Origin of the sequence: Micromonospora sp. S4605 (genome assembly GCF_003176715.1) — a bacterium.
Classification (GTDB): domain Bacteria; phylum Actinomycetota; class Actinomycetes; order Mycobacteriales; family Micromonosporaceae; genus Micromonospora; species Micromonospora echinaurantiaca.
Genome location: NZ_QGSW01000261.1, coordinates 1 through 42087, shown reverse-complemented (window position 1 = coordinate 42087; position 42087 = coordinate 1). Strand labels below are relative to the sequence as shown.

At 68.4% G+C, this 42087-nt stretch carries 26 protein-coding genes; 18 read left to right on the top strand and 8 right to left on the bottom strand.

The window, feature by feature from the left end; genetic code table 11:
* Window positions 1-798 (top strand): site-specific integrase (locus DLJ47_RS23610; RefSeq protein ID WP_146228183.1); only part of this gene is annotated, 798 nt, incomplete at its 5' end.
* Here DLJ47_RS23610 and DLJ47_RS23605 read toward each other — a convergent pair.
* Window positions 724-1239 (bottom strand): hypothetical protein, encoded by a 516-nt coding sequence (locus tag DLJ47_RS23605; protein ID WP_109902847.1) that lies wholly within the window; start codon window positions 1237-1239, stop codon window positions 724-726. The genes DLJ47_RS23610 and DLJ47_RS23605 overlap by 75 nt on opposite strands.
* Before the next feature lie 89 nt (window positions 1240-1328).
* On the opposite strand from DLJ47_RS23605, the gene DLJ47_RS23600 reads away from it, so the two are divergent.
* The 5 genes from DLJ47_RS23600 (at window position 1329) to pglX (ending at window position 15095) form a co-directional block, all read left to right on the top strand.
* Window positions 1329-2765 (top strand): tellurite resistance TerB family protein, encoded by a 1437-nt coding sequence (locus DLJ47_RS23600; RefSeq protein WP_233257979.1) that lies wholly within the window; start codon window positions 1329-1331, stop codon window positions 2763-2765.
* Complete coding sequence (locus tag DLJ47_RS23595) at window positions 2755-4158, top strand: hypothetical protein (protein WP_109902845.1); 1404 nt, start codon at window positions 2755-2757, stop codon at window positions 4156-4158. Before DLJ47_RS23600 ends, DLJ47_RS23595 begins: the two co-directional genes overlap by 11 nt.
* Window positions 4159-4564: 406 nt before the next feature.
* Window positions 4565-8692 carry a BREX system serine/threonine kinase PglW gene (pglW, locus tag DLJ47_RS23590; protein WP_109902843.1) on the top strand — a complete coding sequence of 1376 codons (4128 nt, stop codon included), beginning with the start codon at window positions 4565-4567 and terminating at the stop codon, window positions 8690-8692.
* Window positions 8693-9513: 821 nt separating this feature from the next.
* Window positions 9514-11616 carry a prolyl oligopeptidase family serine peptidase gene (locus DLJ47_RS23580; protein ID WP_233257978.1) on the top strand — a complete coding sequence of 701 codons (2103 nt, stop codon included), beginning with the start codon at window positions 9514-9516 and terminating at the stop codon, window positions 11614-11616.
* Window positions 11613-15095: a BREX-2 system adenine-specific DNA-methyltransferase PglX gene (gene pglX, locus DLJ47_RS23575; protein WP_109902837.1), complete on the top strand. Its 3483-nt coding sequence runs from the start codon at window positions 11613-11615 to the stop codon at window positions 15093-15095. The genes DLJ47_RS23580 and pglX overlap by 4 nt, the downstream gene beginning before the upstream one ends.
* Before the next feature lie 5 nt (window positions 15096-15100).
* Here pglX and DLJ47_RS23570 read toward each other — a convergent pair.
* Window positions 15101-15900 (bottom strand): IS5 family transposase gene (locus tag DLJ47_RS23570; RefSeq protein WP_233257980.1). Its coding sequence is split into 2 segments (ribosomal slippage): window positions 15101-15564 and window positions 15564-15900, totalling 801 coding nucleotides; the frame shifts between segments, so codons are not numbered across the junction.
* Window positions 15901-16163: 263 nt separating this feature from the next.
* Here DLJ47_RS23570 and DLJ47_RS23565 point away from each other — a divergent pair.
* Window positions 16164-16898, top strand: a complete 735-nt coding sequence (locus DLJ47_RS23565; protein WP_109902833.1) for a hypothetical protein — start codon at window positions 16164-16166, stop codon at window positions 16896-16898.
* Here DLJ47_RS23565 and DLJ47_RS23560 read toward each other — a convergent pair.
* From DLJ47_RS23560 to DLJ47_RS23550, 3 genes are all read right to left on the bottom strand, one after another.
* Window positions 16895-17338, bottom strand: a complete 444-nt coding sequence (locus DLJ47_RS23560; RefSeq protein WP_109902831.1) for a hypothetical protein — start codon at window positions 17336-17338, stop codon at window positions 16895-16897. The genes DLJ47_RS23565 and DLJ47_RS23560 overlap by 4 nt on opposite strands.
* A gap of 91 nt (window positions 17339-17429) precedes the next feature.
* A complete protein-coding gene (locus DLJ47_RS23555) occupies window positions 17430-17630 on the bottom strand; it encodes a DUF397 domain-containing protein (RefSeq protein ID WP_109902829.1) in 201 nt (66 codons plus the stop codon).
* Window positions 17623-18501, bottom strand: coding sequence for a helix-turn-helix domain-containing protein (locus DLJ47_RS23550; RefSeq protein ID WP_199235980.1), 879 nt, complete (start codon window positions 18499-18501; stop codon window positions 17623-17625). Before DLJ47_RS23550 ends, DLJ47_RS23555 begins: the two co-directional genes overlap by 8 nt.
* 368 nt (window positions 18502-18869) lie before the next feature.
* On the opposite strand from DLJ47_RS23550, the gene DLJ47_RS23545 reads away from it, so the two are divergent.
* The 7 genes from DLJ47_RS23545 to DLJ47_RS23515 all read left to right on the top strand — a co-directional run bounded on the left by DLJ47_RS23545 (window position 18870) and on the right by DLJ47_RS23515 (window position 31855).
* Complete coding sequence (locus tag DLJ47_RS23545; RefSeq protein WP_109902825.1) at window positions 18870-19184, top strand: DivIVA domain-containing protein; 315 nt, start codon at window positions 18870-18872, stop codon at window positions 19182-19184.
* Entirely contained in the window at window positions 19181-19435 is a 255-nt protein-coding gene (locus DLJ47_RS23540) for a hypothetical protein (protein ID WP_109902823.1), read from the top strand. Before DLJ47_RS23545 ends, DLJ47_RS23540 begins: the two co-directional genes overlap by 4 nt.
* A 119-nt stretch (window positions 19436-19554) precedes the next feature.
* A complete protein-coding gene (locus DLJ47_RS23535; protein WP_109902821.1) occupies window positions 19555-23382 on the top strand; it encodes a phage resistance protein in 3828 nt (1275 codons plus the stop codon).
* 88 nt (window positions 23383-23470) lie between these two features.
* Window positions 23471-26182 carry a BREX-2 system phosphatase PglZ gene (gene pglZ / locus DLJ47_RS23530; RefSeq protein ID WP_109902819.1) on the top strand — a complete coding sequence of 904 codons (2712 nt, stop codon included), beginning with the start codon at window positions 23471-23473 and terminating at the stop codon, window positions 26180-26182.
* Complete coding sequence (gene brxD, locus DLJ47_RS23525; protein WP_109902817.1) at window positions 26179-27483, top strand: BREX system ATP-binding protein BrxD; 1305 nt, start codon at window positions 26179-26181, stop codon at window positions 27481-27483. The genes pglZ and brxD overlap by 4 nt, the downstream gene beginning before the upstream one ends.
* A gap of 1 nt (window position 27484) precedes the next feature.
* A complete protein-coding gene (locus tag DLJ47_RS23520) occupies window positions 27485-29587 on the top strand; it encodes a DEAD/DEAH box helicase (RefSeq protein WP_109902815.1) in 2103 nt (700 codons plus the stop codon).
* Between the two features lie 567 nt (window positions 29588-30154).
* Window positions 30155-31855, top strand: coding sequence for a hypothetical protein (locus DLJ47_RS23515; RefSeq protein ID WP_109902813.1), 1701 nt, complete (start codon window positions 30155-30157; stop codon window positions 31853-31855).
* A gap of 590 nt (window positions 31856-32445) precedes the next feature.
* Here DLJ47_RS23515 and DLJ47_RS23510 read toward each other — a convergent pair.
* The 3 genes from DLJ47_RS23510 to DLJ47_RS23500 form a co-directional block, all read right to left on the bottom strand.
* Window positions 32446-33702 (bottom strand): nucleotide sugar dehydrogenase, encoded by a 1257-nt coding sequence (locus DLJ47_RS23510; protein WP_109902811.1) that lies wholly within the window; start codon window positions 33700-33702, stop codon window positions 32446-32448.
* A gap of 153 nt (window positions 33703-33855) precedes the next feature.
* Complete coding sequence (locus tag DLJ47_RS23505) at window positions 33856-34776, bottom strand: glycoside hydrolase family 26 protein (protein ID WP_158289883.1); 921 nt, start codon at window positions 34774-34776, stop codon at window positions 33856-33858.
* A complete protein-coding gene (locus DLJ47_RS23500) occupies window positions 34745-36274 on the bottom strand; it encodes a glycosyltransferase family 2 protein (RefSeq protein ID WP_158289882.1) in 1530 nt (509 codons plus the stop codon). The genes DLJ47_RS23505 and DLJ47_RS23500 overlap by 32 nt, the downstream gene beginning before the upstream one ends.
* Before the next feature lie 688 nt (window positions 36275-36962).
* On the opposite strand from DLJ47_RS23500, the gene DLJ47_RS23495 reads away from it, so the two are divergent.
* From DLJ47_RS23495 to DLJ47_RS23485, 4 genes are all read left to right on the top strand, one after another.
* Complete coding sequence (locus DLJ47_RS23495) at window positions 36963-37880, top strand: hypothetical protein (RefSeq protein WP_146228182.1); 918 nt, start codon at window positions 36963-36965, stop codon at window positions 37878-37880.
* A gap of 112 nt (window positions 37881-37992) precedes the next feature.
* A complete protein-coding gene (locus DLJ47_RS35450; RefSeq protein WP_146228181.1) occupies window positions 37993-38358 on the top strand; it encodes a hypothetical protein in 366 nt (121 codons plus the stop codon).
* A 615-nt stretch (window positions 38359-38973) separates the two neighbouring features.
* Window positions 38974-40365 (top strand): serine/threonine-protein kinase, encoded by a 1392-nt coding sequence (locus DLJ47_RS23490; protein WP_109902805.1) that lies wholly within the window; start codon window positions 38974-38976, stop codon window positions 40363-40365.
* Between the two features lie 556 nt (window positions 40366-40921).
* Window positions 40922-41890 carry a hypothetical protein gene (locus tag DLJ47_RS23485; RefSeq protein WP_146228180.1) on the top strand — a complete coding sequence of 323 codons (969 nt, stop codon included), beginning with the start codon at window positions 40922-40924 and terminating at the stop codon, window positions 41888-41890.
* Window positions 41891-42087: the final 197 nt, after the last annotated feature.

The following is a 42087-nucleotide window of genomic DNA, read 5'->3' as shown; positions in this document are numbered from 1 at the left end:
AAGGCGATCAACGACGCCCTCGCCGACGAACTCATCGTCGGCGCCAACCCCGCCGCCCTGGTCAAGGTCCCCGCCGACCGGCCCCTACCGATCGTGTGGGAGGACGAACGCGTGCAACGGTGGAAGTCCACCGGCGAGATCCCCGGACCGGTGATGGTTTGGACCGACGCCCAGGTCGTGCAGTTCCTCCACTACGCCGCCGAACACGCCCCCGACCTGCACCCGATGTGGCACTACATGGCCTACCGCGGGCCCCGCCGAGGCGAGGCCTGCGGCCTGCGCGACAGCGAGGTCCGCCTGCACCGCCGCGAAACCACCATCAACAACCAAATCGCCACCCACGGCTACACCGCCGTCCAGAAGCCACCCAAAAGCAGGGCCGGAAACCGGGACGTCGCCCTCGACACCGATACGACGAAGGTCCTCGCCGTCTACAAGGCCCGCCGCGCCGCCTGGCAACTCGCTGCTGGCGACGCATGGCCCGACAGCGGCTTGTTCTTCGTTCGCCCCGACGGCCAGCCGTGGCATCCCAACGCGGTCACGCAGCGCTTCCGCAAGCTGATCCGCAAGGCCGGGCTGCCCCCGATTCGGCTACACGACCTGCGCCACAGCGCCGCCACAATCGCCCTGGACGCCGGCGTCGACATCAAGGTCATATCCGAGCAACTCGGTCACACCACGACCACTCTCACCCGCGACATCTACCAAAGCGTGACCAAGGAACTACACCGCAACGCCGCCGACGCGGTCGCCGAAAAGATCAACCAGAAGCGACAGGGTCGCCGCCTCGCGGGATGAGAGCAAGCGGTCACGGACCTGGAGGTGTTGGTGGCTTAGCCGTTGAACCGTTCCCATTCGAGGCGAGCGGGGCCGCAGGGCTGAGCGTTGCCGGCTGCCGACGCTCAGCCAGATGCCACTCTCGCCGTAGTCGGCGGCCATGGCGACCAGCCCGGGAGCCACCCAATGGCGCGTGGGATCGCCAGGTACCCGCATCGGTTGCAGCGGGACGGGAACCAGATCCACGACGAACCGGTCCAGCGCCTCCATGGTGACTGTGGCGACGCCGGTGAACGGTGAGGTGTTTACCGCTTCGTTGAGGGCGAACTGGAGCAGGAAGCCGCTGAGGCGTTCCCGCTCGCGTAGCCGCTCCGGGCCGCCGTCGTACCACACGACCGGATCGTCGTCGGTGGGATCGATCAACGCCACCCAGACGCCCTGGTTCCCGGCCGCGAAGACCACCAGCCGCTCGTCGTCCAGGTACTCGGATCTTTCACCTGTTGGCGAGCGTCCTCGACATCGCTCTGGGACGACCTCCGCGGCGACGACGGGTGGACCATTCGGACCGGCACGGACACCGATACGGCAAGGGCGGTTCTGTTAGGAGCCGTGGTGAAGATGAGCAGCCCGGCGGCGGCCGGCCGTTCCGGGATGGCTCGCCAGGCATGGAGGCGCTCGCTCTGGCTGGCGGCGGCATGGCCGCAGGACATCGCCATCTCGCGGATGAGGACCAGGGCCGCCCGGAGGATGTGGTCTTGTCGGCGGCAACCGATAGCCTCTCGCCAACTGATGTGAAAGGGATGGCGATGGACCTTCGTGACGTTGGGTTTGGACGGCTGAAGGGCGTCGCCGACGCCGCTGGACGGATGGTTGCCGACAGCACGAGCGTCGCGAGGCAGCGTGTCGCTGATGCTGCTGGTGATGCCCAGGAGAGAGTGAAGCAGTCCGCCGAGCAGGTGATGGCGAAGGTCGGAGAAGTCAAGGACGGCCTGTCGGCCTGGTCGTCCTGCAACCCCGCCAATGTCGGCGACTTGTCCGCGCTCAGTGCCGACGGGAAGTTGCTGTATTGCCGGGTGTTGGTGAGCTTGGCGCTGGTCGACGGCCTTCTCGACCCTCGCGAGATCGCGAATCTGTACCTGTTCGCATCGACGATTGGTCTCGACGACGAAGCGCGATCGCAGTTGCGCAGTGAAATCACTGGGGCGCAACGCGATACGGCGAGCCACGCAGGAGTTCCCGACGCCACGGTGGAGCTGGCCAGGGAACTGCGCGACCTCCTCGAGGAAGATCAACGCGAGCCGGTGTTCACGGTCCTGGTGCGCGATCTGGTGCGTATCTCACGTGCTGACAGGCATGCCGCCGACGCCGAGCGTGAACGAATCGTGCTGGTCGCAGGACTCGTGTTCCCCGAATCAGCAGACCAGGTCGTGGAGGCAACCGAACGGTCCGTAATTACCGAAGAGGACTTCGCATCCGGCAGGATCACGACCAGCGACCTGGAGACCACCACCAAGGACATCGCCGCCAAGGCGGCTGCGTTCGGTGCCCCGATCGCCGCGATCAGTCTTGCCGGCAGCGTCTCCGGCCTCAGCGGAGCGGGAATCACCTCGGGTCTGGCGGCCCTGGGGTTCGGCGGCCTGCTGGGCCTGAGCGCGATGGCCACCGGGATCGGTACCGTGGTGATCCTCGGCGTCGTGGTCCATCAGGGCGCGCGTTACGTGCTGGCCACCAACGAGCGTGAACGAGAGAAGCGGCGCGAGCATCTGATCCAGCAAGTCATCAAGAATCACCAGCAGGCAATGGCCGAGCTCACCGACGACATCGCCGGGCTCGCTCACCGGATGGATGCCTACCTCACCCAGACCACGCGCAACGAAGAGCGACTCGCCACGCTCAGAGCTGAGTTGGCTGCCTTTCAGTCGGCCCTGGTGAATCTGCAGACCAGCCAGGAGACCTTCGAACAGCGGGAGCCACTCCGTGTCGGGTGATCACCTTTCGGCTGCTGCCGCGGTCGTGGCTTACCAGGCCGTCACGCTGACCGAACTGCGGAGCTTGTTCGACCAGGTGGACTTCGACCTCAAGGAGGTCCTCGAACGCGAACGCCGCGTCAGCGACACCCTGGACTCGGTCGAATCCGAGTTCGATGCGGTGCGCGCCCGTCTCCACGCGATGGGCGTCCTCGTACCAGCCCAAACGTCCCAGCCGATCGCAGCGGCCACGGTGAGTGTCGAGACACCGCGCCAGCCCCGTTACGGCGTGCCCATCGTCCCGACTGAGGGCGACTTCGATCAGCTCGTCAGGCTTGCCGAAGCCCGGTTGGATCTGCTCGGTATCGATCTGACCCGGGACCCGCTCCAGCAGGTTCTTCCCCCCGGCCAGACAGCTCGCAGCCTGCGCAGCTACACCGAGGAACATGGCGACATCAGCTGGGACAAGACCGACTGGATGGTCGTCCTGGTTGCCGGAGCCCTCGCGACCCTCCTTGACGTCATCCTCGTCCGCATCCCCCAGGACTCCACCTTCCTCGGCGAGACGCAGACCGGATCACCCCTCACGAAGTGGCTCCAGAACAAGGATCGGGCTAAAGACGTCCACGCCCGATTCTTCAAGGGCTTCGAAAAGCTGGCCAAAGTGCCCTATGACCATTCCACTACGAAGGCCACCGGCGGCCTGGTCAGCGGCATGCGGCCGGCTACCCATCGGCTTCAGAGCCTCGGCCACGATCCGGCCCTGGGTTTCCTCTACGGCGTGGCAGATCTCATGCACGGCACCGGCACCTACATCGACAAGGCAGGGAAACTGCTCCAGGTCCCCACCAACCACGATCCGGTCGACCTGATCACCGCCCTCATCACCCAGGTGCGCCATCTGCTCTCGGATGTCTACACACCTGCCGGCCTGCAGCCGCCGTTCTTCAGCCTGCTTCAACTCGGCCAGGTCAATTCGCCGTTCGCATTGGGCCCCTCCGGCGTCAAGGTGCCCTGGACCGACGTCGCCCGCTACATGTATACGAGAGGCTACGACCTGCGCCACTTCTTCACGATGGGCATCACTCCTGGCGTCGTATCCGCGATCATCCGCGGGTACTGGCTTCTCAAGAGCTACGCCACCGGGGGTACCGCAGCGCAACGGAAGTTGGAGCACGCCAAACTCACCTCCATGCTGCTGCTCGGGCACACCATCGCCACCTCAGGCACGCTTCTCAAGACCGGTCTGCTTTTCGGCATGAACCCGGCCGCCCTCAACTACAACCAGATCCTCGCCATGGCGCCCGCCACCATCGCCTGGTTCAAAGAAGCCATCGCCCGCGACCACCGAATCAATCAAGCCCTGCAGAAGGAATGGGAATCGCTCCTCACCGAATCCGAGGGGCAATCGTGATCAGCGAGCCGAGTCACGAGTCTGGCACGCTGTCAATCTGAGGGGAACGTGCGTCCTTCCGAAGGGCGCTCAATCCTCCTGGGGCGTCTTGGATCCGCGTAGCGCGGCGTACCGGTCGAGCAAGACCGGCACACGTGGTGCACCACCATGGAAGGCGAACGGCGTCCGCGGACATGCCATGGCGCGTTTCCTGGCTGCGACGAATCCGACCGGCGGAGCTTTAGCTTGGCGATGCGTCCGAGCGCCAACTAACCGACTTCCAGGCGCGCTGGCCCTCGGCGGCCCACCCATCCATGGCGAACCAGTTCAGGGATTCCCACCGGAGGTTTGGGATGTTGCTCGGAGCGAGCATTGCTCCTGAGCAGGTAAGGTGCCAGAGTTCGTCCGAGGTTGAGGGAGCCAGTGCATGCGTGAGGATTCGCCGCGCTGGGAGCAGATCAACGCCAGCTCTTACGTCCACGAGCAGGACGGCCTGCGTGAGCTGGCCAGCTACCTGCCGGACGCCGACCCGTACCACGTCTGGGCGAACGTGGAGTTCGTGGGTGCGGACGGCTCGATCAACGAGGTCGACGCCCTGGTGCTCACCCCGAGCGGGCTCTACGTGCTGGAGCTGAAGCACTGGCAGGGGGAGATTCGCGGCGACGGTACGCAGTGGGTGCGGCGGGCGCCGAACTCCCGGCTTATCCCCGAGGACAACCCGTACATCCTGGCCAACCGGAAGGCGAAGCGGCTGGCCAGCCTGATCCGCTACTACGCGCGTCAGCAGGGCCGCGAGTCTCAGGCGCCGTACGTGGGCGCGGCGGTGTTCCTGCACGCCCGGGCGATGACGGCGCAGGGCCTGGACGGCATCGGCAGGCAGCACGTCTACGGCCTGCAAGGGCACGACTCGGGTCTGCCCGGCCTCAAGGATCTGCTGCTGGCCCAGCCGCGTAACCCGGCGCACCGGGTCGACGAGGCGCGGGGGCGGCAGATCGTGGAGCTGGTACGAAGCGCCAAGATCCGGCCGTCGGTGGCGGACCGGAAGGTCGGTCAGCTGCTGCTCCACCCGAAGCCGTTCGCCGAAGGGCTCGGTTGGCAGGACTTCCTCGCCGGGCACGCTATGGACACCACGCTGGTGCGGCGGGTGCGGTTCTACCTGACTAGCCGGGCGGCCGAGCACGAGGTGCCGGCGATTCGCAAGGCAGCGGAGCGGGAGTTCCGCCTGCTGCAGGGCATCCACCACCCGGGGGTGGCCCGGGCGCACGACCTGGTCGAGCACCCGTGGGGCGCGGCGGTGGTCTTCGACCACCAGAAGGATTGGGTACGCCTCGACCAGTGGCTGCTGCGGCGCGGCGACTCGTTGACGCTGGCCCAGCGGTTGCAGCTGGTGCAGGATCTGGCCGAGATCATCGACTACGCGCACTCCCGTCGGCTGGCCCATCGCGCGCTGTCACCCCGTGCGATCTACGTTGGCGACCCGGAGGGGCCGCGGCCGACTCTGGTGGTGACCGACTGGCAGACGGGTGGCCGGTTGACGGGTGCCACGCAGCTGACCCGGCTCGGTTCGTCGACTGATCCGGCCAGCCTGGAGCTGTTCTTCGACGACGAGGTGCGCTGCTATCAGGCGCCGGAGGCGGAGAACGCGACCACCCTGCCCGGCCACCAGCTCGACGTGTTCTCGGTCGGTGCGCTGGCGTACCGGATATTCGCCGGCACGGCGCCGGCGGCCACGCCGGAGGAGCTGGTGAGCGCGGTCCGCGACAGCGGCCTGCACCTGGATGCCGCGGCCGATGGTATGCCGCACACGCTTGTCACCCTGGTCTACGACGCGACGCGGGGAGATCCCGCCCAGCGGCTCGGCCGCATTTCAGCCATCCGTGACGGCCTGGAGAAGGTGTGGGAGGAGCTGACCGCCCCGGAACCGGAGCCGGTGACCGACCCGCTCTCGGCCCACCGGGGGGACGTCCTGGACGGCGGCCTGGAGGTCAAGGACCGGCTCGGGTCGGGCGCTACCGCGGTGGCCCTGCTGGTGCGACGGCCGGAGGACTCCCGTGACCTGGTGCTGAAGGTCGCCCGGGACGAGCAGCACGAGGAACGGCTGACCGCGGAGGCGCGTACCCTCGCAAACTTGAAGCACCCTCAGGTGGCCGCGCTGGTGGACGGCCCGGTGCGGGTCGGCGGCCGGACCGCCCTGCTGATGGAGAGCGCCGGCCCGCGGACCCTCGCCGAGGAGTTGCGCGGCGGCCGTCTCGCGCTGGATTTGCTGGAACGGTACGGGCGGGACCTGCTCGACATCGTCAACTTCCTCGACGGTCAGGGTGTCTGGCACCGGGACCTGAAGCCGGCGAACCTGGCGGCTCGGCCGCGGCCGAAGGACAAGCAGCCGCACCTGTGCGTCTTCGACTTCTCGCTGTCGTCGACGCCCGCCGACCAGGTGGGTGCCGGCACGGTCGGCTACCTCGACCCGTTCCTCGGGCCGCCGCGCCGGCTGCGCTACGACGCCGCGGCCGAGCGGTTCGCGGCGGCTGTCGTGCTCTACGAGATGGCCACGGGCACGCTGCCCAGGTGGGGTGACAACGCCAACCCGGCCGCGATCAGCGACGAGGTGACCCTCGACCCAGCGGCGTTCGACCCGGCGGTGGCCGATCGGCTGGTGGAGTTCTTCCGGCGGGCCTTGGCCCGGGAGGCCTCGGCCCGGTTCGACACCGTCGACGAAATGACAGACGCCTGGCGGGCCATCTTCCAGCAGGTCCCGCAGTCGACCGTGACCCCGGTCGGCCCGGCAGCGGTGGGGCTGACCCGGGAGTCACCGCTGGAGACCGCCGAGCTGACCGCCCGGGCCCGCTCGGCGCTGGAGCGGCTCGGCCTGCACACCGTCGGTGACCTGCTGGACGCGGAGCCGTCGGCGCTCACCCGGGCCAAGGGCGTACCTGACGCCACCCGCCGGGAAATCCTGGCCCAGCAGCGAGCGCTGCGCGCGGTGCTGCCGGCCGGTGACGAGCCGCCCGCCAGCGACGAACGGCCGCTGGCGCAGGGCGTGGAGGCGCTCTGCGCGGCACTGCTGCCCGCCCCCAGCTCCCGTAACCACCGGGTCCTGGCCGTGCTGCTCGGGCAGGCGCCGACCGACGACGGCAGCTTCCTGCGCTGGCCCGCGCAGAGCGAGGCGGCCCGGACCACCGGCCGCAGCCAGCCGCAGATCTCCAAGCTGCTCGCCGCGCAGGCGAGGAACTGGCTGGCCGAGCCAGGGCTGGAGGCGGTGCGCAACGAGATCGTGGCGCTGCTCGACGCCCGCGGCGGGGTGATGTCCGCCGACGAGCTGGCGCAGGCGCTGATGGCCGCCCGCGGCTCGTACACCGCCGGGCCGAAGCGGCTGCCGCAGGCGATCGGGCTGGTCCGCGCCGCCGTCGAGGCCGAGCTGAGCACCGGCGGCGACGCCCGCGTGGACATCCACCGGTTCCGCACGACCGGTCTCGTCCTGGTCGGCCGGGAGCCGGACGACCCGGCGTCCGACGTCACCGCCGCCGACTTCCTCGGGTACGCGGTGGAGCTGGGCGCCCGCGCCGCCGACCTGGCCGCCGCCGACCCGCTGCCCACCCGGCAGCGTGCGATCGAGGAACTGCGCCGGCTGCCGACCCCGACCGGAATGCCGGCCGTGCCCGACCTGCGCCTGTTGCAGCTCGCGGCCATCGGCAGCAACGACCGGGTGGACGTCAACGCGCAGGGCCAGCTCTACCCGGTGGGGATGCCGGCCGAGCGGGCGCTGCGGCTGTCGATGGGCTCCCTGATCGGCCAGCGGCTCGGTGAACAGCTGCTCCGCGACCGGGTGCACAGCCGCTTCCCCCGGGCCGAGCAGATGCCGGGCCGGCCGGCCCTCAACGACCTGCTTGCCGCGGCCGAGGTGCCACTGACCTGGCATCCGCAGGACCGCGTCTACGGGCCGGCGACCGTGCCTGCCTCGGTGACCGGCACCCGGCTAACCCTCACCACCCACGCGCCGCTGCTCGGCCTATCCGCTGCCGCCGAGGTGGGGGACAAACTCACCTCGGCCATCGAGCGGCGCGCGTTCCTTGCGGTGCTGGCACCGCTGCGCCGGCTCGGCCCGGCCCGACGGGCCCTGCTGGCCCGGCTGCCACTGACCGAGGTGGACGTCACGGCCATCCTGTTGGAGCAGCTGCGCTCGCTCGGCTTCCCGTGGGAGGCGATCGTGGCGGCCGACAACGGCTCGCCGCAGGACGCGGACTTCCGCAGCCTGGTCGACCTGGTCAAGCACCAGGTGGTGCCGGCGGTCAACGCCGCGATCGCCGCAGCCGACGGGCCGGTGCTGCTCACCGAGGCGGCTCCGCTGTCCCGGTACGGGCAGCTCGGGCTGCTCCAGGAGTTGGCCGACCCGACCCGACCCCGACCGGCGGCCCGGCTGCTTCTGCTCCCGGCCCGCCGCCCCGAGCCGGCACTGCTGGATGGCGTGCAAGTGCCGCTCACGTCACCGGCCAGCCAGTCACTCTGGCTCGCCACCGACTGGATCGAGGCGGCCGGCGCCGGAGCCATCGCCGCATAGTGGATCGGGCCGGTGATGGCTGCCGAAGGCGGCAGCGCGTTTCGATTCCGGGACGGGCTGCGACGCTAACCCTGCACGACGCCGCAGATCGCGCAAGAGGCAAGGAGTAGGACGAGTACGACGACAACGAGGACGGCCGTGCGGGCGTTGCTACTTTTCTGCTCCACCTCGAGCTGCCGGATCACTCCCTCTGTCGCGATCGCCCGTTGCCTTTGGGACTCGCTCATCGGCGGCAATCTCAGGGTGATTCCGACCTTCGGCGACCAGTCCCCAACAGAGCTGCCGGTAACCGGGAACCCATTCGCTTGGAGTTCCCGCGTGACGACCGCAGCAACCTCGTCCCTGCGGGCGGAACCATAGTGTTCTGGGCCAAGGTGCAGCGTGCACTCGGTCAGTCCCTGCTCCTGGTATCTTGCCGCCTGAACCATTAAACCGAGTACCGCAACGTCTAGGCTTTTCTTCCCTGTCCGCACCGAATACGGTTCGCCGCCTCCTGCTGGCATGCCTGGACCAACTCCTCACGACCGTGTTGTCTGAGATGCCGAGCTCCACCTATCCCATTAGCTGGCAGGGTAAATCGCACGACAACCTCCGAACTGCCATCGAGACCGAGAGGTTCGTCCCTCCCCGCGCAGATGATCGGACCTTGACCGTCGGCGATGCAGGGCTCGCGACCCCTCGTCGGTGCTCCGTCTGTGATGGATGGAGCGTCCCCTGCTCGGAGATCCTCGACGTCAGTAGGAACTGGGATTGAGGTGCTGCCGAGTCGCCATGCCGACATCCAGGCATCCACACGGGTCTCGCGCCGAGATAGTTACGACGTGGCGACGCTGGCCGATGAGGGTGATGACCCGTACCTCTGGTTGGAGGAGCTTGACGGTGCGGACGCTGCCGGGTGGGTGCGGGACCGCAACGCGGAGACCGTCGCCGCGCTGACCGGTAGTGAGGCGTTCGCCGGCTTGCGGGCCGAGATTCGGCAGGTCCTCGACGCCGAAGACCGCATTCCCTGGCCGGGATGGCGCGGGGATGGGTTCTACTACAACTTCTGGCAGGACGCGACGCACCCGCGCGGCGTGTGGCGGCGGACGACCCTCGACCAGTACCGCCGGCGCGAGCCGGAGTGGGACGTGCTGCTCGACGTCGATGCGCTGGCCGCCGAAGAGGGCGAGAACTGGGTCTGGAACGACGTCACGGTGCTGCGGCCCGGGTACGAGCGGTGCCTGATCTGCCTGTCCCGGGGCGGCGGCGATGCGGCCGTGGTGCGCGAGTTCGACCTGGTGCGCCGTGCCTTCGTCGAGGACGGTTTCACCCTGCCGGAGGCGAAGAGCAGCGTTTGCTGGATCGACGCCGACCACATCTACGTCGCCACCGACTTCGGGCCCGGCTCGCTGACCTCCTCCGGCTACCCGCGTGTCGTGAAGCGGTGGCGGCGCGGCACGCCACTGTCCGAGGCCGATGTCGTCCACGAGGGGCGGGCCGACGACGTCGGCGTGTGGGCCTCGCACGATCCGACCCCCGGGTACGAGCGTGACTTCGTCGGTCGCAGCCTGGACTTCTACCGCACAGAGGACTACCTGCTGACCAGGGCGGGCGAGCGGATCCGGATCGCCGTGCCACATGACGCCCACTGGCACGCACACCGGGAGTGGCTGCTGGTCCGGCCGCGTTCGCCGTGGGCGGTCGGTGGGGTGACCTATCCCGCGGGTGCGCTGCTGGCGACCCGGTTCGATGCGTTCCTCGCTGGTGAACGGGACTTGGCGGTGCTGTTCGAGCCCGATGGCCGGACCTCGTTGAGCTACTACCTGTGGACCCGCAGCCATCTGATCCTGGCGACTCTCGTGGACGTGAAGAGCCGGCTGGAGGTGGTGACGCCCGACGGAACGGGTTGGCGGCGGGAGCCGCTGGCCGGGGTGCCGGAGTTCGTCCACAGCCGGATCGTGGACACCGACCCGGACAATAGAGATGCCTACCTGCTCGCCTCCGAAGGGTTTCTCCGACCGGCGACGCTGCGGCTCGGCCACGTCGGCGGCACGGTCGAGACGCTCAGGCAGGAGCCGGCGTTCTTCGACGCCGACGGCCTGGCGGTGCGCCAGTTCTTCGCCACCTCCGCCGACGGCACTCGGGTGCCGTACTTCGTGGTGGGGGATCCGACCGCGCCGGCCGGGCCGACGCTGCTCACCGGGTACGGCGGATACGAAGTCTCTCAGACCCCGTACTACAGCGGGATCATCGGCCGGGGATGGCTGGCCCGCGGCGGCACGTACGTGGTGGCGAACATCCGCGGCGGTGGGGAGTACGGCCCCGAATGGCACCGCGCGGCGATGCGGCAGAACCGGTCCCGGGCGTTTGAGGACTTCGCGGCGGTAGCGGCCGACATGGTGGCGCGCGGGATCACCACGCCGGCGCAGCTCGGCATCGAGGGCGGCAGCAACGGTGGGCTGCTGATGGGAGTGATGCTGACCCGCTACCCGGAGCTGTTCGGGGCGGTCGTCGCCAGCGTGCCGGTGCTGGACATGCGGCGGTACCACCGGCTGCTGGCCGGCGCCTCGTGGATCGCCGAGTACGGCGACCCGGACCGCGAGGAAGACTGGGCCTACCTGCGCCAGTACTCGCCCTACCACAATGTGCGGGCGGCGAGGGCGTACCCGCCGGTCCTGTTCATCACCTCGACCCGCGACGACCGGGTACATCCCGGGCACGCCCGCAAGATGGCGGCCCGGCTGCGCGAGCACGGCCACGAGGTCGCGTACTACGAAAACGGCGAAGGCGGGCACGGCGCGGCGGCGAACAACGAGCAGCGCGCCTTCGTCTGGGCGCTGGCGTGTGAGTTCCTATGGCGGAAGCTGGCCGGACAGGCAGCCCTGCCACGCCAGGCCTCGTCGGTTGATGTGGGCGAGCGGGCCGGCCGTAGAATCTGGCGGTGATCGAGCTGAAGGCGCTTCAGGCGCAGGTCAAGAGCCTGGTTGACGATCTTCGTGGACAGGTCGCGGAGGCGCCGGAGCTGCGCGCCGAACTGCGCCAGGAACACGCGAAGGCGCAGGCCGCCGAGCGAGTCGGCGCCAGCTTCGAGACCTGGCTGGAGGACGTGCTCGACCAAGCGGCGGTGGCCTGGGTGCTCGGCTGCGTGTTCGTCCGCTTCTGCGAGGACAACGAGCTGGTCGACGGGCTGTGGATCGGCGGCGCCGACCCCGCCGCGCCCGCCGAGCGAGCGGTGCAGCATCGGCAGGCGTACCTGATCGCCAACCCCCGGCACAACGACCGGCACTGGCTGCGGGAGGCGTTCGGCTACCTGCGCGGCCTCAAAGCCACCGGCAAGATCTTCGACGAGCACAACCCGGCGTGGCGGTTCGACATCTCCGGCCCGGCCGCCGAGGAGCTGAGTGACTTCTTCCGCCGAGGTGCCGGCCAGGAGTCGCTGCGCCGCGACGACCTGAACACCCGCTTCCTCGGCGACCTCTACCAGGACCTGTCGATGCACGCCAAGAAGACGTACGCGCTGCTGCAGACGCCGGAGTTCGTCGAGGAGTTCATCCTCGACCGCAGCTTCGAGCCGGCCGTCAAGGAGTTCGGCTTGCCCGCCACCAGCGTCATCGACCCGACCTGCGGCTCCGGCCACTTCCTGCTCGGCGCCTTCCACCGGCTGGTCCGCAAGTGGCAGGACCGGGAGCCGGCCACCGACGTCAAGGACCTCGCGGAACGGGCGCTCGGCCAGGTGACCGGTGTCGACATCAATCCCTTCGCGGTGGCGATCGCCCGCTTCCGACTGCTGATCGCCGCGATGAAGGTCTGCGGGCTGACCAAGCTGGAACGCACGCCGGCGATCCCGGTCCGAGTGGCGACCGGTGACTCGCTACTGCTGTGGGACAAGTATCGCTCGCGCGCCCAGGGCGACCTGCTCGCCGCCATCGAGGGCAAGGAGGTCTTCGCGTATGAGAGCGAGGACGCCGACCTGCTCAAGGACTACCTGGCCGAGAACCAGTACACGGTGGTGGTCGGTAACCCGCCCTACATCACCGTCTCCGACCCGGCGCGTAACCAGCTCTACCGCAGCATCTACCCAACTGTCTGCCATCGGCAGTACGCGCTGACCGTGCCGTTCGCCAAGCGTTTCTTCGACCTGGCCAAGTGGTCGGACGATCACGGCGAGGGCGCCGGCCTCGTCGGCCAAATCACCGGCAACGCCTTCATGAAGCGTGAGTTCGGCAAGAAGCTGATCGAAGACTACTTCGCCCACGAGGTCGAGTTGGCCGAGGTCATCGACACCTCCGGTGCCTACATCCCCGGCCACGGCACCCCGACCGTGATCCTGGTCGGCCGTCCCAACAAGCGCCGCCGATCGTCCACCTTGCGGACCGTCCTTGGTGTTCGCGGTGAGCCCTCAACGCCGGAGAATGCCGCCGAGGGCTTTGTATGGCAGGCGATTGTCACTCAAATCGACAACCCCAGCTCCGAGTCCGACTGGGTCAGCGTTGCCGACCTGCCGCGCACCCAACTCGCCGCACATCCCTGGAGCCTGTCCGGCGGCGGCGCCAGCGACCTCGTGGGAGTAATCGAGGGCGTCGGGCCTCGAATGGCCCAGCTCATTGAGCTGCCGGTCGGGCGAGCGATCCGCGCTGGGGCGGACGAAGCGTACATGCGTCCCCTGCATCGCGCGCTCAGGTCGTTTGCCGATCAACGCGCGCTTCGTCCTTTGGTCATTGGCGAGGTAGTGCGGGACTGGACATCGGCGCCCGAGGATGCAATCTGGTACCCCTACGACAGCTCGCTGGATGAGCGGGGGCTGAGTGATGAGCTGTGGCCGTGGCGGCAGTTGTTGGCCCAGCGGAGAACGTTCCAGGGCAGCATGGCCGATGCCGGTCTACGGTGGTGGGAGTATCACCAGCACACAGCCTCTGCCTATCGGACGCCGCTGTCGATTGCGTTTGCGTTTGTGGCGACGCACAACCACTTTGTGTTGGATCGGGGTGGGAAGGTCTTCAAGCAGTCGGCGCCGGTGATCAAGTTGTCGGAGGGGGCGACGGAGGACGATCACCTGCGGCTGCTCGGGGTGCTGAACAGTTCGACCGCCTGCTTCTGGCTGAAGCAGGTCAGCCAAAGCAAGGCAGGTAGCGGGATCGGCCGCGGCATCCAGCCCGAGGCGTGGATGGATCGGTGGGAGTTCACAGGGACAAAGCTCGAAGAGTTTCCGTTGCCTTCGACGTACCCGTTGGAGCGGGCCCGGGAACTGGATGGGCTGGCGCAGCGGCTGGCGATTTTGACGCCGGCGGCGGTTGCCGCATCCGAGGTGCCGACTCGGCAGCGGCTCGCGGAGGCCGAGCGGGAGTATCACTCTGTGCGGGCGCGGATGATTGCGCTGCAGGAGGAGTTGGACTGGGAGGTCTACCGGCTCTACGGGCTGGTCGACGAGGACCTGACCTGCGCCAGCCCGCCGGAGCTGAAGCTGGGGGAGCGGGCGTTCGAGATCGTGCTGCACACCAGCGGGGCGCAGACCGAGTGGTTCAACCGGCACGGGTCGAAGCCGATCGACCGGCCTCAGCCGCACTGGCCGGCGGAGTACCGGTCGCTGGTGGAGCGGCGGATCGCCGTGATCGGGTCCAACCGGCACATCGGGCTGATTGAGCGGCCGGAGTGTAAGCGGCGCTGGTCCACCGAGGGGTGGGAAAAGATGCAGTCGGCCGCGCTGCGGGACTGGCTGCTCGACCGGCTGGAGGCGCCCGAACTGTGGGGCGGGCAGCCGACGCCTCTGTCGGTGGCGCAGCTCGCCGACCGGCTCGGCAGCGACCAGGACTTCCGGGCGGTGCTGGAGCTGTGGGTCGGGCACGACAACTACAACCTGACCAAGACCCTCAGCCAGTTGATCGCCGATGAGCATGTGCCGTACCTGCCGGCGCAGCGGTACAAGCCGTCCGGGCTGCGTAAGCGGGCGCAGTGGGAGCGGACGTGGGCGTTGCAGCGCCGGGAGGACGCGGGGGAGAAGGTCGAGATCGAGGTGCCGCCGAAGTACACGTCGGCGGACTTCGCCCGGCCGTCGTACTGGCGGGCGCGGGGAAAGCTCGACGTGCCGAAGGAGCGGTTCATCTCGTACTCGGCGGCGGGGCGGGACAGCGACGGCAGTGAGCTGCTCGGCTGGGCCGGGTGGGGCCACCTGGCGCAGGCGCAGGCGCTGGCCACCGTCTACCTTGACCGGAAGACGCAGGAGGCGTGGCCAGCGCACCGGCTGCTGCCGCTGCTGGCCGGGCTGGTCGAGATCGAGCCCTGGCTGCGCCAGTGGCACTCGGGCGAGCATCCTGCATTCCCCGGGTCGCCGGCTGAGTTCTTCACCGACTTCATCAACGCCGAGCTGTCCCAGCTCAGCTCTGACCGCTCGGCGCTAACTCTGCTGCGAGGAGTGCCCGAGCTTTAGAACTCCTAACTCTTTGAGCGTTGGAGTCGTCGCCAGCAGATGATGGCGCAGGCGAGGGTGAGGAAGGCTTCGTGGATGTCGTCGCGGATCTCCCAGCGGATGCGTAGCCGGCGGAACCAGTGCAGCAGGGCGATGGTCTGTTCGACGACCCACCGTCGGGTGCCGAGGCCGGAGCCGTGTCCGGTGCCGCGTCGGGCGATGACCGGGGTGATGCCCCTATCGCGGAGCTGGCGGCGGTAGATGTCGTAGTCGTAACCCCGGTCGGCGTAGATCCGGCCGGGTCGCTGCCGCGGGCGACCGCGGATGCCCTTGATCCGGGGGACCTTGTCGACCAGTGGCAGCAGTTGGGTGACGTCGTGACGGTTGCCGCCGGTCAGGGTCGCGGCGAGGGGGATGCCTCCCGCATCGGTGATGACGTGGTGTTTCGCGCCCGGACGGCGGCGGTCGACCGGGCTCGGACCGGTTTTGGGCCGCCCTTGAGCGCCCGGATGTGGGAGCCGTCGATCACCGCCCGGGACATGTCCAGTTGATCGGCGGCCCGCAGCTTGCCCAGCAGGACCTCGTGCAGTCGTTGCCACACGCCAACGTCGTTCCAGTCCCGTAGCCGGCGCCAGCAGGTCATGCCTGACCCGAACCCAAGCTCCTGAGGCAGGAACTCCCACGGAATCCCGGTGTAGAGCACGAACAAGATCCCGCACAACACCTTCCGGTCATCAAGCGGCTTCCGACCGGGATAGCGCCGCCGGCGAGGCGGTCGGGTCGGTAGCAACGGCTCGATCTCGGCCCACAGGTCGTCCGAAACGATCCACGGCGGCCGCTCACCTCGCCTCACGGCCGATCACTGTAGTTGATCGTCCACGAAGGACAGCTCTATGCGTCCGCCTAGATCATTCTGTTAGGAGTTCTTAGCGATGTCCCCAGGTTGGCCAGATCCCCGATGGGTGGCGGCCCAGGCACGCGGTCTCGGCTTCCTGGTATTCGGTGGTGCTCACCGTGGCATGATGCAAGAAGTTCTCATATTGCCTTCCACTTAGGACCTTGGTTTATCATCGCCCATCCGAACGGTCCATGTCGCTGATCATGTTTCCGGGGATACTGAGTCCCGTGGAAGAGGCGGACCTGGGCGCGCTCGTTGTGGACGTTCTGTCGGGAGCCATGGGTAACTATGCAGGAAGCGAGTTGCTGGAGCTCAGGCGCCTACTTAAAGAGCGGTTCGAGGGCACTCAGGATTACCAGGCCTTCGCTGATCACCCCAACCTTGAGGGCGCGCGTCAGCTGCTGACGTTGGCGATCAACCAGGAAGCGGAACAGGACTCGGCCTTCGAAGCCAAGGTTTCGGACCTGGTCCATCACATCACCATGGGGCCAGTTGTTAAGCACACGCAGCACACGGAGCGTGGGAGCTTGGCGATCGGTGGCGATGTGGGCCCTGGCAGTGTTGTCGCTGGACCGAAGGCTAAGGTTAAGATTCAGGTGGGGAACAACAGCTACTCGTTCTCCTTCGGCGGCCTCCTCCAAGCTGTTTTGGCGGTAATCCTGATTGCCTACTTTGCGGGCTACTTCACGCCGGCCTTGGTTGGGAAGGGAACCGGGAATACCTCGACCCTCACGGCGGACTCATTGTGTAGCGAGTTTATGGCCGAGGCGCCGGAGGCTCGTGATGAGGCGGTCCGGCGAATTGGCAGCGAGTTGGGGCGGATTCATCGATCATTCGACCTTCTGAATGTCGAGTCCACTTGCGGGAACGTCCCGTCACGCAAGCTTGGCGATGCGATCACGGCGGTAATGCCTGCTGGTGGCTAAGGTGATCCCAGTGGTCCCGGCAAGTCGCTCGGTTCGGCTCGGATCCCCTCCGACTGCTGACTTTGCACGCCGGGACTGGTGAGGACGCGCACCGCCTCGCGTGGTGGTTGCAGAAGCAGGACGGCAACCTCGCTCCGGTTGGTGGTTGACCCGAAAGTAGCCCACGCCGGGGAGTCCGGCGCGGTGCCAGCGACATGCACGACGAGCGCGTCCAGAGGCGGCAGCTGCTGCTCCTTGCAGCGGTGATGGAAGGCCGCCATGAACTGGGTGACCCGACGTGACTCGCCGCTGTCGTGCAAGTTCTGCGGGTTCGACAGCCCGGCCGCCGCGAAAACCCGTGAGTAGGAAACCGTCTGTCCACGATCCTCCGCGCCCTTGCTGATCAGGAAGTCGATCGCCGTGTCGACGTGTTCGGTGGTGAACTCGTGCGAGGGGCTCATGGGCGGAACGTATCGCCCTCCGTCTCCTTGCGGCAGGGGCAAGCGGGCGAAGCCTGACGCCGAGGCGAGGGATTGCGGCGCTCGACCATCACTACGGTCGCGGACCTTCAGCCTTCACGGCGTCGATGAAGGTGGCCCAGGCCATTGGCGAGAAGCTCAGCACCGGGCCGGTCGGGTCCTTGCTGTCGCGGAGCCCGACGATGCCGGGCAGGTTGTCGGCGACCTCGACGCACTCGCCGCCGTTGTTGCTGCGGCTCGACTTGCGCCAGACGGCACCGGTGAGGTCAGGCACGGGAGTACTCCTCTGCGACTTGCTGAATCAGGCTCTTGGACCGAGACGGGTTTAAGGCGCGACCCGCCATGTCGGCCCAGGTGGCGTTGTAGGCGCCGGTCTCATGCGGCTTGTCGAGGTAAATCGCTCCCGTCGCGGCTTCCAGGTACGCCACCGGCGGCTCCACCTCCTTGCCGTTGCTGTCCCGCGGGAACTCCAGGATCGAGAAGGCTCCGGACATCGCCCCGGCGTGCAGCCCGGCAGAAAAAGTCAGCACCTGCACGGTTACGTTCGGTAGTTCCGCGGCCTTCAAGATCTGCTGAAGTTGTTCAGCCATGATCGTGGTGCTACCGACTGGGCGGCGCAACACGGCCTCGTTGATTATCACGCTTAGTTGCGGGGCGGAGAAGCGGGTGAGAAGTGTCTGCCGTTCGACCCGAAGCTGGATGGCCCGTTCTTGCCCCTCGCGGTCCTCTGCCTCGATCGCGCCGCTGGGCATCAGGAAGAGTTGCTCGGCGTAGGCGCGAGTCTGGAGCAGGCCGGGGACAAGCTCCACCTGGTACTGCCTGATGCTGGAGGCTGCAGCTTCCAGGCCGATGTAGAGCTGGAACCAGCGCGGCAGGCCTGAGCCGATGTAGTCGTGCCACCAGTTCTTGTTCTCCCGGGTTGCCGCTGCCATCGCTAGAACCAGCTCGGTGTCTTCGTCCGAAGCGCCGTAGAGCTTGAGCATCTCCTTGACGTCCGCCGCACGGAAGCGGACGTTCTCGGCGCCGCTCTCGATTCGGTAGAGGGTTGCTCGCGCTCGGTCCAGGTCGTCGGCCGCCTTCTCCATTGTCAGCCCGGCGGCCTTGCGAAGCGCTTCGAGCTTCCTGCCGAGTTGCCGGCGAAGCATTGTCGATCCCGTGACGGTCTGTGACACCCGTGCCTCCGGTGGTCTGCTCAAAGTTGACGTGCGCCTGCTCAATTAAACGCCGCCGATGTATCAGAAACAATAGACATGTCACGTTGTGTTTGCTTAGCCGTATCGAGTCATCGTAAGACGATGCTTGTTAGACGTTGCATTTAGTTCGATGCACTGCTTCACTGCCCATGCGGCCACTGTGGAGTTCGTTCTGCTCAGGGGTCATATCGGGCCTTGCTGCCGTACTGCTGATCGGAGGCTGCGGTGGCAGGTGCCGGGGTGGGTCCGCCGGTGCGGGGCGTGCCGGTGGGCCTGCCTCATCCACGGGTCGATCTCGACGGTGAGAGGCAGGTGCTGTCATGCGCGTCTTCTTTCGGCGTGCCCGGCGTCGTCAGCGGTCGGTGCACGGGCCGACCTGCTACCGCTCGGCGGCGTACCATCCGCTGCGGCCGTGGCAGGTGCGCGAGTGGCGGTTCCGGTCGGCGCCGCTGGGCCGGCGCGGGCTCGACGCGCAGGAGGTGGGGGAGTTCCTCGACCGGGTCGCCGGTGACCTGGCTGCCGTCTACGACGCGCTGGCGCGCAGCCGGCGGGAGACCGATCGGGTCAAGGACGCGCTGCGCCGCTGGCAGTCCGAGCAGGCCCGCGTCCGCAACGAGCGGGGGTATGGCCGGTGACCGAGCGCTGGGTCATTCACCTGCCCGCTGCCGCGGGCGACCTGCTCTCCGCGCAGCGGCTCGCTCGGGTGGTGGCGCACTGGGCGCACGTCCTGCCGCAGCTCGACCCCGGCGGCACCACCGTCTCGGCTGAGGACGACCAGAACGTACGCCACTGGGTCTTCTGCGACCGGATCATGCCCGGCGGCCGGCGCTGCCTGCTCTGGCCGGACCACGACGGCGAGTGCTCGCGGCGGCCACGGCGGCGCTGAACGGGCGCGCTCCGGCGCAAGCGGCGTGGGTGGGCTGGGACCTGACGCTTCCTGACCTTAGGATCGTCGGGTCGCCGGTGACGCCGGCGTCACCGGGAGCGGCGGTACGAGGAGCGGTGATGACCCTGCTGCGGGACGTGATCGAGATCCCGACGTCGGTCGGTGACGGTGACTTCGTCGTCCGTGCGGCCGAGGGCGCCGACCTGCGCCGGTACGTGGTCACCGACCAGCTTCGGGAGAACTTCGCCGAGGCGCTGCGACGGATCGGCCACGCGGTCACCACCGGCCGCTCGCAGGCGATGTTCCTGCACGGCTCGTTCGGCTCCGGCAAGTCGCACTTCATGGCGGTGCTGCGGGAGATCCTCCAGCACAATCCCGAGGCGCGGCAGGTGCGCGGCCTGGCCGAGCCGGTGCTGGCGGCCGACTCGTGGCTGCGGGACCGGAGGCTGCTCACCCTCACCTTCCATATGCTCGATGCGCGTTCGGTCGAGCAGGCCGTCCTGGAGGGGTACCTCAACCAGATCACCGCGCTGCACCCCGAGGCGCCCGTTCCCGCCGTACACCGGTCGGACGCGCTGCTCCGCGACGCCGCCGGGCTGCGCGAGCGGATGGGGGACGAGGCGTTTTTCGCCGCGCTGCATGACGACGGCGCGCCTCTGGCGACTGGCGCCGGACTCGCCGCGCACGTCACCCGAGCGACCGGCTGGACGGCCGAGCGCTATGCCGCCGCGGCGGCGGCACCGCCCGGCACGGAAGAGCGGGACCGGCTGGTCAGCGCGCTGACCAGCACGTTCTTCACCGGCGCGGTCCGCAGCGGCGAGTACCTCGATCTGGACACCGGCCTAGCGGTGATCACCCGGCACGCGAAGTCCCTCGGGTACGACGCGCTGGTGCTCTTCCTCGACGAGCTGATCCTCTGGCTCTCCACCAAGATCAGTGACCACGTCTTCGTCAACACGGAGGGCGCCAAGCTGAACAAGCTCGTCGAGTCCGCCGACGCCACTCGGCCGCTGCCGCTGATCTCGTTCGTCGCCCGGCAGCGCAACCTGGAGGACTTCCTCGGCCCCCAGGTCGGCGGCACCGAGCGGGAGGCCCTGGCGCACGTCATGCGCAGCGTGCAGGGCCGGTTCGGGGAGATCGCGCTCGCCGACACCAACCTGCCCGAGATCGCCGAGAAGCGACTGCTCAAGCCGCTCAACGACGAGGCCCGCGCGGTCATCGACAATGCGTTCGCCGCCGTCAAGGGTAACCGGGAGGTGTGGGACACGCTGCTGCTCGGCGCCCAGTACGGCGACGCCGGCATCGGCTCGGACGCCTCCGCCTTCCGCAAGCTCTACCCGTTCTCGCCGGCCCTGGTCGCCACGCTGGTGGCGCTGTCGCAGGCGTTGCAGCGCGAGCGGACCGCGCTCAAGGTCATGACCGAGCTGCTCGTCGCGCGCCGGGACACCCTGAAGGTCAACGACCTGATCGGGGTAGCCGCGCTCTTCGACCCCCTCGTCCTGCACGGCGAGCTGCCCGACCGGCCCAAGCTCAAGCAGCTCTTCCAGTCGGCCCGGAGTTTGTACACGCAGAAGCTGCGGCCGATCCTGCTCAACCTCAACGGCATCACCGAGGAGCAGGCAGCCGGGCACCAGCAGTTCCAACTCGACGACAAGCTGATCAAGACGGTGCTGCTCGGCGCGTTGGTGCCCGAGGTGCCGGCGCTGCACAACCTCACCGCCGCCAAGCTGCACGCCCTCAACTTCGGCTCGATCACCTCGCCGATCCCCGGCTACGAGCGGCAGATCGTGCTCAACCGGCTCAACCGGGTCGCCGACGGCGCCGGCGAGCTGCACCTGACCAAGACCCCCGACCCGGTCGTCTCGCTCAAGCTGCACACCGTCGACTATGACAAGCTGCTCGACCTGGTGCCCGAGGACGAGGCCACCACCACCGGCGTCCGGCAGCAGCTCATCCGCGATCTGGTCACCGCCGAGATGGGCATCAGCGGGGCCGATGGCCAGCTCGGTGAGTTGCTGGTTTCGCGGCCCTGGCGTGGCCGCTCGCACACCGTCCAGGTCAAGTTCGGCAACGTCCGCGACCCTGACACCATGCCGGTCTCGGCGCTGATCGCCACCGGCGAGGCGTGGCGGATCATCATCGACTACCCGTTCGACCCGCAGGGCTACGAGCGTGCCGCTGACCGGGCCCGGATCGAGAGCCTGGAACGCGGCTCCCGCACGGTCTTCTGGCTGCCCTTCTACCTGACCGACGAGCTGATGGGGAAGGTCGGTCAGCTCGCGAAGATCAATTATCTGCTCGGGAACGGCACCGGGGACCGGCTCAACTCGCTGGCCGCCGACTGGTCGCTTGCCGACCGGCAGCAGGGCCGCGTCTACCTCCAGCAGCGCCAGACCCAGCTGCGCGGCACCCTGCTCAGCGCCCTCATGCAGGCGTACGGGTCGGCCACCTCCCGTGGGTCGGACGTGCAGGACGACGCCGTCGGGGTGTTCCACACCCTCGCCGAGGGCCTGTACATCGGCGACCCGCGCGGCGGCACCCTCGCCGAGGCGTTCCACAACCTCACCGGGGAACTCCTCGCCTGGTCCTACCCGGGCCGCCCAGCCATGCCGGATGACGAGAAGCCGGTCACCCGGGGCGAGTTGGCCAAGGTCCTGGAGTATGCCAAGCAGGCCGCCGCCGACCCGGCCCGGGGCGTCAGCGTGCCCAACCCCGCCGACCAGCGCACCCTGCGACGGATCTGCAACAACCTGCGCCTCGGCGAACTGGTCGACGGCCGGTACGTGCTGACCACCTCCACCTGCCGGTGGAGCCAGCACCTGCTCCAGGCCGCCGCCAACGAGGGCTACAAGGATCATTTTCCGGTGCACGTGCTGCGGCGGCTGATCGACGAGCCGGCCGCGTTCGGTTTCGACCGGGACCTGCAGAACCTGATCATCCTCGTGTTCGGGCTGGAGCAGCAGCTCGCCTGGTACCAGCACGGCGGCAAGGTCGACGTGGCGAACGTCGCCGGGGTGCGGGACGAGCTGGAACTGCGGCACCCGCCGATGCCGGACGAGGAGGCGTGGGCGGGCGCGGTGCGGCGGGGCGCCGCGATCTTCGGTGGGGTGCTGCCCGTCTGGCGTACGCCGGCCAACCTGGGCACCCTTGCCGGAACGCTGCGCGACGGGGCCAACCAGCGCAAGAAGGCGGCCGGTGACCTCGTCGACGCGCTGACCGCCCACGCCGAGGTGCTGGGCCTCGATGTTGCGGCCGCGACCGGCCGGCTCGCCACTGCCCGGCGGGCCGCCCGGCTCGTCACCGACGTGGCCGGCGAACGCGACGATGTCGTGCTGGTGCAGACGGTCGCCCGTGCTGACCTCGGCGATGTCGACGACCAGGCGGTGGGGGAGGTGCTCAGCCAGGCGGCGCGGATCAACGACGCGCTGCGGCAGGGTCACCAGTGGCCGCTGCTCGAGGCCATCTCGGCTCGGGCTGCACACGACGAGCAGGCCCGTCGGATCATCGGGCAGCTCCGCGACGTTGCCCGGCACGACCAGCACGGTCAGGACCTCGTCGAGGCACTGCAGACGGCGGTGCAGGCGTCCGCGGCGCTGCTCGCCGCCGACACGTCGGCCAAGCCGGGCGGCTCCGGCACCGCCGAGGTGAAGTCCAACGGCGGTGGAGCGGCTCCGGGCGGCACGGTGAGCGTGCCCACGCAGCCGCCGTCCCACGACCCCGGCCCGGTGAAGGTGCCCGGTGGTCAAGGCGCGGGCCACGGGACCGACGGCAACGGGTTGATTGCAGTTCCCGGTGGCGCCGGCGTGGCCGGTGTGTCGGGGTCGGTCGAGGTCGTCCAGCAGCGGCGGGAGGTCACGGACCTGGCCACCTGGCACCAGGTGGCCGCCGAGATCGAGGCCGCGGTCAACTCCGGCCGGCGGATCACGATCACCTGGGAGGAGCGATGACGGCCGGGGCCGGCCCGCTCTTCCCGGCGGCTGCCGTCAGTGACCTGCCGCCGCCGACCGCCCGTGTTCAGCCGACCTGGGTGGCGTCGTGAGCGTCCCGGTGAGCGCCGCCCAGCCGGACGCGGTCCGCCGCAAGGTCGAGGCGTGGCTGGCCGAGAACGACCCGGCCGACGCCATCGCGCTCACGGCCCGCCCGGACTGGCCCGCCGACCCCGTGCTCAGCGTCAATGGAACCCGAGTGCGCGTGGTGCCGTGCCCCACCCCGCTCGCCGCCCGGGCAGCACTGCACGACCGGGCCGACGGCGAACGGCTGGTGCTGCTGACCGAGCTGACCGACAGCGAGCTGGGCGACGGGCTCCTCGCCCATCTCAGCAAGCAGACCATCCGCAAGATCGACCCGTGGGACCTGGTCCGGCAGATGTTCGGCGGCGTGAAGGACCTCGACCCCACACTGGTCCGGGCCGGTCGCTGGGTCGCCAACGCGCTCAGCGACCACGCGCCGCCGGACGGGTGGCCCGCGCCACCGGGCGCAGTCCTCACCCGCGATCACGCGCTGCGCAGCCTCACCGCCGAGCTGCTCGACCTGCCCGCCGCTGAACTCGACGACAGCGGCCTGCTGCAGTGGAGCACCGACGCCAGCAAGCAACTGCGGTTCACCACGCTGCCGGACGTCGTCGCCGAGGGCGTCACAGCGTACCTGACCGGGATCGCCGGCCGTGTCGCCATCCCGATCATGGCCGCTGTCCGGGCCGGACACGGGGTCGATGTCATCCCGCTCGGTCTGCTGGCCGGACTGCTCTGGCCCACCGACGGTCGGGCCGGGCAGGTGGAGGCGGCGGTCGGCCGGACCCGGCTCGAACCGCGGTTCGGCGGGCTGACGCTGACCCGGGACCAGGCCGAGGCACTGCACGAGGCGGCCGAGGCCTGGGTCTACCGCACCGTCGAGGCTGGTGACGACGGCCGCGCCGAGGCCATGCGGATGCTGCGACGAGCCGAGACCATCGCCACCGAGATCGGCATCACCGGGCTGCTCGGTGCCTCCACCGTCTTGCCCAGCGGCTTCGTCCAGCGGCTGCGGGCCTTCGCCGACGCCGTCCGCCTCGCCGTACCGGCCGCTGGCCCGGCGGTCCCGGCGGCCATCGCCCGCGCCCAGTCGGCGCTCGCCACGGTCGAGGCGCACCGGGCCGCCGAACCACGCCGGGTGGAAACCGCCCGGATGGCCGTTCGCCTGCTGCGCTGGCTCGGCACCGCCGAGGACCCCGCACCGGCGACCCTCCTCGACGCGTTGCATCGGCAGGTTCGGCAGGACGGGTGGGTCGACCGGGCCCGGCTCGACGTCTTCGCGGGCGACCCCGACCCGCAGGTCGGTGAGGCGTACCGGCTGCTGCACCGGGCCGTGGACGCCCGACGCTCCCGGCACGACCAGCAATTCGCCTCCCTGCTCGCCGCCGCCACCGGCGCCGAGACCGAGCCCGGTGCGCTGCTGCGCGTCGAGGACGTACTCGACCGGGTGATCCAGCCGATCATCGACCAGGGCCGCCGCGTGCTGCTGCTGGTGATGGACGGCATGAGCGTCGCCGCCGCCACCGAGCTGGCCGAATCTGTCACCCGCAGCGGGGCCTGGGTGGAACTCACCCCCAACGGTGGGCCCCGGACCGGCGTCCTAGCGGCCCTGCCGACCGTCACCGAGGTCAGCCGGTGCAGCCTGCTCAGCGGCCGGATCGCGGTTGGCGCTCAGCAGGCCGAGCTGAAGGCGTTCCAGCAGCGCTACCCCACGGGGCGGCTGCTGCACAAGGCGGCGCTGCGGGCCGGGGCAGGCTCGGCGCTCGACCCGGAGGTGCTGGCCGCGCTCGACGACTCCTCGGTGCTGGTGGTCGCCGCCGTGGTCAACACCATCGACGACGCGCTCGACCGCAGCGACCCCGGCACCACCGTCTGGGGCGAGGACACCATCACCGCCGTCGGCGACCTGCTCACCTCGGCCGGCGACCGGGTGGTGGTCGTCGTCTCCGACCACGGTCACGTCGTCGACCGGGGACCCGAGGCGGTTGTGTTGCCCAGCACCAGCAACGAGAACCGCTGGCGTCCGGCGACCGAGCCGGCTGGCGACGCCGAGGTGACTGTGACCGGCAGCCGGGTCGCACTCGCCGGCGGCACCGTGGTCCTGCCGTGGCGGGAGGAGATGCGGTACGGGCCACGCAAGGCCGGCTACCACGGAGGCGCCACGCCGGCGGAGACCGTGATCCCGCTGCTCGTGCTGACCGCCGGTGACGACTCCGCCGTACCCGGCTGGGCCGGCGCCCCGGTGTCCAGCCCGGACTGGTGGCGAGAACCACTGCCCGAGACCCCCGAGGCACCGGCCCAACCGGTATCGGGGGCGCGCCGCCGACCGCGCCGGCCGGTCGAGCACCAGCCGGAAGGCCTCTTCGACCTGATGCCCGCCGCATCGACCGCCGCGCCGGCCGCCGCAACCGAGCCCACCCCGGCTGCGCCCGACCTGGTGACGGCGCTACTGGCCAGCCCGCGGTACGCCCAGCGGCGCGACCCACGCATGCCGCTCGCCGACGAGCGAGTCGCCGCGCTCCTGCGTACCCTGCTCGGCAGCGGCGACCGCGCCACGCTCGACACCCTCGCCGCCCGCGCCGCAATCCCGGCGCACCGCATCAACGGCACCCTCACCGCCCTGCGGCGGCTGCTGCAGGTCGAGGGCTACCCCGTGCTCACCGTCGACCCCGACGGCCGCACCGTCCACCTCAACCGGGCGCTGCTGATCGAGCAGTTCGAACTGGAGCCCCGGTGACCGTGGACATCTCCGCCCGCCGCCGCCGCGACATCATCGATGCGCTGCGCCGCGGTGTCGTCCCGAACAATGGCCTGGACGCCCTCGCCGTCGGCCTGGACCGCTTCACCGCCGCCCTCGACGACGACCTCGACCGCGTCGCCGTAGGCAGCAGCGTCTTCAAAGCGGTCCGCGGCGAATACGGCGCCGGCAAGACCTTCTTCACCCGATGGCTCGCCGAGCGCGCCAAACGCCGCGGGTTCGCCGCCGCCGAGGTACAGATCTCCGAGCTGGAGACCCCACTGCACCGGATGGAGACCGTCTACCGCCGGCTGGTCGAACACCTCAGCACCGAACAATTCGCGCCGAGCGCGTTCCGACCCGTACTCGACGGATGGATCTTCGCCCTCGAGGAAGACGTGCTCGCCAGCGGCGCGGTCGCCGAGGACGACGCGGACGCCCTCGACCGGGCGGTCAACGACCTGCTGGAGCGCCGGCTGGGCGACATCTCACGCAGCACCCCCGGCTTCGCGGCGGCGCTGCGCGGCTACCGGACCGCGACCGCCGCCGGAGACCACGCCACCGCCGACGGCCTCGCCGCCTGGTTGGGCGGTCAGCCGCACGTCGCCGCGTCCGCCCGGCGGGCCGCCGGAGTCAAGGGCGACCTCGACCACTACGCCGCACTGAGCTTCCTGCGCGGCCTGCTCACCGTCCTGCGCGACAGCGGACACCACGGGCTGCTGCTGGTCCTCGACGAGGTCGAGACCCTGCAACGAGTCCGATCCGACGCCCGCGACAAAGCGCTCAACTCACTCCGGCAACTCATCGACGAAGTGCACGCGGACCGCTTCCCCGGCCTGATGGTGGTCATCACGGGGACACCCGCCTTCTTCGACGGGCCACAGGGTGTCCAACGGCTCGCGCCGCTCGCCCAGCGGCTCGCCACCGACTTCGGCCCGGAGCCGCGCTGGGACAACCCCCGCGCCACCCAACTGCGACTGCCCGGCTTCACCACCGATGCGCTCGTCGACCTCGGCCGGCGGGTACGAGCCATCTACGCCAGCACCGCAGTCGACGCCCGAGTCGATGACGAGTACCTCGCCATGCTGGCCCGCGCCGTCACCGGCGCGCTCGGCGGTCAGGTCGGCGTGGCACCCCGCATCTACCTCAAGAAGCTCGTCGCCGACGTCCTCGACCGCGTCGACCAGTTCACCGACTGGGATCCACGCCAGCACTACCAGCTCACGCTGCGAACCGACGAACTGACCGACGTCGAGCGCAACGCGGCGGCCTCGGCCGACGACATCGAACTGCCGATCTGACATGCCGCTGGACCTCGACCCGGTCGTCACGCACCACTTGGTCAACACCCTCGGATGGCGCGACCTACGGCCGATGCAGCGCGCCGCCATCACACCAGTGCGCGGCGGGCAAGACGCCCTGCTGCTCGCACCAACAGCGGGCGGCAAGACCGAAGCCGCGCTGTTCCCGCTACTGACCCGCATGACCGAACAGCAGTGGACCGGCACCTCCGTTCTCTACCTGGCACCGCTCAAGGCGCTGCTCAACAACCTGCAACCCCGAATCGAGCAGTACGCCGGCTGGCTCGGCCGTCGCACCGCCCTGTGGCACGGCGACGTCACCACCTCACGCCGCCAATCGATCCTCTACGAACGCCCGGACATCCTGCTCACCACACCCGAGTCGCTGGAATCCATGCTGGTCAGCACGAAAGTCGACCACCGACTCTTCTTCTCTGAACTGCAGACCGTCGTCATCGACGAGGTGCACGCCTTCGCCGGCGACGACCGCGGCTGGCACCTCCTGGCCGTACTGGAACGCCTGACCCAGATAACCGACAGACCCCTACAACGCATCGGGCTCTCCGCCACCGTCGGCAACCCGGGGGAACTGCTCACCTGGCTGCAGGGATCTGGAGCCGGCAAGCGGCCCGCACAGGTCGTCGCCCCGGACCTCGCCACGGCGACCGACCGCCCGCCACCGGGCGACATCGAACTGGACTACGTCGGCTCACTGGTCAACGCCGCAACCGTGATCGCCGGCCTGCACCGCGGAGAGAAGCGGTTGGTCTTCTGCGAATCCCGACAGACCGTCGAGGAACTCGGGCAACTCCTGCGGACACATGGAGTTACCACCTTTCTCTCGCACGCGTCGCTCTCCATGGACGAGCGCCGACGCGCCGAGCAGGCCTTCAGCGAAGCGCGGGACTGCGTCATCGTCTCCACCAGTACCCTCGAACTCGGCATCGACGTCGGCGACCTCGACCGAGTGATCCAAATCGACACCCCAGCCACCGTCGCGTCGTTCCTCCAACGGCTAGGACGCACCGGCCGGCGCCCGGGAAGCAGCCGGAATTGCCTGTTCCTCACCCGCGAAGGCGACACGCTCACCGAGGCAGCCGCGCTGCTGCTCCTCTGGTCCCGAGGCTGGGTCGAACCGGTCGCCGCGCCACCGGAACCCCGACACATCGTCGCCCAGCAACTACTCGCGCTCTGCCTACAAGAACATCGGGTCGGCGACCAGTTGTGGACGCAGGCGTGGAACGGCCTACACCCGTTCGAGGAGAGCGCCCGGCCCATCGTCCGTCACCTCGTCGAGCACGGCTTCCTCGACCAGGACGCCGGCATGCTCTTCATCGGTCCGGCAGCCGAAGCGCGCTTCGGCCGCCGGAACTTCGTGGACATGACCGCCGTATTCACCGGACCGCCAGAGTTCACCGTCCTGCTCGGCCGCAACGAGGTGGGCCGAATCGATCCGAGCCTGCTCACCGAAGAGGTCCACGGCGAGCGCCGGCTCCTGCTGGCCGGCAAGAGTTGGCGGGTGACCTACGTCGACTGGCGCCGACGGCGATGTTTCGTCGAGCCCGCGGACTCTGGCGGACGAGCACGCTGGTTGGGTACAGGGTGGGCCGGTCTGAGCTTTGCCCTGGCCCGTGCCATCCGAGAGGTGTTACTCGGCGAGGATCCACCGGTGAAGCTGACGAAACGAGCCTCAGACCGGCTCGCTCGGCAGCGCGAAGAGAAGCGTCACGTCGTACATCCAGGCGGCAACGTCATCGTGCGCGACAAGGATGGCGACCTGAGGTGGTGGACCTGGGCAGGTCTGCGGACCAATGCAACCCTGACCTCGACGCTCGGCCAGGTGATCGATCCCGTCGAGCGTTTCGATGACTGCAGCATTCGGCTACGTGAAGACCTGACGCCAAGCGGCTGGCGTGCGGCGGCTTCGCAAGCGGACGAGCGTCTCTGCCTTCCAGAGATTGACGAGAAGGCTCTCAACGGCCTCAAGTTCTCCGCTGCGCTCCCGAGACGGCTGGCAATCGCCACGCTTGCGGCTCGCTCAGCCGATCTCGAAGGCGCCGCCACGATCCTGCGCCAATCGACCCGCTTCATATCTCTTACCTAGGTGACGTCTCCCAGATCTGTCTCCTGCTCCTGGCCCAGCTCTGGCTGCGTTGGCTGCGGTGGGGTCGTGCTTGCGGCGGGCGTAGGGGTGGGAGAGGCCGTAGGCGCCGGGGACGAGCTAGCCGACGTGGCCGCGGCGGACGGCGTCGAACCTGCGCCCGACTGTGGCTCCTCGTCTGCGCTGCAGCCAGCAACGGCGAGTAGCGCAGACGCAGCCGCCAGCGCCCGTAAAATGTGGCTTCACCTTCTTATCCTGACCGCCGGCCTGATGATTGCGTTCGGCCATCTGACTCATGCCGGGCACGCGCGGTGTGAGGCTCAACGAGCGCAGGACCCAGCGGCCGCTACCTACCGCTGACCTTGCCGCCGCGCCCGATACGGCGGGCAACGTTGGATGGCCCGCCGATGCGTGACTGATGGGGCGACTCCAATACTGTGGTGCGGAATCGAATGGCCTACGATCTCGACACCACGGATCAGGAGTTGCTTTCACCGCGCTTACTGGCGTAGAGCCGTCTTCCCGTGTCGTCCGCCCGACTATCTACCGAGCGTGAGAAAGGGAGCCAGCATGGCGCGTTCCACCGAGCACGGCACCGTTCAGATCAGGGGAAGGTACGTCAATCTGGATGGTACGCCCGCCCAGGGGAGCGTCACCTTCACCGGTAACGTTGCCGCGGTCGCGACCGCGTCTCAGAGCATGGTCGTTCCGAGCACGATTACCGCGAACCTGGACGCGGACGGAGCCTTCACCGTGTCCCTCCTGGCGACCGACGACCCGGATCTCCGACCGAACGGGTGGACCTACACGGTCAAGGAGAACTTCACGGGCGGCCGGACCTACGACATATCCGTCCCGATCTCCGCGAAGTCCACCGGAGTCAACCTTTGCGAGGTTGCAGCGACGGCGCCGTCTAAGCGCACGGTCGACTCATCCGGCCGTCTCCTATCTCGCCGCGGCCTGATCGCCGCCGCAGGCGCTGTGGGTGCTGGCATAGCGGCCGCACCGGTGATCGGCTCGGCGGCGGCGTTCGCAGGGCCCGCTTCGCCGTCCGGAGCGGCGCCCGCCGCTCTGGATGCTGAGGGCACGACGTCACTGACTGGCGACTCGGCGGCCCAAGCCACGGGCATAATCGATAACGGGCACTCAGAGACCCTCACGCTCCGCTCCTCCTATGACGGCGGCGAGGACGACGGGGCGGCCGGCCACTTCGACAGCACCGGCCGCCTGAACCTGGAGAGCTACCAGCGGGCGGGCATCATGTCGTACGGCGAGGTGCTGCGGATCTACTCGCGCCGTGCCGATAGTAAGCAGATGATCGCCTGGTACGGGCCGAAGACATACGATCCGGTCACCCGTGCGCCGATCGGCCCGAACAAGCCGTGGTTCTGGATGGGTGCGCACTACGAGGCCAACGACCACGGGTCGGTGCACGGCCATTGGTCCTGCGAGGTCCCCGACTCTACCGGCGCACTGCAGACCCGGCTGGAGATGCCGATCTGGGACCCGGCAACCGGACTGTTCGGTATGGACAAAACAGTCATCAAGACCAACCAGGCCGACCTCTGCGTGCGGACGACCAACGGCCAGGAGCTGCGACTGGCCGCCCCGGCCGGGCAGGAGAAGCCGATCACGTTCTCCCATGACAGCAACGGCGGCCCGGCGTTCAGGCGCTGGAAGATCCGCGCCACGAACGACGCTGAGACCGGTTCGAACGCCGGAACCAACTTCCAGCTTCTCCGCTACAACGACAGCGGCACTCTGGTCGATGCTCCGCTCGCCGTCAACCGCTCGACTGGCCAAGTATCGATCGGGGGCGCGTCTGGAACGGCAGCCGGTCTGTTGATCGTCCGAAGCGGGGGTGCGGCGTTGACCATAAAGCCGACCGCCGCAGGCGGCCAGGCTGCGCTCGTCATCGGACAGGAGGCGACCACAAAGTCGTATCAAGGCCAGATCAACGGAGACGCGATGGCGCGCAGCGTCATCTACGTCGACGGAAAGATCGAGTGGGGATCCGGCTCAGCCGCCCGCGACACGAACTTGTACCGCTCGTCGGCGGGTGTGGTGAAGACGGACCATTCGCTGCACGTCACTCGGAACCTGCGCATCAACACCACAAGTCTCGGCGGAGGCTCCGGCGTTATCGCCATTGCCAACGCGACCACCGTTCCGTCCGCGAACCCAACCGGCGGCGGCGTTCTCTTCGTTCAGAACGGTGCACTCATGTATCGCGGCTCCTCGGGAACGGTCACCAAGATCGCCCCCGCATAAGCGAAGAGAGTCCACCTGCGAACCCCCCGGTGACTTTCGAGACTCGCATCAAGCTCCGGCCGGGGGCGGCAGGATGTACTGATCCTCGGTTTCCGTCCGTGGGTACCCCGGCCTTCAGGCGGGCGGAACCGCGACGAGCAGGGACAGGGATAGCCGATCCGCCGCGGACGCAAACCTCGGTGTCGATCTACGTGGTGCCGCCCAGCTTCAGGCACAAGCTCTTCCGACGCTCGGTCGTGCCGATCAGGACGGTGCGGGCACTTTGACGGCGGCGGCCGATGCTCGAGCACCAAGGTCCGCCGCTGGGACTCCTGACACCGCTTTCACCGTCCTCGCCTGGCCGTCCTCGCCGTCCTGGCCATCTGCGCCACGGACGGGGCCCGCCGCCACCGGCCGACACCACCTGATCAAGCTGACCGTGAACGAGGTCCGGCGTCTGATCAACGCCTGCATCATCCGCCCGATCCGCGACTTTGTCCACCGTCTGCACTGGTCAGTGGCGGCGCTGGCATCACGCCCGCGCCCGACAATCCCCCTGCACGCGCGCCTCAACCTCGAACTCTTACCATGATCGATCGGTGGCTGCCGTGCTATAGGCGGATCGCGTCGTCGGTGCGCGTGATGCCGCGCGTGTCGAAGAAGCGCTTGGCCAAGGCGGCAAGCCGGTCAGCGTCGTAGTCACGATGGGGCTGAACGAGGATCACGAGGTCAGCCGACGCGACTGCGGCCTCCAGATCATCGACCTTCATCACGCCAATTCCCGGCCGCCATTCCGCAACGAACGGATCATGGTAGCTGATCTTCGCACCGAGACCGTTGAGGTCACGGGCGAGGGGAGTGGCCGGGGATTCGCGCTCATCTGCGATGTTTGCCTTGTACGTGACGCCCAGCAGCAGAATGTTCGCGCCGGTCGTCGCCAGCCCAGCTTCGTTGAGGATGTTCTGGGCACGCCTTGCCACGTACGCCGGCATCGTGGCGTTAATCTCCTGCGCGAGCTCGACGAACCGGAACGGGTAGCCGAGCTTCACCCGCACATTGTGGCTCAGGTAGTTCGGATCGATCGGAATGCAGTGACCACCCACGCCCGGCCCCGGGTAAAAGGCCTGGAATCCGAACGGCTTGCTCGACGCGGCGCGGATGACGTCCCACAGGTCGATATCGAGGCGGTGGCAGAACTTGGCCATCTCGTTGACGAGCGCGATGTTGACGTGCCGGTAGGTGTTCTCGAGCAGCTTGGCCGTCTCGGCCTCCCGGGTGCCCTTGGTGCGCACGACCGTGTCGATGAAACGCCCGTACAGGGCCGCCGCGGCTTCCGTGCATGCCGGCGTGTGGCCTCCGACGACCTTGGGCGTGTTGCGGGGGCCGAACTCCTTGTTGCCCGGGTCGATGCGTTCCGGTGAGAACGCCAGGTGGAAGTCCTTGCCGGCGACGAGGCCACCGGCTTCCAGAATGGGACGCACCAGTTCGTCGGTAGTGCCGGGATACGTGGTCGACTCGAGAACGACGAGCATCCCGGGACGGAGATTGCGGGCCACGGCTTCGGTGGCCAACTGAACCGCACCGAGATCGGGGCCGCCTTCCTCGGACAGCGGTGTCGGGACACAGATGACCGCCGCCTTCGCGGCAGCGATCTCGCCTTCGTCGGTCGTCGCCCGGAAGCCGCCTTCTCTCATCAGGACGACGTCATCGTCAGAAAGATCATCGACGTGTGACCGGCCATCGTTGAGTGCATTCACCAACGGCAAACTGACGTCGAATCCGATCACCGACATGCCCGCCGACGTCGCCTCGCGAGCCAGCGGAAGCCCCACGTATCCGAGCCCAATAATGACTACGTCGACACTCACGGTCGCTCCTTCTGCTGGGTGACCAGGCCCCGTATGCCCAGCCGTGTCTATCCGGTTCAAGCGACTACGCCCGAACCGGATGGTCGTGCCGCAAATTCAACTACCGTCGATAAATCGTGAACGTTCCACGCCGCGCCCGTGACACAGTTCGCTCTATCTGCTGGGAGCGCAGGCCAGGTTCGGGACAACCGACTTCTTGAAGGCCTTCATGTTGCGGGGCGAGTCATTGTATCGCCAGTCCGCACTGGAGTGTGGCGGCGGCGCCTGGGTCCAGATCAGGCCGATGACGTTCGGATGGGCACGCAACCAGGGGCCCAACGTGGTCATCCACCGATCCTTCGCTTTTCCCCCCACGCCGGTCTCGGCGAGGACTACCGGCTTCTTCGAAACACGAGCGAGCATCTTCATGGTGGGATCGAACGTCTGGCTTGCAGACGACTCGAATCCGAAGGCGGAGCTGCCGACTCCGTAACCGGTGAAGCCGACCAGATCAACCCATTTGTCGCCCGGCCAGAACTGGGAGATTCCCTTAACGGTGGCGCCCCGAATGATGTTCGGAGCCCAGAGCCACAGGACGTTGGTTGCACCGGCCTCTCGGAACAGCGTGACTACGTGCCGCCAGGCCTTGACGTACTGGGATGCGGTGTTGCCGTTGACACCGGCCGCCCACGGTGACCAGTCCCCGTTCATCTCCGGCGCGTACCGGATCACCACCAGGTCACCGTATTCCACAACGGTGTCCGCGACGGCACGCAGCTTGGCATCGTTCTTGCCCGCCACGGTGGCCGCGAGCGACCAGGACTTCTGCTCCACGACCGATCCCAGGTCCTTCGGCTGCACCGTGAGGAACGGGATACCCGCGGCATTTGTCAGCCTGGACAACTCGAACGGGGCGCCGATGGACGCGTAGACCCCTCGCCACATCGGCCGGCATCCAATTTCCTGCGCGGCACGATCAGCGTCTTCCACGGCGTCCTTCTCCGACGTGATACCAAATACGGGCTTGTCCGCCCGCAGCATGGAGACGTCGGCACGAATCGCGCTAGCTCGCAGAGCCGGATCTGTCGCGGTCACTGCGGGCTGCCGGCCCCCCTCGGAAGTAGTGGATGACGGTTTCGTCGCGCATCCAGCCAGTAGTAGCAGCGGCAGCACCAGCAAGTACCTTCTCATGGTCCCCCCCGATCTCGACCTCGACCTGCTGACGAGTGCCCCACTTGAAACGCATGCAGGAGGCGATGGCCCAGAGCCGCCACACCCGCAACACCGACCACTGCCACAGAATCGCGACCGGCGACAGAAAGAGGAACCAACCCAACTGGGCCGGCATCGTCTGATCGGACCGCCGAACCGTGAAGATCCGCAACAGCTGCACATAGCCGAGCACGATCAACATCCCGAGCGTCAGCAGCAGTAGCTCCGCGTCCGCGATCAACGCGTCGGTTCCCGCGCCGCGCGCCCACGCGACCACATCGGCCACCGGCTTCACCACGAAGAGCGAGGACACGACGATGGTCGAGGCGATAGCCTGCACCCACTTCAGTGCGTGCAGCCAGTACGCGATGCGGTTGAGGGGCAAGTACTTGAAACGCCAGAAGGATCTGATGAACGACCCCCGCAGCCAGCGCATGAACTGCCGTCGGTGATTGGAGAGGCGTTCCGGCATGACGCAGAAGGCGAAGGCGTTGGACTGTTGGACGGTTTTGCCCCGGAGTAACGCCTGAAGCGTCAGGTACGAGTCGTCGGAGAACTCAACCCGTCGTCCGAAGAACTCCTCGTTCGAGTAACCAAGGCGGCATTCGTCGATCACCCGCGCGCGGTACAACGAGATCCCGCCTGAGTTGACCAGCACCGACCCCAGCGCCGACGTGGCGGACCGGTCGGTCAACTGCGAGGCTGTGCAGATCAGATCCACAGCCCGGGCGATCGGCCCGTTCAGGTTGTAGGTGAGAAAAACTCCGGCGACCGACATCACCTTGGGGTCGGCGAGCGGTTTGATCAAGTTCTCGAGCGCGTCCGGCGCGAGGACCGAGTCAGAGTCGATCGTGAGGTAGGCGTCGGCCCAGCCGGCGAAGCGCAGGGATGCGGCGACGTGGGTCGCTCGCTTGCCCCGGTTTCGGTCCCGTACCCAGACGAGGGGGACTCCCACCGCGTTCGCGGCTTCGACCGCCCACAACTCGGTGGGCAGGTAGTCCACCTTGTTCGATCCGTCGTCCCGGACGAAGATCGCGTCGGGACGACGAGTCTGCCCGAGAAGACCACGGATGGTCGCGATGACCGCATCGACGTCTTCGTTATAGAGCGGGACGACCGCCACGACCCTCAACTTCGCCAGCTTGGCCGCCTGCTTGGCGGTGACGCGTCTGGGGCGGTCGAAGGTCGCGAGAAGTAGGTGCAGGAAGTACACGACGAAGGCGAACGTGTAGACGACTTCGAACGCGGACAGTTCAGTACCGGGATCCTCGAGCCGGGTCACGTGGTGGTAGAGCCACAGCGAGGAGGCGCCGAGCATGAGGACCACCGCGGGCAGCGCGCGGCCGGGGACCCACCGTGCGGTCTTGGAAGCCTTACTCACGGCTTCTTCCCGCGTCTCCAGAACAGGCGCACGGACGTCGCGAAGAGCGTTACGACGCCGACCGCGGCAAGGAGAATTTCGAACAACCCAAGATGGGAAGGCACGCGAACCCAGCTTTCGATCAAGGGACGGCAGCCCGTAGCAGCCCGGACATGCTACACAGGGACGGCACTCCCGCAATGCCCTCGGACGTCGGAGCCGACGTTTCTCGTATTGCTGGTTAGTAGTGCTCGTCTTTTTGGGCGGACATTGCTGGGCTTTCCGGCGGCTCGCAGTCCCCTTTCCGGCAGCGCCCAGGTCCCCTTCCGGCGGTTCGCAGGCCCCGGGCGCGACAAGAGCGGACCGGCAGGAGGTGCCAGGTGAGAGATCCCTGGTGGGTTCCTCCCCGCGTGATTCCGCTACCGTGTGCGGCATGACGTACGACTACGGCGAGGGTTCGCCCCCACGTGGTCGAGGCCCGTCCTGGGGCCAGCGAAACGATCCATCTGGCGTCGAGGCTTCCCCGTACAGCGACGCTCGGCCGCAGCAGCCCTCGTACGAGCAGCCTCCGCAGTGGGCTGGCGGGGGTCGGCACAGCAGTCACCGACCATACGACGCGGGTCATGGGTCGCCGACGCGCCAGCGTGACCAGGCAGACCTGCCGGCCGGCTTTAGTACTCCGCCCGGGCATCCGGGATGGGGAGGTGACGTGGCCCAGCGCAGCGGCCCGTATCGAGGCGGCCAGCACCTCGCACCCAATCAGCCGTATGGCCGCAATCCGAACCAGAGCGGCAGCGGCGCCGTGTATGGCGGCCTGTCCGACGAACATGGCGCCGGCCCCGGACACGAGCCGGAGCTGTACGCAGGGGCTCGCCACCAGCCCCAGGCGACCTCCCGCAGGCCGGAGCAGGCCGACGCGGGACCCAAGGCTGGGCGTCGATCGCGCAAGCCCCTCGTCTTCGCCATCATCTTCGTGGTGCTGGTGGGCGGCGGTGCCGGCTGGTACTACCTGCGAAACTCGGCGGATGGGCCTCGTACCGAACAGGAGCGCAGGGTCGCGGACCAGAAGGTCGACCCGGTGCCGCTGACCGCGAACGAGGTCTTCGGCACCGGGACGATTCCCGGTGCCGACGGCCGGGGACCGTACAAGATCCTCAAGACGCAAACGTCCACCGAGTGCAAGGTGGCCGCCGGTGGTGCCATCGCGGAGATCCTGGCGACGGCTGGCTGCACCCAGGTGGTACGGGCCACGTTGATGTCATCCGATGGAGCCCTTGTCATCACGACTGGAGTCTTCAACCTCGAGACCGATCGCAAGGCCGAGGAGGCGTCGGCCGCGATCAAGAGCGCCGTCGATGCAGAGAAGGGCCGGTTCAGTGGTCTGGTCGCGGGTGGTGCGTCGGACATCATCAGTCGTGCCGCCGCGAACGTGGCGTGGGACGTGCGCGGCCACTACCTTATGTACTGCCTTATCGCGAACGCGGACGGCAGCGCGATTGCCGTTGACGATCCGCGCACCCAACCGGTCCGGAGCGACCTGGTCGAGAGGTACTTCGGTGACCTTGTGATCCAGAAGCGCGAAACCGGCGCCGGTCCGAGTACCGCTGCCTCGACACGCCCGTCGTGACAAGGCATGTGGGACATACCGCTCGCCCTTCCCGGACCGTCCGGGCTTGGATCGGGCGGGGGCCGGACCGCGAATTTCACCTGGTGGCACCGCACGTGAGATAATCTCCGCCGTGCCTGTCAGCAAGACGCAACTGATCGCTGTGCTCGGTAACGAGTTGTGGTGCTCAACCCTCAGCCCCAACGTACCCTGGTTGAGCGCCGAACTTCGCGAGCGAATGAAGCGACCGCGAGTCGGTGATCTCGTCGTCGAGTTCTCCGCAGGGCAGCGCGGCGACCCGGATGGCGTTGGATGGCTTCGCGGCATCGAATTCGCAGACGGCCGCGGGGGTGACAGCGTGAACATCGACGGTCGCCGCATTGTCGACGCATGGATGATCGAGCCGATCGACAAGCCGGGACAGACGATCCGATGGGGCAACGCGACGTTTTTCGCTGTTCCGCTGCAGAGTGCTCGACAGTGGCTGGCTGCATCCTGAGTTGCGGCTCTCGACGCAGTGCAGGACGAGGATTGACCCAGCTGCAGACCTGTCTTGAGCTGGCTGGCCAGCATCCCCGGCGATGGCGCTAACCAGGACCCGGCCTGGGACGATCAACTTCGTGAATGTGTCGACTAACCTCCGCAACCCGGCGGAACGATGTGGCATTCATGAGATGACGAAGCCGCATCCCCGGTTCGCGAGCCAATGCGGCGGTGGTTGTTGACCGCAGGTGTGGCCGGAGGCCCACGCTTCGCGCTGCCTTGACCGGGGCGGTGAAGACCGCCGAGATGTCATCGTTCGCCCCATCGGCCTTACCGGTTAGCGACTTCTCGCGATCGGGCTCGGTGCCGTCCTGGGCTTCGACAAGCGACCCGGGGCCCGGCGTGCTCCGCTGCGGGACGTCCTCAAGGTTTACAGGGAAACTGCCGCCTGCGTGATCGACACTCCCCGCTGTACGGGTACTCCGAACCTGCGGGTTGACGACCGGTAGCCGTGGCATGGCGTGTAGGCCGGTGCAAGGCAGTCGCAGGGGTCGCGGTCGCTGTCGGGCGGCGGCGCCGGTGGTCGGCCTGGCCACCTGCTGTCTGCGTCGGTCTGGGTACGGTAATGCCTGTGTTGTCATCGGAGGTCGTGCTCAGCGGCCGCTACCGCTTGGACGAACGTGTCGCCACCGGCGGCATGGGCGACGTCTGGCGTGCCTCGGACCTGGTCCTCGGTCGTTCGGTAGCGGTGAAGGTGCTGCTCCCGGCGCTGGTCTCCGACCCCGATTTCATCGCCCGGTTCCGGGCCGAGGCGCGGATCATGGCCGCGGTGCGGCACAAGGGCATCGTGCAGGTCTTCGACTGCGGTGAGGACGCGCTGCCCGACGGTTCCCGGGCGGACTACCTGGTCATGGAGTTCGTCACCGGCGAGCCGCTGTCGAAGCGGATCGAGGCGCTCGGCCGGCTGGGCGTGGCCGAGACGATGTCGATCGTGGCCCAGGTCGCCCAGGCGCTGCACGCCGCGCACTCCGGCGGCATCGTGCACCGGGACGTGAAGCCGAGCAACCTGCTGGTGCAGGAGGACGGCTCGGTCGTGCTGGTCGACTTCGGGGTCGCCCGGTCGACCAATGTCACCAGCATCACCAGCACCAACGCGGTGCCCGGCACCGCGCTCTACATGGCTCCCGAGCAGGCCGCCGGCCGCCCGGTCTCCGGCGCCACCGACATCTACGCCCTGGGCGCGGTGGCGTACTGCTGCCTGACCGGCAGCCCGCCGTTCACCGGCGACAATCCGCTCCAGGTGGCCGTCCGGCACCTCGACGACGAGCCGCCGGAGCTGCCGCACGACATCCCGGAGGCGGTCCGCGCCCTGGTCGGGCGCGCCCTGGCCAAGGACCCGGCCGACCGGTTCAGCAGCGGCGCGGCGATGGCCGCGGCGGCCCGGGCCGCAGTCTCCGACTCGTCCGCGCCCACCGCGATGGTGTCGGCTGCGGGCGGGCTGCGCAGCGCCGGCCCGGACACCCGGACCGACGTGCCGGCCACGGTCGGCAGGCAGGGCGGGCGCCGGCGGCGCGGCACCCTGGTCGGGGCGGGCGCGGCGGTGCTGGTCGCGCTCGCCGCGCTCGGCGCGGCGCTGGGCGCGGCCCGCGAGGCCAACGCACCGCCGGTCAATGTGCCGGCGACAATGGTGCCGGCCGCCGTACCGAGCGGTGGCTCTGAGATGCCGGCGGAGGAGGAGCAGCAGCCGAACTCGGGTCGACCGTTCCGACCCGCCGGTTCCACCTCCAGCCCATTGCCGTCGGCCACCATGTCCCCGGTCTCGCCGCCACCGAGCCAGTTGGCGGGCCCGGCATCCCCGGAGCCGACGACAAGTACAGATCCGGAGCCCACGGGCGAGGCCACGACCACTCCGCCGATCGAGACCACGGCCCCCGCGCCGACCAACACCCAGACCACACCGCCGGGTCCGGACAACCCGCCGGCCGGCGGAGGTGGCGGCGCCTCGACCGACCGCATGTCCTGATCCCAGCGCCTCGCCCAGCCGCGGAACGGACGAACCACGAGATCACGTCCTCGGTCGAAGTCGAGGTGGACCGACTGCGACGATGACGCCTGCGACGGCCTCGGCCGCCCGCTGGCGTTGATGCTCTGGTCTACCTGGTGCCGTTCCACCGCGCGAGCAGTCCCTCGCCTCCTCGCTCCTGCGGCTGCTGCACGACCGAGCCGACCGGCTACCCCACACTTCGCTGGCGTCGACTGGACCAAGGCCTTGGCCTGGCTGAAGGTGCGCACCGGCAACGACCTCGCCGCGAGCAGGCCTGGCGGGAAGTGCAGATAAGAGTGGCGCATATCACTGTCAATCCCAGGAGAACTTCCGTCGACTGCCTCAGGGGTGCCGCCTCGTCACCGGTTGTGACCCACGGCGCATATGGCCTTCGGCCGTCGGGGTCGTTGTTGATCAGCGTTTGTCGCCCGGTACAGCCGCCGTCGGACACGTCCGGACTGCATGGCCGTGCCACGGGGCGTGACCATTGGGGGAGTTCGGCTGTTTCACAGCCTATAAGGGTCCATCGATACGCGTGGTCTACTGTTTGCCTCGTCTCAGCCTCACCTCTATGGGGGATTGCATGGCCAAACAACAGGACGAGCAGACTGTCGACCGCCGAGGGCTGCTCCGTCGGGCCGGAACCGTCGCGGCCGGCGTCGCCGGCGCCGGGATGGTTTCCGCGGCCGCGGCCGGCCCGGCGCAGGCCGCTCTCGGCGAGCCGGTGGTGCAGGGCCGGACCGTCAACGCTGGGGCCACCGTCACGGGCATCACCAGCAGCGGCGCCGGGGCCACCCTGGAGCTGTCGAACACCAGGTCCCCTGGGACGGGTCTTGTCTCGCCGGCCCTGCGGTTGGTCCCCGCTGGGGATGACCTCGCCACGGACGCCCCGCTTGGTTCGATCGGCATCGACTCGGGCAACAACATCCGGGTCGCGACGTCCCAGTTCCAGGGCGTGACGTACTCCGACTTCGTGCACACCTCCGGCAACGCGAACCGCCTGGTGCCGATCCCGCCGCAGCGAATCATCGACACCCGGGATCCGGCCCAGCGCACGCGGATCATCAACCCGACTGGCAATCTGGACACCAGCGGCCGACTGATCGGCGGCAGAACCATCCACATCGACCTGGCGGATTTCATGTACGCCGCCGACGCGATCTTCGGGAACCTCACCATCGTTGGCGCGCTGGTCCCCCAGTACGCCACCGTGTACGCGTACAACACGGCGAAGCCGGTTGCGTCGACGATCAACTTCGCGGCGAGCGAGGTTATCTCCAACGGCTTCTGCGCGGCCGTGGGCAGGGACGGCACCATCAGCGACGCCATCTCGATCTACGCGAACGGGACCACCCACGTCATCCTCGACCTCACCGCCGTGGTGGTCGGCGTGGGCTCGGTCAACCCGGGGCTCCTCTCAACGGTGGCCGGCGTCGGCACGGCCAGCGACGACGCCAGCCGCGCGGAGTGGGTCAGGAAGAGCAAGCCCAGATGGGAGCAGTGACCCACCGCCGAGGCAGGCCCGGCCGGTAGCCCTGATCGCGGACCCGACCGCATCCGGCCCGCGTTCCTAGTACTCCAGCCGGGGATGTTGACCTCGGCTGAGCTGCGGTTTGGTGCGGTGGGGGTATGAGGGCAGCCACCGTCGATCATGGACGGCTGTGTGGACTGACCATGACGCCGCGGTGGCTGCCGGATACA

Bases quoted from the DNA above. Each gene is read 5' to 3' on its own strand.
- DLJ47_RS23560 (WP_109902831.1), bottom strand. From the start codon at position 17,338: ATGAGCCCCTCGCACGAGTTCACCACCGAACACGTCGACACGGCGATC.
- DLJ47_RS23535 (WP_109902821.1), top strand. From the start codon at position 19,555: ATGACCCTGCTGCGGGACGTGATCGAGATCCCGACGTCGGTCGGTGAC.
- DLJ47_RS23550 (WP_199235980.1), bottom strand. From the start codon at position 18,501: ATGCTTCGCCGGCAACTCGGCAGGAAGCTCGAAGCGCTTCGCAAGGCC.
- DLJ47_RS23565 (WP_109902833.1), top strand. From the start codon at position 16,164: ATGTCGCTGATCATGTTTCCGGGGATACTGAGTCCCGTGGAAGAGGCG.
- DLJ47_RS23520 (WP_109902815.1), top strand. From the start codon at position 27,485: ATGCCGCTGGACCTCGACCCGGTCGTCACGCACCACTTGGTCAACACC.
- DLJ47_RS23545 (WP_109902825.1), top strand. From the start codon at position 18,870: ATGCGCGTCTTCTTTCGGCGTGCCCGGCGTCGTCAGCGGTCGGTGCAC.
- pglW (WP_109902843.1), top strand. From the start codon at position 4,565: ATGCGTGAGGATTCGCCGCGCTGGGAGCAGATCAACGCCAGCTCTTAC.
- DLJ47_RS23515 (WP_109902813.1), top strand. From the start codon at position 30,155: ATGGCGCGTTCCACCGAGCACGGCACCGTTCAGATCAGGGGAAGGTAC.